This window comes from Asaia krungthepensis NRIC 0535 (assembly GCF_025995175.1).
GTDB lineage: Bacteria > Pseudomonadota > Alphaproteobacteria > Acetobacterales > Acetobacteraceae > Asaia > Asaia krungthepensis.
This window is the reverse complement of record NZ_BAPV01000061.1, coordinates 1-57,671: the sequence shown is the minus strand read 5'-3', so window position 1 is coordinate 57,671 and position 57,671 is coordinate 1. Positions and strand designations below refer to the sequence as shown.

Here is a 57,671-nt window from a genome sequence, read left to right as displayed (position 1 = left end):
TCGAGACGCCGACAGCACTCGTCAGCGTCATGACCGCCAATAATGAGACCGGGGTCATTCAGGATATTCCTGCTCTCTCAGCCATAGCCCGTCAGGCCGGGGCGCTGTTCCACACTGATGCTGCCCAGGCGGCGGGCAAGATGGCGCTGACGTGTGAGGGCGTCGATTTCATGTCGCTCTCGGCGCATAAATTCTATGGCCCGAAGGGAGTTGGTGCGCTCTATGTCAGGCATCGTCCCCGCGCGCGGCTTCTGCCGCTTTTCTCTGGCGGTGGTCAGGAGCGCGGGCTGCGCTCGGGCACATTGCCCACTCCGCTCATCGTGGGTTTCGGACACGCCGCCCAGTTGGCCCGAGCCAGCCTTGAGGAGGAACAGGCGCGGCTGCGATCCCTGCGCAGGATGCTGCTCGAGGGGCTCGAGACGCTGTTTCCCGGGATCAGGGTCAATGCCGAGTCAGCGCCTAGGCTCGCTGGCGCGCTCAATCTGATCTTCCCGCCAGGCTATCAGGCGCGGGGCGTCATGGCAGCCCTGCCGGAGGTCGCGCTTTCAACTGGCTCGGCCTGCACCTCGGCTGAGGTAACCCCTTCCTATGTTCTGACGGCCATGGGGCTTGAAGCAAAAGACGCTGCACGATGCTTGCGTCTGTCTCTCGGACGCTTTACCTCCACGCCCGAGATCGTGCAGGCACTCAGGCATTTCGAGGGCGCCGCGCGCGAGGCCTACAAGGCTGCGTAACGAACAAGCAGGGTAACAAGAACATGCCACATATGATTTTCGTCGAACAGGACGGGTCGCGCAAGGAAGTCGATGCCCCGGTCGGCCTGTCGGTTCTCGAGATTGCCCATAAGCATGACATCGAACTCGAGGGGGCCTGCGAGGGCTCGCTGGCTTGCGCGACCTGCCATGTGGTGGTCGATCCGGAATGGGCGGACAAGCTCTCGGCACCGACGGATGACGAGGAAGACATGCTCGATCTCGCATTTGGTCTCGAGAAGACTTCCCGTCTCGGGTGCCAGATCGTTATGACAGACGCGCTGGATGGTCTGGTTGTCCGTCTGCCCAAGACGTCCTGACTTCCGCCTGACGCTTTTTCCAGAATAAGAGAGATCTCATGCGTATCCTTGTTGCCATGTCGGGAGGCGTGGACAGTTCTGTTGTGGCCGCCCTGCTGAAACAGGAAGGGCATGAGGTCATCGGTGCGACGCTGCAGCTTTATGACCACGGTCAGGCCGTGTCGAAGCCAGGCGCATGCTGTGCCGGGCGCGACATCCTCGATGCGCGTGCTGTCGCGGATCGGCTCGATATCCCGCATTACGTGATCAATGCGGAAGACCGTTTCCGCAGCAGCGTCATGGCGAGCTTTGCCGATAGTTACGCGCGTGGTGAAACGCCTGTGCCCTGCGTCGCCTGTAATCAGGGGGTCAAGTTCACCGACCTGTTGACCATGGCGCGCGATCTGGGCTGCGAGGCGATGGCGACCGGTCATTACGTGCGCCGTCTGGAAAGGGAGGGGCGCGCCGAACTGCATCGACCGTCCGATGTCTCACGTGACCAGTCCTGGTTCCTCTTCGCGACCACCCAGGATCAGCTTGATTATCTGCGCTTCCCTCTGGGGGACATGCCGAACAAGGATGCCGTGCGCCAGAAGGCCGAGGAGTTTGGCCTCGCTATCGCGGCCAAGCCCGACAGCCAGGATATCTGCTTCGTGCCGTCAGGTACGTATGCTTCGGTCGTCGAGAAGCTGCGCCCCGAGATTCATGGATCGGGCGAGATCGTGGATGAAACAGGCCGCGTGCTTGGCCAGCATGAGGGCATTGCCCGTTACACTGTCGGGCAGAGCAAGCGCCTGGGCGACATTCATACCAAGGACGGGCGCCGCCAGATCGTCAAGCGTATCGACGCCACGACGCGTCGTATTATCGTCGGCCCCAAGGACAATGCCGGGAAGCTCGAATTTGCCCTGCGGGACATGAACTGGCTAATCGACCCGTCATCCGAAGGCGTGCGCTGCCACGTCCAGATCAGAGCCCGCGAGATCACCCGGGAGGCCTGGGTCTATCCTCTTGCCGGGGGCGCGCGCGTGGTATTGGATGAGGCAGCCATGCCCGCGCCGGGTCAGGCCTGTGTGCTGTATCAGGGCAGCCGCGTTCTGGGCGGGGGCTTCATCCTTTCCTGAGGGAGCCGGGTCTCATGAACCGTCTTGTCATTGGTACGCGCCGCTATTCTTCCTGGTCCCTACGCGGCTGGCTTGCCGTGCGCGCGGCGGGGCTCGATGTGCCAGATCATGTGATCGCGCTGCGCGGTGGCGGTCAGACCACTGAAATCCACGACGTTTCCCCTAACGGGCTCGTTCCTTTTCTGGAACATGACGGGGCGCAGATTTGGGAAAGCCTCGCGATTTGCGAGTATTGCGCCGAGTTCGCTCCGAGCCTCTGGCCCGAGGAGCGCAAGGCACGCGCCCACGCACGCAGCATTGCCTCAGAGATGCATTCCGGGTTTCGCGCCCTGCGTCAGGCACTGCCCATGAATCTTGGCCGTGAGGGGCGCGCGTTGAACGAGATGAGTGCCGAGGTGCTCAAGGATATCGCGCGCGTCGATACGCTGTGGAGCGAAACCCTTGAGCGTTTTGGTGGGGAAGGCCCCTATCTCTTCGGGCGCGGCCTGGGCAATGCAGATATCATGTTTGCCCCTGTTGTCTCCCGTTTCGCGTCCTATGCCGTCGCACTTTCCCCTGCTGCCGCTGCTTATCGCGATGCTGTGCTCGCCCATCCGCTCATGCAGGAGTGGACAAACCGTGCTGCTGAAGAGCCCGTTTCATGGCATCTCGAGCACTACGAATCAGTCGCATGAATGCGCTGGAACTGGCATCGGGGCATGTAACCGTCCTGGCCAGTTCCATCCACTGATACCGATATCCTCTTGCTGAGACCGAGACCGTTAGAGGATTCGGAGAATAATGTCCGCTTCGGGCAGTAACGCTGATTGTATCTCTACCAGCTGAGCAAGGCTGTGTGGACTGGAGTTCATAAAGCAGCATTATTGATATTGACTGTCTTGATATCAAGACAATCCGTCTATGTCATTTTCATTACAATATGAGGATTTATAGAGTTCCGCAATCTATTCTGTGGTCTGGCTTCGTTTGGCAGCAAATCGGGCTTGGCTTATCAGCTTTGCCCTTGTATAAGCCGCGCCAAACCAGCCATACCGTTTTGCTCAGGATACGGGTTTGGGCCTGTGTCCTCTCAGGGCGTCTTACGGAGCGGCAAGGTTCAAGCGATTTGCGTTAAGGACAGACGTGCATGATCACGCTCCCCCCGGATTATCGGCCCTCTGACGAAGAAGAGTTCATGAATCCGCTCCAGGTGGAGTTCTTCAGACAGAAATTGCTCCGCTGGCGCAATGATCTGCTCAAGGAAGCCAATCTGACGCTCGCCAGCCTGTCGGAAGGGGGCATCCACGAGGCCGATGTGACCGACCGCGCCAGCGTCGAGACGGATCGCGCCCTGGAACTGCGGACCCGCGATCGCGCCCGCAAGCTCATTGGCAAGATCAACCTTGCGCTCCAGCGGGTCGAGAACGGGTCCTATGGCTATTGCGAGGAGACAGGTGAGCCGATCGGGTTGCGTCGCCTTGAGGCGCGTCCGATTGCAACCATGTCGATTGAGGCGCAGGAGCGTCATGAGCGCATGGAAAAAATTCATCGCGACGACTGATTCTTTTACAAAAAAAGCGCTTTCGGGGCTTGCAGCTTTCAGGCTGAGAAGCTACGAAGCGCTCCAGTTGCTGCTGTAGCTCAGTGGTAGAGCACTCCCTTGGTAAGGGAGAGGTCGCGAGTTCAATCCTCGCTAGCAGCACCATGATTTTCCTGATAATTTGTCCTTGGCGGTCAAGCCAATTCTCGTCCATCCGGACGAGGAGTGATGCTGTTGCCTCGCTTGAGCGCGAACCATGGGGAAGTCTTACGCCAGCCTTTATTGCGAGACGTGCAACAACGTGTGTTCAGGCTGCCTGGCTGCCCACGGTAAGACCGTCACTCGCTGGCTCGGGCCTTTCATTCACGCGACCTGTCAGGGCTGATTGTCTGACCTGTGGTGAGAGTGGTGGCCGTATAGCCCCAGAGCCAGTCCGGACCGGTCCATTCGGAGCGCGCCTGCAACTGCTCAAAGGACGAGGGATCAGGCACAGGGCAACCGCGCTTTGTAGCGTCTTCGATCCACAACGTGATCGCCTTAGCCGCGTTACTCAATGCCTCATTGAAGGTATCGCCCGCTGAGAAGCAGCCCGGTAAGTCAGGCACAATCACGCCGTATGCTTCGGTTTCTGAACCGGCTTCGATGATAATGGGATAGATGATTGTGTCGTCCTCCAATATTTGGAGTATTTATGCAAAAGGGCGTCACCTGAGGCAACGCCCGCCCTGCGATACCGATTCTGCAAGGGAGTAGAGAGGCAGGGGCGACAAATAAGTGTCAGACGGGCCAGTCTCCAGCCAACAAGGAGCACATTCTCTCTTGATCGATCTCTCCAAAAAACCAGGGTGATGATATTCTTGTACCCGGTCGTCAGGCTCAGGACCGCCCTGAAGTAACCTCCTCGTCAGAGCCAAAAAACTCGTGATGGATCTGCTCTCGATTGACGCCCTGTTCGACGAGGCCGTGGATCAGATCGCGCTGGAAGCTCCTGGGTCCACAGACATAAACATGCGTCTCGGGGGTGACCCGGGACCTCACCCATGATGCTGAGATGCGCCCCTTGTGAGTTCTCTCCGTTGACGCGGCGCTTTTCGGGAGGCTCTCAAAGAGATCGATAAGCAGGGGAGAGGTCGTGGCTGAGAGATTAACGAGCTCGGACTGAAACGGCATGGAGCCGAGATCGTGGTCGCCATGAACAAGATGCAGGGGATGGGTATTTCCGCTGACCCGGGGAGCCAGCAGCATGCTCATGAATGGCGTGATTCCGATACCCGCGCTGACCAGCAGGACAGGAACTTCTGCCTTTCCCTCAAGAGTGAAATTGCCTGCCGGTGGCGTAACGTCAACTATATCGCCAACCGCTAGCTGGTCGTGAAACCAGCGAGATACCTGTCCATTCGGGTCGCGCTTGACCGAAATACGATAGCCTCGTGCGTCAGGGGCGCTTGAGATGCTGTAGCTGCGTCTCGTGTTCAGGCCGTCACGATCCAGACGGAAGGTAAGGAATTGACCTGGCTTGTGCATCAGAACCGGCTTGTCATCTGCAGGAACAAGCCAGAACGAGGTCACGCTGTCGGTCTCTCTGGTTCGTTTCTCGACGCGCAATGAACGCCAGTCGCGCCAGCCACCCTCAAGCGCTGCACGTTCCGCATAGACATCGGCTTCGCGGGTGATGAGGACTTCGGCGAGGAACCGGTAGGCGTCGCCCCAGGCCTCCATGATCGCCGGTGTTGCGGCGTCTCCCAGAACCGTCCTGATTGCGCCGAGTAGAGCTGCACCGACGACCGGATACTGATCTGCCTCGACCATGACGGCCACATGGCGCTCAACGATGAGATCGAGGGCGGCCTTTAGCTTTTCCGGGTGTTCTATATGGCGCGCATAGGCGAGAACCGCGGCCGCGAGAGCATGTGGCTGGCGCCCATTGGCCTGGTCCGTTTGATTGAACATGGCTGCAATCGCAGGATCCTGCATCAAGGAGGCGTACATGGTCTTCGTTATCGCGAGACCGTGGGCTTCGAGCGCCGGAATGGTGGCTTTGACAATAGCAGCCGTACCGGGGTGAAGGGGCCTGATCATTGGGCGACTCCTATAAGATATAAACAATATGCACCTTATAGTCTTGCGCTCGAAAAGGTGCAAACTAAATACACCTTATATGCAGGCTGCGGGCCAAGCTCTGACAACCCCTTGCAATCATCGCCACTGTGGAAGAAATGCGAGGTGAAGCCATGCGAGGTGATGACGGCTCGCCGCACCGGACGTTGAAACTATGAACCGACAGGGCCATGAGACACCGAGAGGAGCTTTGAGGGTTTGTTCCGACGCATAGTCGTCACGATAAAAACAGGGATTTCCCTATGCTGCTGACACATAGCTGGACAGGTCTCTCAGGAGACAGGCCAGCCGCCTCGCCGGTGTGTCCGCAGGCCGAAAGAGAGTCTGCGCAATAGGGTAAAATGCGTGAAACCCTCCCGGCGACATACCGTTTAACGCCGACGTGATGCCCTCCGGCAGTCACCGGAGATGGAAGTGTGAAGCAACGCGACGATTGGCACCTTACTGATGCGTTGGACTACGAGCATGGGCGCGGTGATCCTTTTGCCGCCGCCGTGCGAGCCACCCGTATGCCGATGGTCATTACCGACCCGCATCAAGATGATAATCCCATCGTATTTTGCAATGTCGCGTTTCAGGAACTGACCGGCTACGACCGTGAAGAAATCATAGGGAAGAATTGCCGTTTCCTGCAGGGGCCAGAAACCGATCCGGCCTCTGTCGCGCTGGTTCGCACGGCCATAGAGCAAGGTCACGATATCGATGTCGACTTGCTGAATTATCGCAAGGACGGATCGATATTCTGGAATGCGCTCTATCTGTCTCCGGTTCGAGACGCCGCGGGTGCAATACGGTTCTTTTTCGCCTCTCAGCTTAATGTGACGGAGCGCGTCGAGGCGCAGCAGATCATCAATCAGCAAAAGGCGCTTGTGGAGCGCGAAGTCGAACGTCGCACGGCCGATTTGCGCGACGCGCTTGAAGCCAAGACGATCTTGCTTCATGAGGTCGATCACCGGGTCAAGAACAACCTGACCATGATCGGCTCCCTCCTGCGCCTGCAGGCACGCAGCATCGATGACCCGGCCATTGTGGCGAAGCTCGACAATATGCTCGAGCGCGTGGATGCCCTGGCAGTCGTTCATCGACAGCTCTATCAATCCGAGGACATTGCGACCTTCGATATTGGACTATTCGCCGAAAGTCTCGCTAGGGACGTTATCGGGTCGAGTGGTCGCGTCGATATCAAGCTGGCGCTTCGAACGCGCTCGCTGATGGTCGATTCGGCCCATGCTTCGGCGCTTGGCTTGATTCTGAACGAGATCCTGACCAACGCGATCAAACACGGTTTCGCCGATGGGAGGTCCGGAACCCTTGCGCTTTTTACTGGGGAAGAAAGAGGGCAAGGGACGATCAGGATTTGCGACGACGGCCCGGGAATGCCCGCTACCAGGCGTACAAAAAGCATTGGTGCGGCACTGATCACGAGGCTCGTTCGTCAGGTTCAGGCTCAGGTGAAGTGGAGCGATAACGCCCCTGGCACCTGCGTCACGATTACCTTTCCTAAGAGCGAGACGCCTTGATGGCCGCGCCGATGGACGTGCTGATCGTCGAGGATGAGATGATCATCGCTATGGATATGGAGGCCCTCATCGTCGATTGCGGCCATGAGGTGGTGGGTGCAGCGGTTTCGCTTCAGGAGGTCGAGGCCCTGCCAGCAGATCTGAATCCGCAACTCGCTTTGGTTGATCTTCATCTGGCGCAGGGATCGAACGGTTTCGAGGTGTGCGAGCACATCAAGGAGCGCTGGCCCGAAGCGCTCATCGTGTTCATGACCGCCAATGTCTCAAAGATACCGAAAGATTACTCCGGGGCACATGGCGTGATCGCGAAACCCTTCTCTCATGCCGGCGTCGTCAGCGCGCTGCGTTACCTCTCCGAAGGGGTGTTCGATCCTCCGCCCTCCGTCCCCAGGCCTTCGAGCCTTGAAACCTCGGAGCATCTGCGCCAGCGGTGGCGCAAGGACTAGGAACTTGGGATAGACACGGGGCAGAACAGTGTGACACTGTCCTGCCCCGTGTCCCGCGCTCAGAGAATGCCGCCAGAAATGGGCAGGGTGACGCCCGTGATATAGCTGGAATCCTCGCTGAGCAGAAACGCGACTGTACCCGGGATTTCCTCAATATCGCCGAGACGACGCATGGGTACGCCAGCAACCATCTCCTTCTTCACCGTCTCCGGATCGGTGGAGAAATACTGGGTGTTGGTTGCGGCCTGCAGTTCGGTCTGACGATCCCACATGAATCCCGGCCCCATCAGGGCAGGCGCAATACCGTTGACGCGGATATTATGCGGGGCGAGATCCTTGGACGCGACCTGCGTCAAGCCGACCACACCGAATTTCGATGAGCCATAGGCGCCCATATTCGGAGGGCCCTGAAGTCCCGCCATGCTGGCTGTATTAACAATGCTGCCGCTGCGACGGGCTACCATGCGGCGCGAGACGGCACGCAGAACATGGAAGGCGCCCACGAGGTCAATATCCACCACGCGCTGGAAATCTTCCACAGGATATTCGTGAATAGGGGCAAAAGCGCCCTGATACCCCGCATTATTGAAAAGCAGGTCGATGGGGCCGACTGTCTTTTCGGCGTAGTCGATGGCTTCTTCAACACTGGTGTAATTGGTTACGTCGCAGACGACGGTCTTCACCTTGACTCCGTGCTCGGCAAGCGAAGTCGCGGCGGTATCGAGCTTGCCCTGATCGAGATCCAGCAGCACCACATGGCTGCCTTCCTTCGCAAGGCGACGCGCAACCGCGAGGCCGATATTGCCTGCGGCTCCGGTAACGAGCGCCGTCTTCCCGGCAAAGCGTTTCTTTTCACTCATCGGTCTTGTTCCTTGCAGGGACCGGCAGGGAAACCCTGCCTCCCCAAAACGGGTCTTCCTTCTCCATCAGGGGAGGGAGATTCTTTTATCCCGTCAATACCACATTGCGGGTAACGTCGCATTGCTATGCATCAAAGGGTTTTAAGCATACCGCCATCGACGAAATAAGAAGATCCAACGCTGTAGGATGCCTTGTCCGAGCACAGGAATACGAAGAAATGCGCGAGCTCTTCGGGCGTGCCGAAGCGTTTAATCGGGGCATGTTCATCGGCCACGGATTGCAGATAGGCTTCCCAGTCACCGCCGCTTTCGCTGGTAAGCTGCTTGGCCGTCTTGATCCAGTCCGGCGTCAGGATCAGGCCCGGATTGACGCAGTTGACGCGGATATTGTCCTTGATCACCTCGGTCGAGAGGGTCTTGGAGAACATCATCAGGGCGGATTTCGTGACGTTGTAGATCGGTTCATACCACAAGGGCTGTGCAGCACAGATCGACGCATTATGGATGATGGCACCGCCACCGCGTTTCTTCATGCTCGGCACCAGACCGCGGGCAAGACGAATGGCGGCCATGACATGCAGGTCCCAGTAGAACTGCCATTTTTCGTCTGTGGCTTCCATGATGGTCTCGTTGGACCCGGTGCCAGCGTTGTTGATCAGGATGTCGGCCCCGCCGAATTCGGCCTCGGTCCGATCGATGATGGCCTGAACGCCCTCGATCGTCGCGACATCGGCGGCAACAGGCAGGCAGCGCACACCATGCGCCTTCGCAAGATTGGCAGAGGCCTCATCAAGTCTTTCCTTATCCCGCGCGACCATGACGATATGCGCGCCTTCGCGGGCCAGCCCTTCGGCAACGGCCAGGCCGATACCGACACTGCCGCCGGTAATCACCGCAACCTTGTCTCTGAGACCAAGATCCATCGCATTCACTCCTGTCTGCTTTATGCCCCCGTTCGTGGTGAACTGGGGCAGGAAGCCAGACTGAACGAGGGAATGATCCGGGGAGGAAGAGGGAAGAACCCTCAAATTCCAGTGTAGTCGGACACGCTATGGTGAGAGCTGTCTCGCGCGGCTCCGAGGGAGGGGGGGTCACAGAGGCGGCAACCCGCGCCCCACAGTACCCGTTTTGCCATGTCCGATAGGGGGGAAGCACGTCGACAACCCTCGACGCCCCGCTTCTTATGGGTCATCTGTGACATGATTCACCTCACCCTGCAGGAAGGAAATCCCTTGGAGAAATCGCGCTTTACCAACCGGTCACTCATTCTTGGATGTTTTGCAGTTCTGACATTCCCAGGCTGCACAGGCCATTCTGCCTCGAAAATGAAAGTCGCGATGGCCAATCCCGCCTCGGTTTATTGTGAAGAGCAGGGAGGCAAGCTCGAAATCCGTCATGAGAAAGAGGGCGATGTCGGATATTGTCACCTCGCTTATGGACGCGTGGTCGAAGAATGGGTCCTCTATCGCGCGGCACAGAGACACGCCACAACTGCCCCCTCCGAACATTGATCAGGCTTTGCTGACGCTGCGGGACGTTCTCGTGAAGTAGCGGGGATGTGAAGAGAGGGAGTGAACAGCGCTGCTGGCAATCCGTTCTTGCCAAGGCGGGGAGGGTTGCAGGTCGTCACAATATTCCTGCGATCGTTGCGCCTGACCCTGAAATTGCCCATTGGGCCTGTCTCTGCAGCAGAGCGCGTTATCGTTCAGGGAAAGGGGATGTCATGCCCGCCCACGTCTTGCCGGATCACCTTGTCTCCATCCCACCCGCTCCTGTGCGAGGCGTTATTCTGATGCTCGACGGTCTGCTCGGGCAAGGTCCTCGGTATGGGTATGAGGGCGAAGATGACGGGGAGCCTCTGCTCATGCCTGGCGTCTCGTCTCTTCTCGACCTTCTGGACAAGCGTCATATTCCGAGGGCCATACTGGCTTCAGATGCGCAGGGTGCCGCGTTCGACGCGTTATCAGGTTCCGCGCTCGCCGACCGGTTTGATTGCATGAAGTGTTATGATGGTTCAGGGACGTTGGGCGGGTTCGATAAGGCGTTGTGTGACGCCATCACGCGCATCGGCGTTGTTCCCGAACTATGTCTGGTCATTGCTTCAGCAGAAGAAGAGGCCCGTGCAGCCATGTCCGTCGGCCTGCGCGTGATATGGGTCAATAATCACCAGAGCCGCGTCAAGTCGGCAGAACTGTCTATAGCTGATGCATCAGAAAGCGCTCCGACGCGGAGTAATGATGTGCTGGCTGCACTTCCCGATCATGCAAGCGTCCGTGCCTATCTCACGCTCTGCGCCCGGTAAGGGGAATGGATAGTCTGCGGTCTGTCTGTACAGGATCGCTGCCCTCACGCGCTCCGCCGGTATCTGGGGCAAATGCTACCGAAAATTCACCTCTGCGGCCTGAAACTGGACGGTCCCCGGCGCGCTCCCTGTTCAAGTCGAGCAGAATACCAGTTTTACCGGATCGCGCCGAAAGTCTGGCAGACTTGCTGGGTCTCGTGAGTGATGATTGAATCATTACAGTAAAGGGAAGAATGTTCTCCAGCATAGGAGAGATTCTTGCCCGATCAGTCATGTGCTCGTCATATAAGCGGATAATCAATCTGCGAACGCACGGGTAACACATACAGTGTTATCGACGAGGATAGTTATGTGATCTGTGCGTATTAGGGGATCGTCTCTTAGCAATCACCCTGTCGCGATATCATTTGTCATTTTTTCCTTGCAATCAGCGTCAGTATCCCTATCTTAGAGCCATACACACGATTTTGTGATTGCCCAAACCCTGAGTGCAGGACGTGCTGACTGGCGCGCGCACGCAACGAGAGAGGACAATATCATGACCGTAGCACCCGCTCACGCTACCGATATCCCCGCCGCCCTGCGCGAAGATGGCGCGCTCAAACTCGTCATTTTCGACTGTGATGGCGTGCTCGTGGATGGAGAACATCTCTCCACCGCCAAGATGGCGGAAGAGGCACGCAATTATGGGTGGAACCTCTCGAATGAGGAAGCCCACAAGATCTTCACCGGTGGCGAACTGGTCAAGATCGGTGAGCGGATCGGTCGCGAGACAGGCAAGGAAATGCCGGCCAATTGGGATATGATGATGCAGGATCGCATCGTCAAAATGATGGAGACGGAAGCCGAAACGATCGATGGCGCGCATGACATGCTGCAGCGTGTGCATGATCTCGGCTTGCCAATCCGTATCGGGTCCAACTCCTCCGGCGCTGAAATGGAAGCCAAGTTCTCGAGCACTGGCCTGGATGAATTGCTCGAAGAAGAGCGTATCCACTCCGGCCGCGATCTGGATATGCCCAAGCCGCGTCCTGACCTGTATCTGCACGCTGCGGAACTCGAAGGCGTGGGACCTGAGCATTGCATTGTGCTGGAGGATTCTGACACGGGAGCGGAAGCCGCCCGCCGCGCCGGTATGGCTTGCGTCCTTCTGCGCGACCTCAGCCAGCCCGCTCCTTCATGGCCTGGCCTGCTCCGTATCGGGCATCTGTCTGAATTCCCGAGAATTCTCAAGCAGATCCTGGACGTGCAGACGGCTCGTAGCCCTGTCGCGGCATAATCCGTCGCGCATCGGATTGTTGCATTAAACCGCCCGTCACAGGGCGGTTTTTTAACATCTGGATCCTGAAACGCGACGCAACATCGCCCCCCGCTGCCGCGTTCGGCCTGCTCACCCAAAGGCTCTCGCATGGGCGAGGTCCGCTCAAGGCAAGGACAGACATCATGTCGGCAAAGGACTTCAAGAAAGGTGACGATGTCACCTGGAAGACGAGCAATGGCGAGACCGAGGGGCATGTGGTCAAGAAGGTGACCAAGCCGATGAAGATCAAAAGCAATGAGATCAAGGCATCGAAAGACAATCCCAAGATCCTGGTAGAAAGCGACAAGACAGGGGCAAAGGCTGCCCATAAGCCCAACACGTTGCACAAGAAATGAGCGCCGCTCCGAAAGGATTTCCGCTCCACCCGATTGGGACGGACATCCGTCGCCGAACCGGTTCTTGGGTCGGTGCATCGGGCCTGGCTGTGCTGGGCCTGATTATCTTGGCCGGAACCCCTTATGCGCGGGCGCAAACCGCGGGAGGGGCGCCGACCGGGTTAGCCCCGACCCAATGCGACAACCAGAAGTTTCTGTCAGATCAGGCGGGATTCATGCAGACGGGACCCACACGCGTGGATCTGCCCGAGCATATCTGCGGACAGGTCCTGTCCATCACGCCGCGTTCGCGCAGGACACGCAGTGGGGTGCATGGTTACTTCATCCTGCAAACTGCGCCCGGTCATGGCATCCGTATCGTCTCCGACCTGGACAGAATGAATGCACCGAACTGGCCCTGGGTGAGGCCGGGCGATCAGGTCGACGTTGTCGGACGCTATTATTTCGATTCAGCGCGAAGCCAAGGCATAGACTGGACGCACCATGGTACGGGACGTCACTGGGCGATCCCCGGTTTCGTTCAGGTCAACGGCACACGCTACGAATGAGAAAGGGCGGTGGGGTAACCCACCGCCTTTTTCATACCGTACTGACTGAGCGCCTCAATTATCGCTGGTTGCCTCCGATTTCTCATCGGAGTCTTCCTCTCCACTCCTGGGGGCGGAGGGGGTGACTTCGAGGAAATCGAAATGTAGCGCGTTATCCTTGAGACCGATGCGTACCGCTCCGCCATTGGCCAGAGCGCCAAACAGAAGTTCTTCCGCCAGGGGTTTCTTGATGGTGTCCTGAATGACGCGTCCAAGCGGGCGAGCGCCGTAATGGCGGTCATAACCACGCTCTGCCAGCCATTCCTTGGCCGCCGAGGTAATCTCGATGGTCACGTGACGATCTGCGAGCTGCGCCTCAAGCTGGAGCACGAACTTTTCGACGACGCGGCCAACCGTCTCTGGCGTCAGATTAGCGAACGGAATGATCGCGTCCAGACGGTTGCGGAACTCGGGGGTGAATAGACGCTTGATCGCATCCTCATCCTCGCCCACGCGGTCCGTCCGCCCAAAGCCCACTGCCTCCTTGCTCAGATCGGCGGCGCCTGCATTGGTCGTCATGATCAGGATCACATTGCGGAAGTCGATCGTCTTGCCGTTGTGATCCGTCAGACGGCCATGGTCCATGACCTGGAGCAGGATGTTGTAGAGTTCCGGATGCGCCTTCTCGATTTCATCGAGCAGCAGCACCGCGTGAGGGTGCTGGTCGATGGCATCGGTGAGTAAGCCGCCCTGATCGAACCCCACATAACCAGGCGGGGCACCGATCAGGCGTGAAATGGAGTGACGCTCCATATATTCGGACATATCGAAGCGGATCAGTTCGACGCCGAGAGAGGCAGCAAGCTGCTTGGCCACCTCGGTCTTGCCCACGCCCGTCGGGCCGGAGAACAGGTAATTGCCGATCGGCTTTTCCGGATCGCGCAGACCGGCGCGGGCCAGCTTGATGGCCGAGCTGAGGGCCTCGATGGCCCGATCCTGACCGAACACCATGTTCTTGAGGTCGCGCGACAGCAGGCGCAGGGTCTCGCGGTCATCGGTTGAAACCGATTTGGGCGGAATGCGCGCGATCTTCGCGACGATTTCCTCGATATCCTTGAGCGTGACCGTCTTGCGACGCTTGCTTTCAGGCAGGAGCATGCGGGATGCCCCGGCCTCATCGATGATATCGATCGCCTTGTCCGGCAGCTTGCGGTCATGCATGTATTTTGCCGAAAGCTCGACAGCCGCCTTTAAGGCGTCATCGGTGTAACGCACCTTGTGATGACGCTCGTAATTGCCTTTCAATCCGCGCAGGATCTTGATCGTGTCGCTGATCGAGGGCTCAGGCACATCGATCTTCTGGAAGCGCCGCACCAGAGCGCGATCCTTTTCGAAGTGCTGGCGGTATTCCTTGTAGGTGGTCGAGCCGATGCAACGCAGCGTGCCCGCAGCCAGAGCTGGCTTGAGCAGGTTCGATGCATCCATCGCGCCGCCGGAGGTTGCGCCTGCGCCGATCACGGTATGGATTTCGTCGATGAACAGAATGGCGCCCGGTGTCTGGTCGAGTTCCGTCACGACGGCCTTGAGACGTTCCTCGAAGTCACCGCGATAGCGGGTGCCCGCAAGAAGTGCGCCCATATCGAGAGAGAAGATCGTCGCATCGAGCAACACTTCCGGCACGTCGCCTTCGACGATGCGCTTGGCGAGACCTTCGGCGATGGCGGTCTTGCCCACGCCCGGATCACCGACATAAAGCGGGTTATTCTTGGTACGGCGGCACAGAATCTGGATCGTACGCTCGACTTCACCGTCACGGCCGATCAGCGGATCGATCTTGCCTTCTTCAGCGCGCTTGTTCAGATCGACGCAATAAGCGGCGAGGGCTTCCTGCGGTTTGGCTGCCTTGCCCTGCTTTTCCTCGCGCTCGCCCTCTTCCTTGTCGCGCGACCCGGTTGGGGTACGGCGGCTGGAGCGATCCGGTGCCTTGGCAATGCCGTGCGAGATGAAATTGACCGCATCAAGCCGCGTCATGTCCTGCAATTGCAGGAAATAGACGGCATGGCTCTCGCGCTCGGCAAAAAGAGCGACAAGCACATTGGCGCCTGTCACCTCGTCACGCCCGGTCGACTGCACATGGATTGCGGCGCGCTGGATCACGCGCTGGAAGGCGGCCGTGGGCTTTGGCTCGGTGGGGCGGTCGGAGGCCAGCCCGGCCAGATCCTTGTCCAGAAACTCGGTCAGATCGCCGCGCAGTTTTTCAAGATCGATACCGCAGGCCTTGAACACTGTCACCGAGTCGGTGTCTTCGGTCAAAGCGAGCAGCAGATGTTCGAGGGTGGCGTATTCGTGGCGTCGCTCACCCGCGAGGGTAAGGGCGCGATGGAGCGTCTGTTCGAGCATACGAGACAACATGAGGGCGCTCCTTAGGATCAGGCGTGACGGGTCAGCATGACAGGATGTAGGCAAATAATGGGTTTGTAAAAGGGTCTCTCGTGCCGTTTCCCTGCCAGCTACAAACGAAAAAAGTTTCAGGCTTTCTCAATCATGCATTGCAGCGGGTGCTGGTTCTGGCGCGCCAGATCCATCACCTGGGTTACCTTGCTCTCTGCCACCTCAAAGGTGAAGACGCCGCAGACACCAACGCCCTTTTTGTGGACATTGAGCATGATATTCGTCGCTTCTTCCCGCGACTTCGAAAAAAAGCGCTCCAGCACATGAACGACGAATTCCATCGGGGTGTAATCGTCATTCAGCATCAACACCTTGTACATCGCCGGGCGACGTGTCTCGGGCCGCGTCTGCGTCACCACGCTGATGTGCGAGTCGTCTCCACCGCCGTCCTTGCCCGGCGGGTCGTCGGGGCCGGCTTCCTGGGAATCAACGGGATCGAGGGGAAGTATCGAGCCGTGAGGGGGTAGGGCTCCCGACACATAAGCAGGCGCCCCGGGCGCGGAGCCGGACGTCAGCGGAGTTTCTGGGGATGTGGCGCGGGTATCCATGGTCACGACCATATGGGATCGAATTGGGGATCGCAAAGATCTATCACCGCATAAAGCAGGCAAATCGCCGCATAACCCGCTCTTTACCTTATTTTTCCCGCAATTGGATCAGATGGTCGTGGACGACAGGAAATGTGTCTGTCTATGATGGGAAAACCGCCAGAAATCCGGGGGCACGAGTGACCAACTGCACGCAGTCCGAAAAGAAGAAGAACCTGCGCAAGGCGACAGGATCGGGCAAGGCGCGCCGATGGACCGTGCTCACGCGAACGGCTCTTGGCATCGGGTTGAGCGTCGGCATGGTTGCCACCCCGAAATTCGCGCGCGCCCAATATGCCGGTCATGTCAGTTCCTACGTTGTCGATGTGAACAGCGGCGCCGTGCTGTCGCAGGTCGATCCCGATCTCCAGCGCTACCCGGCCTCGCTCACGAAGCTGATGACGCTTTACATGGCGTTCCGCGCTTTGCGTGCCGGGGATATCACCCCAGACACAACGGTACCGGTCTCCATTCACGCTTCCATACAGGCACCGTCTAAGCTGGGGCTGGTTCCTGGCACGCGTTTCACAGTGCAGCAGGCAATTCTTGGTCTGGTCACCAAATCGGCTAACGATGCTGCCTGCGCCCTGGGTGAGCTGATTGGCGGCGGCGATGAAGTGCGCTTCGCCAATATGATGACGCAGCAGGCCCGCGCGCTGGGTATGTCCAACACGACATTCCGTAACGCATCCGGGCTTCCTGACCCCGATCAGGTCACGACGGCACGTGATCTGTCGATGCTGGCGCAGCATCTGGTCCAGGACTTTCCCGAGTATTACCACTATTTCTCGACGCCCATGTTTGCCTTTCACGGGCGGATGATCCCGAATCACAACCCCATGCTCAAGACCTACGCAGGGGCTGACGGCATGAAAACGGGGTATACGGATCTGGCCGGGCATAACCTCATTACCTCAGCCATGCGCAGCAATGTGCGTCTGGTCGGGGTGGTGCTGGGCGCACGATCAAACCCGCAGCGCAACTCCATGATGGCATCCATACTCGACCAGGGTTTTGCCGCGGAAGGCGTGGCTCCAATGGCACCGCTTCATCCGCCCGTGGTTCTGGCAAGGAACACCCGCCGTCACGGACGTGTGGCAGGGGGATCGAGTGCCGTATTCGAGGTGGCCGAGGCGCCTACAGGGCCGCGCCGGTACCAGCCCGTCGGTCATGGCGTGAAGCATCATAGCGTGGCCTCAGCCAAGCTGCGCATGGCGACATCCCGTCACGTCGTATCGACCAAGAAGACATCGCGTCATCAGAAGGGCTGACGGTTTCGAGCTCCGGGCGGTCCTGTCCTGAGGGGAGGCGCTCAAAAACCGCACCGTTGGCCTTGCCCCTTGCGCTGGCAAAGCGCATTTTCACTCATCTCCGATAAGTAGAGACAATGAGTGGAGGCAGGAACAGGGCATGGATAGTATGGCGCATGATCACGGTATCACCATCTACACCGAAGAGGATTTCGTCGGTCTGAGAAAAGCGGGTCAGCTTGCTGCCGCGACCCTCGATATGATCACGCCTCACGTGGTGCCGGGCGCCAAGACGGATGACCTCAATCGCCTTATCCATGAGTTCACCCTCGATCACGGTGCTATTCCTGCGCCCCTGAACTATCGGGGCTTTCCCAAATCCTGCTGCATCTCCATCAATCATGTCGTCTGTCATGGCATTCCAGGTGAACGCTGCCTGAAGGACGGCGATATCGTGAATATCGATGTCACCTCCATTCTCGATGGCTGGTACGGTGACACGTCCCGCATGTATCTGGTGGGCAATGTTTCCAAAAAGGCTGTCAATCTGGTTGAGGCAACCTACAAGGCGCTGATGCTTGGGATTGCCGAAGTCGCGCCGGGCAAGACACTGGGCGATGTGGGTCATGCCATCCAGAGCTTTGCAGAGGGCAAGCGCCTCTCTGTCGTGCGTGACTTCTGTGGCCACGGTATTGGCCGCGAGTTTCATGCCGAGCCGCAGGTGGTGCATTACGGGAAGCCGGGCAAGGGGCTCAAGCTGCGTGAGGGCATGGTTTTCACCATCGAGCCGATGCTGAACCTGGGCAAGGAAGCGACCAAGACGCTTGAAGATGGCTGGACCGCTGTCACGCGCGATCGTTCGCTCTCTGCACAGTTCGAACATATGCTTGCCGTAACGAGCGATGGATGCGAGATTTTCACGCTCTCGCCCGCTGGCTATACGAAGCCGCCTTACGTCTGAAGCTGATTGCTTCTGCCTGATCTGCAAGGAACGATCCCCGTGAAGCATGTCTGCATCCGGACGGCAGCCCTGTCGCTCCTCCTCGCCGGAATTTCCCTGCCGAGTCTCGCCTCGGCAACTCCTGCATCTGCGGCATCCCCCGCTCCCATGCCCTTCGACCCTCTTGCTTTCGGGACGGTCAATCCTGAGCTCAAGCCGGTCAAACCCGTCATGGGCACGCGTGGCATGGTGGTTTCGGCCCAGCATCTTGCCTCCGAGGCAGGCCGCAAGATCATGGCATCAGGCGGTAACGCGGCCGATGCAGCCGTTGCGGTAGGCTACGCGCTTGCCGTGGTCTATCCGGCCGCCGGTAATATCGGCGGCGGCGGGTTCATGACCCTGCGCCTGCCGGATGGCAAGACAACCTTCATCGATTTCCGTGAACGCGCGCCTCAGGCCGCGACACCCACCATGTATCAGGATGCGCAGGGCAAGGTGGATGCGAAAGCCTCCATCGAGGGCTGGCGCGCCATAGGTGTTCCGGGCACGGTCGCGGGCCTGGACGAAATTCATCGTCGCTGGGGCAAGCTGAGCCGCGCCAAGGTGATGGCGCCCGCCATCGAACTGGCGGAAAAAGGGTTCGTGCTCGGTCAGGGCGATGCGGATCTGCTGCACACCAGCACCGACGCGTTCCGCAAGGACCCGCACGCTGCAAAAATCTTCCTGCGCCCTGACGGCACGCCGCTTCAGCCGGGGGACCGACTGGTTCAGACCGAACTGGCCCGCACATTGCGCAGCATCGCGAGCAACGGGCCGGATGTCTTCTATAAGGGGGATATCGCCCAGCGCGTGGTGACGGCCAGCCAGAGTAATGGCGGCATCCTGACCCTTGCGGATTTTGCAGCCTATCATCCGCGTGAATTTGCGCCGATCCATTGCCAGTATCGCGGCTATGATATCGACACGGCCCCTCCGCCGAGTGGGGGAGGCGTCGCGCTGTGTGAAATGCTCGATATCCTTTCGGGCTATGACATGAAGCAGCTCGGACTGAGAAGCGTCGCGGGGGTGCAGCGTCAGGTTGAGGCCATGCGTCACGCCTACTCCGATCGCCGCGATCTGGGCGATCCGGATTTCGTCAAGAATCCCGTGGCCCATCTGATCGACCCGGGTTATGCAGCTGAAATCCGCAAGGGGATTCCCCTGGATCACGCCCTGAATTCCGATGCGCTCGTCGCCGGTGCAGCTTTGCCGGGTGCCGCGCAGGCACAGCCAACCGCGGATCGTGAAAAACACGAGACGACCCAGTTTTCCGTGGCGGATCGTTCGGGCTTTGCTATTTCGGCCACCTACACGCTCAATGGCTGGTTCGGGGCCGGGGTAATTGGCGGCGATACGGGCTTCTTTCTCAATGATGAGATGGATGATTTCGCAGCGAAGCCAGGCAGCGCGAATATGTTCGGCATTGTCGGATCGGAGGCAAACGCCATCGCGCCGGGCAAGACGCCGCTTTCGTCCATGGCACCCACCATCATTTCCCATGAGGGCAAGCCCTTCATGGTAATCGGCAGTCCGGGCGGCTCGCGTATCCCGACCATCGTGCTGTCCGTGGTGCTGGGCGTGATCGATGGCGGGCTCGATATCCAGCAGGCCGTCGATCTGCCGCGACTCCATGAGCAGTGGAAGCCCTCCGCCATCGAACTCGAGCCGCGCGCGCTCAGTACGGATGTCATGCAGCAGCTCCAGCTCGAGGGGTACACACTCTCGCCGCATCGCCCCTGGGGCGTGGCGGAAGGGATCCTCTTCGGGCGGCCTTCTGTGGCGGCCCCCGCAACCGGCAAGCTTTATGGCGGCTGGGATCGTCGTCATGAGGGTGGCGGAGCGAGCGGATTGTAAAAAACCTGATTCTGCCTCTTGCGTAGCAGAGGCAGAATGGTGTTAACCCTGCACCGGGAGGTCGGCCTTGGACGGACGGCTTGCGAACCCGGTCAGGTCCGGAAGGAAGCAGCCGCAGTGAGTTTTGTACGGGTCATGTGTTCGGCCTCCCACCTTCTGAAGCAGCCGGTCGCGCCACGCGCCTCATGACGCCTTCAGACACCCCTCCTCATGACGATGAAATTCCGCTCCCCCCGGCCGAGGCGGGTGGGTTTTTCGATGAGCCCCCTGCAGCCCCGTCGGCGCCGGCACCTGCTGCTCCTGCCAGAGCGACATCCGAGCGAAGCGGGCCGTATCGCGTCCTCGCGCGCAAATACCGTCCCCAGCATTTCGATGACCTGATCGGACAGGATGCGACGGTACGTATCCTGCGCCGCGCTTTTCAGCTGGGGCGTGTGGCGCATGCCTTCATGCTCACCGGCGTCCGCGGCGTGGGAAAGACCACCACGGCTCGTATCATTGCGCGTGCACTGAACTGCATCGGGACAGACGGGCAGGGCGGTCCCACGGCCGATCCATGCGGTGTCTGCGCCAATTGCACGGCGATTCTCGCTGACCGTCATCCTGACGTGCTGGAAATGGACGCCGCCTCGCGTACCGGCGTGGACGACATCCGCGAAATCATCGAGGCGACGCGATTCCGTCCGATGCAGGGGCGTATGAAGGTCTTCATCATCGATGAGGTCCATATGCTCTCGCGCAATGCGTTCAATGCATTGCTCAAGACGCTGGAAGAGCCCCCTGAACAGGTCACGTTCATTTTCGCGACCACCGAATTGCGCAAGGTACCGGTTACCGTGCTGTCGCGCTGCCAGCGTTTCGATCTGCGTCGCGTGCCGCAGGAAATGCTGATGCAGCATTTCGCCGGGATTGCGGAAAAGGAATCGGTCGCGTTTTCTGAAGAAGCACTTTCTCTCATCGCACGGGCTGCGGATGGCTCAGTGCGCGACGGTCTCTCGCTGCTCGATCAGGCGATCGCGCAGGGTGAGGGCGAAGGCGCTGCGCAGATCGAAGCGCCGATGGTCAGTGCCATGCTGGGGCTGGCCGATCGTCAGCTCGTTTTCGACCTGTTCGAAGTGCTCATGCAGGGCAAGGCCGATGAGGCGCTGTCCATCTCAGGGCACGCTTACGCGCAGGGCGCCGATCTCGGTATCCTGCTGGCGGATCTGCTTGACCTGATTCATGTGATTTCGCGCCTCAAGGTGATTCCGGCGTTGCGTCACAGCCGTGAACTCCCGGAGGCCGAGCGCGATCGTGGGGCGTCGCTTGCAGATCGCCTGCCCAATGCCGAGCTCGGTCGTGCCTGGCAGATCCTGCTCAAGGGCATTCAGGAAGTTGAACAGGCCCCGGATCGTCGTGCTGCTGCCGAGATGGTGCTCATTCGCCTCTGCTATGCCAGCACCCTGCCCACGCCCGATCGTGTGGCGCGGATGGTCCTTCAGATGCCCGTCGAGGAGCGCTCATCCGATCCGTCCAGCGTCGGCGGTGACGCTGTGCAGGGCGGTACTTCCTTGGGCACGAACGGCTCGTCTTCAGTCTCTGGCTCTTACGCGCCCTCGGCGCACGGGGGAGATGCCGGGGGGGATGATCGCCCCCGTGCTGCGCTGCGGCTCGTGGCCAATGGCGGCTTTGCTTACGATTCCGTGACCTCCGCACCGGCGCAGGCTCTGGCCCCTACCCCTGTACTGGCCCCTGCACTGGCCCCTGTCCCGCCGGTCCCCGAGGGAGAGACATCGGAAGCTCCGCTCCCCCCTTTGAGGTCATGGCGGGAGATGGTTGCTTTCGTGGCGCGCCAGTCCGAAGCCATGCTGCATGGGACATTGCGTCACTCCGCCCATCTCGTACGCTTCGAGCCGCCTTACGTGGCTTTGCGCATGGCGCGCGGCACGCCGCCCCGTATCGAGACGCGCCTTCAGGCCTTGCTGGAGAAAACCTATCCCGGCCAATGGCATGTTGAAGCCTCGCAGGAAGAAGGCGAACCGACACTCGATGAGCAGGGCGCCGAGATTGTGGCGCTTCGGCGTGAAGAGCTTCACGCCCACCCCCTGCTGCGCGCCATTCTTGATGTGTTTCCCGATGCTCGTGTCGGCGAGCCCAAGGATCTCTCGCTCGATGAGTATGGACTTCCCCCTGAGGAGCTGGAGGAACCGGCGAGCTGGACAGCAGAACCCGCTGCGCCGGATCTGGACTTTGCCCCGCTGGATGCCGATCTGATGGATGACGATGACTGGCACGACTTCGGTGGCGGCTCCTCTTTCTGATTCGAAGGAAATGAACAGATGAAAAATCTTGCCGGTCTCATGAAGCAGGCCTCCCAGATGCAGTCGCGCATGGAAGAGGTACAGAACACGCTCAACGCCCTCACTGTCGAAGGGTCGTCTGGGGCGGGTCTGGTCAGCGTGACGCTGAGTGGCAAGGGCGATATGCGGGCGCTGCGCATCGACCCCAAGCTTGCTGATCCGAATGAGATCGAGATGCTTCAGGATCTGATCGTGGCTGCTTTCGCCGATGCGCGGGGCAAGGTCGAGGCCGCCAATGCCGAGGAAATGCGCAAGGTGACCGGCGGGATCGATCTGCCTGCCGGGCTGAAATTCCCGTTCTGATCACCCCGGACAGGAGGCCGCAGCCATGATGGGTGGTGGGGATGTCGAAAGGCTGATCCAGCTATTGTCCCGCCTGCCCGGGCTGGGGCCGCGCTCTGCGCGTCGCGCGGCACTCACCCTCCTGCGTGCGCCCCAGACACGGCTCATCCCTCTGGCTCAGGCCATGGAGCAGGCGGCCCATTCAGTGCGGACGTGCTCCGTCTGCGGCACGCTCGACAGTAGCGATCCCTGCTCCATCTGCGCCGATCCATCGCGGGATCACAGTCTGATCTGCGTGGTCGAGACCGTGGGGGATCTCTGGGCGCTCGAGCGCTCTCGTTTGCATCCGGGCACCTATCAGGTCCTGGGCGGTGTGCTCTCGGCGCTCTCCGGGATCGGTCCCGAGGACCTTAATACGGCTTCTCTTCTGGCTCGCGTGTCTTCGGGTGAGGTACGCGAGGTCATTCTGGCGCTGGGAGCCACGGTCGAGGGGGCGAGCACCGCGCACTGGCTCCAGGAGAAACTGGCAGCCCACGATGTGGCGATCACGCGTGTGGGTCACGGTGTGCCGATCGGGGGAGCGCTTGACGTGCTCGATGATGGAACATTGGCCGCAGCGCTTTCGGCAAGGCGCCCCGCGCAATGAAACATCAACTGCCTCACGCGCCCGTGCCGCCCGGTATCCCGCGTGCGGCCCTGATCACAGGGGGTGTGCGGCGTATTGGACGGGCCCTCGTTGAAGCGCTCGCCCATGAGGGGTTCGCCATCGCATTGCATTGCCGCAGTCATGCCGATGAGGCGCGTGAATTGCTGGCAACGCTCGATGTGACTGGCTGCGTGCTTGAGGCCGATCTCATGCGTGAGGATGAGACAGTGCGGCTGGTGAGCGATGCCACCAAAGCGCTTGGCCCGATCGGCGTGCTGATCAATAACGCGTCCGTTTTCGAACGCGACGAATGGCAGGACGCTTCGCGCGATTCCTGGGACCGGCATATCGAGACCAATTTGCGCGCGCCTTTCGTCTTGATGCAGGAATTTGCACGCGCCCTGCCGGAAGACGCTCAGGGGATGATCCTGAACCTGCTCGACCAGCGGGTCTGGAACCTGACCCCCCATTTCGTCAGCTACACCCTCTCGAAGGCCGGGCTCTGGACCCTGACCCAGACCATGGCTCTGGCTCTGGCTCCGCGCATCAGGGTCAATGCCATCGGCCCCGGTCCGGTTCTGCCCGCCGTTGGGCAGAGTGAGGAGCATTTCGAGGCCATGTGCCTGCGCGCACCTCTCCAGACCGGCGCTGACCCGCAGGAACTTGTCACAGCCGCGACAGCTTTGTTGCGAATGCCTTCGGTAACGGGCCAGATGATTGCGCTCGACGGCGGCCAGCATTTACAATGGCGGGCATAAAAAACGAACAATAGAGGCGTAATTCTCCCCATGACGATGATCACCCGCCGCCTGGCAGATGGAGAGCGCTTCACTGTTTCATTCTCGAGAATTAGAAGCCACCACGAGAGCTATCTGGATCTCCATCAAAGACAGGGTGGATTATCCCATCGTTTCGCTTCGTCTCTATCCGGCGAGACGCTTTTACTGACATGGTCGTTCCTGCCCGGGTTCGGTCTTCTGGTTGCGAGCGATGGAACCTGGCCCGAGCCGGATCCCGCCGACGCGCATCAATCATGGTGTCCGTCTTTCATGCCGCTTTCGATCATCGACATGCAGGCCGGTCGTCATGCGCTCAAGCCGTTCGGCAAACCGTTTTTCCTCACGGCGGAAATCGATACCGGTCGCATCTTCCAGGATCGGACAACGATCTCTGACTGGGAGCTGTTCGAATTCGAGGCTTCGAGAAAACCCGTGGCGCAGTTACTCGCGGACGTCGCTGATCAGTTCGGTGCAATCCTTCATGCCCGCGACGACGCACGTGGTGTGCTCGCGGCACTGCTTGCCATGCCGGCTCCCTTCCAGCCTGCGCTTCTGTCGGTCATGCTGGATGTTCTGCAGCCCCGCGTTCTGAGCGCGTTCATCGCGCTCTTCGTGACTGATCTGCATGACGGTGCGGACCTCGGCTCACGCGATGCTGCGCGTCTGCTTGCCGCTATCCCCGGTGGGGCGTGGATCATGCAGGGTTTCGAGGATCTGCATGCATGGCGCGCCGGTCGGCGCCGCTCGGTGGCGAAAGCGGATAGCCGGTACGATTTCCTTGGGCTCGTGAATATAAGTGAGGACGACCCGGCATTCAGGCTTGGAACGCGTCTTCTTGAGGAGGCCCGCCGCGGGTTCGAGCCCTGTCATGGCCTTGCCTTGCTTGCGACTGCGCGTGACGAGGGGCTGTATCTTCTTGAGTGGATTGCCCATCACCGCCGCATCGGGGTAGAGCAGTTCTTCATCTATACCAATGACCTCACGGACGGGTCGGACGATCTCCTCCGCTGCCTCGCTGAGGCGGGCGAGATTGTCTGGATCGATAACTCGGGAGCCTCTCCTGCGCGGATCAACATGCAGGACAAGGCGTATTATCATGCTCTGAGCCTGTTGCCTGAGATCCTCGATTATCGCTGGTGCCTCGTAGTGGATCTCGACGAAGTCGTTTTGCCTGCGGCGCATGCGGATTATCGCTTGCCGCCGTTGCTTGCTGCCCGGGAGCAGGAAGGTGCAGTGGCCGTGGCCATGTCATGGCGCGTGTTCAATTCCAATGGCCATCTGACCTGGGCTCCCGGGTTATCGGCAGAGCGTTTCGTCGAGACAGAGCGTCATCCGCTGATCAAGACCGCTTTCCGGACCAACCTGTTCAGCGGGTCGTCGGCCCATCATCCGATGCGCTCGCGCGATCGCAGCATTGCCTATATGACTGTCGATGGAGAGGCCCATAAGAACGGTGACCTGACCGACCACGACATCAATTTCATCGCCCGTCCCACCGTCAATGCGATGATCTGTCATTATCATGTGCGCTCACTCGAGGAATATGTCTGGAAATTCGCGCGCGGCGAGAATGACGGCAATGGCGTGCTGACGACCAAGCATTTCCGTTACAACAATCCCGGAATCTTCGAGCTTTTCACCAGTCGCTTCGAAGCGGGAGGGCCAAAGCCGGTTCTGCCTCTGGCAGAAGATATCAGATGCGGGATCAGGCGCCTTTCCCGTCTGCCGGGCGTCGTGGCCGCACGTGAGGGGATCGAACGCCGTTTCCTGGAGCAGTCGAGGGAATTCGTCGAACAGAGCGCGCGTATCATGAGTGAAGATGACAGGATCGCTCAGGAAACACGCGATGCGTGGTGTGGGCTTGTCGCGCGCTGGCGGGACGTGCGCGACCCCTCCTGAAAAGCTCGTGGCAGGTGCCTCGAGGGATGAGTATCAGAGCGGCGGGAGCGCCTCGAACCCCGCGCTCTGATAGTTCTCCACCACCAGCGAGAAGGGGAGTCCGTCAGCGCTGCGTGTCAGCATTGCCGTATTACGCAGGAAAACCCCGGCGGGCAGAGCTTCGGTCTCGCTGCTGATTGCGTGTCGGGCAAAACCAAGCCCTGATACGACGCGACCGAAAGGCGTATTCGTGGTCTCGAGCTGTCGGTTCATGTCTGCTGTCAGGCGCTGGGGAATATACCAGTTCCAGGCATCCGACAGTACGATTATTCCGCAGCGCAGGCTGACATGACGCACCCGGATGGTCTCATCCTGACGTAAGGCAAAGCGCTCACGCAGAACGGTCGGCGGTGGTCGGTCGTCGCTGGGCAGGGCGATGGCCGTCACGGGCACGCCCGGTGCCAGACGCGCGCAATAGGCCTGCAGCACCTTTGTGGCACTGGGCTCTGCCTGCAGGGCCCGGCCCAGATGAGCGGCGGTTTCCGCAAAGGAGGGGGAAGGGGCCATGCTCAAAAGAAAAAAGCCGGTCAGACCGGCTTTTCTCAGAGACATCAGTTTTCGTTGTCGTCGTTGTCGGTGGTGACTTCGATCTCGGAACCGAGATCGTCATCGTCATCATCGAGGTCTGACGCATCTTCCATCACGTCGTCATCGCCATCATCATCCGCGTCGAGATCGACATCGATATCATCTTCGTCGCTCTTGGGATCATTCTTGGTCTGATCTGCGGGGATCTCGCCACCGCGCTTGGGCAGAGGCAGATCGCTGGGCTGCTCTGCGCCACATTTGGGGCAAATCGCGGGAGCGCGATTCAGGTCGTAGAAACGCGCGCCGCAAGAGACGCAAATGCGCTTCAGACCGAGTTCTGGTTTTGCCATGATGACTACCTGTCGATCCTGAACCGGTTGAAAAGGGAAACGGCTTGCGCCGCGAAGCACGGGGCCATGCCAGCTTGTGCCCGTGATGTCAAATGCAAGCTGGGTTTTTGATGTTAAAACCCGCCGGGAATCAGGTCCCGGCGATTGACAGGGACGGTCGCGCATCGGAATGAACGCTATCATGGAACATCATCCTTCTGCCTCCGTCATTCCTCTTTCCGTTGCGCGCAATCCCGGCCCGCTGCGGGGAACGATTCGTGTGCCCGGTGACAAGTCGATCAGTCATCGCGCGCTGATGCTGGCCTCTCTCGCTGAAGGGCGCACCGTCGTGACGGGTCTGCTCGAAGGCGAGGACGTGCTGCGTACCGCTGATGCGATGCGCGCGCTGGGTGCCACCATCACGCGCGAAACGGATCGCTGGGTGATCGATGGCAAGGGGGTCGGCGCGCTGAACGAGCCCGCCGACGTGCTCGACATGGGGAACTCCGGAACGGCGGCGCGTCTGCTGTCCGGTATTCTGGCCAGCCATCCCATCACGAGCTTCATGACGGGCGATGCCTCGCTGCGCGGACGCCCTATGCGTCGTGTGACCCAGCCTCTCTCGGGCAATGGCGCCTGTTTTGCCACGCGTCATGGCGAAAAGCTGCCTATGGCCATCATCGGAACGGGCGATGCGGCGCCGCTCTCTTATTGTCTGCCTGTCGCTTCGGCTCAGGTGAAATCCGCCATCCTGCTGGCCGGTCTGAACGCGCATGGCAAGACGCGTGTGGAAGAGCCGGTGGCGACGCGCGATCACACGGAAAACATGCTGCGTCATTTCGGTGTCGGCGTGGATGTGGGCCTTACGCCTGCGGGCGGGCGTATCATCACCCTGGAGGGCCCGACCCGACTCGTTGCGCGTGACGTGGTCGTGCCTGCCGATCCCTCTTCGGCATCTTTTCCGATCGTGGCAGCCTCTCTCGTGCCCGGTTCTGAAATCCGTCTGCCGAATGTGGGGCTGAATCCGCTGCGGACAGGTCTGTTCACGACGCTGCGCGAAATGGGCGCGGTTCTCGATATCGAGAATGAGCGTGTCGAGGGGGGCGAACCCGTGGGCGATCTCGTGGTCCGCAGCGCCGCGCTGCGTGGCGTCGATGTGCCCGCCAACAGGGCGCCGTCCATGATTGATGAGTACCCGGTTCTGGCCGTTGCGTGCGCCTTCGCAACCGGAACCTCGCGTCTGCGTGGCCTTGAGGAATTGCGCGTGAAGGAGAGCGACCGTCTTTCTGCCACCGTGGCGCTGCTTAAGGCCAATGGTGCCACGGTGCGTGTCGAGGGAGATGACATGGTCATCGAAGGACGTGGCAGCGCCGAAGGGCTTGGCGGCGGTCTGGTCGAGACGCGCATGGATCATCGTCTGGCCATGAGTGCCATCGTGTTCGGTCTGGCCGCCGAGAAGCCTGTCATGGTGGATGATACGGGCTTCATCAATACGAGCTTTCCGGGCTTTGTATCGCTGATGGCAGCCCTTGGGGCAGCGCTCTGATGCGTCTGATCATAGCAGTCGATGGTCCCGCCGCTGCGGGCAAGGGAACACTGGCGAAGTCCCTGGCCGCATCGCTCCGCCTGCCGCATCTCGATACCGGTCTGCTTTATCGTGCCGTGGCACGCCAGATGATTCTGGCTGGGCTCGATCCCTCGGTCGATGACGGAGAAAGAACCGCGCAGGCGCTTCAGCCAGCCGATCTGCTGCGTGACGATCTTCGTGTGCCCGATATCGATCGCGGCGCGAGTTCGGTTGCAACCCAGCCGCCGGTTCGCGCGGCCCTTCTGAAGCGTCAGCGCGAGTTTGCGACCGAAAGCGGGGCGGTGATCGATGGGCGTGACATCGGGACCGTGGTTTTCCCCGATGCCGATCTGAAGTTCTTCGTCACGGCGAGTGCAGGCGTCCGCGCCCTGCGTCGCTATCAGCAGCTTCATGGGGCCTCGGCCCGTGACGAAGCGGCCCTCTCTGCCCTGACAGCCGAGATCGAGGCGCGTGACCGCAAGGATGCGGAGCGCCCCGTTTCCCCCCTGCGTCAGGCTGACGATGCGGTGCTTGTCGAGACGGACAGCATGGATGCCGGCGCTGTTCTCGCCCATGCCCTGGCCATTGTGAGAGAGCGCTTCCCCCTCTGACGGGGTATCGAAGCGCTTCCTCTGCCCTGCCGGACAGGGCGGAGGAGGCGTGGCTTTGTTTATGAGAGGCGGCTTCGTGCTTCGGCGCGGAAGTGGCTTCAGAGTGCGAACAGATGCGGCTCGATGCGGGTTTTGACCGCATTGCGGCGAAAGGCAGGGCGGACTCGCCGCCGTCGCCCCTAATCTTCCCGGAAAATCAGGTTTTTGTTGACAAGCACCCCGTGGCGGGTGTCTGACCACGGGCAGCGTATTGTCACCTGCGCGCAATGGTCTTCCGCATCCTGCGGGCGATCTTCCAGCGAAGGCTCATGGGTGGCCGCAGATCATGAGCAAGCCGTCCTGCCAGGATGCGGGGCGCAGACATTGGCCCGGTCATCACGACCGGCCCAGGATTACGAAAACACATGGCTTCAGCCACCAACACCGTCGAAGACTTCGCAGCTCTTCTTGACGAGACCCTTGGTCAGGACACGGGCTTTGACGGCTCCGTCGTTACCGGTCGTGTCATCCGTCTGACGGATGAATATGCGATCGTCGATGTCGGCCTCAAGAGCGAAGGCCGCGTTTCGCTCAAGGAATTCGGACCGCCGGGCGTTGCGCCTGACGTGCGTCCGGGCGACGTGATCGAACTCTATGTCGAGCGCTACGAAGACCGTGACGGCTCCATCGTGCTGTCGCGCGAGAAGGCACGTCGTGAAGAGGCCTGGACCTCGCTTGAGCGCGCATTCGCCAACAACCAGCGCGTCAACGGCACGATCTATGGTCGCGTCAAGGGCGGCTTCACGGTTGATCTGGGCGGCGCCATGGCGTTCCTTCCGGGCAGCCAGGTCGATATCCGCCCCGTGCGCGATGTCGCTCCGCTCATGGGCCAGCCCCAGCCTTTCCAGATCCTCAAGATGGATCGCGCCCGTGGCAACATCGTTGTCTCGCGTCGTGCCGTTCTTGAAGAGACCCGTGCAGAGCAGCGCTCCGAGCTGATCCAGGGCCTGAAGGAAGGCATGATCCTCGACGGCGTGGTCAAGAACATCACCGATTACGGTGCGTTCGTCGATCTCGGCGGCGTCGATGGCCTCCTGCATGTCACCGACATCGCCTGGAAGCGTATCAACCACCCGTCCGAAGCGCTGCAGATCGGCATGCCGGTTCGCGTTCAGGTCATCCGCTTCAATTCCGACACGCAGCGCATCTCGCTGGGCATGAAGCAGCTTGAGGCTGATCCGTGGGAGAACGTGGCGATCAAGTATCCGCCGGGTGCCCGCTACTCCGGTCGCGTCACGAACATCACCGATTACGGTGCGTTCGTTGAGCTCGAGCCCGGCGTTGAAGGTCTGGTGCACGTTTCCGAGATGTCCTGGACGAAGAAGAACGTCCATCCGGGCAAGCTTGTCGCGACCTCGCAGGAAGTCGACGTCATGGTTCTCGACGTGGACAGCGCCAAGCGTCGTATCTCGCTCGGCCTGAAGCAGGTTCAGCGCAACCCCTGGGAGCAGTTCGCCGAAGAGCACAAGGTCGGTTCGACCATCGAAGGCGAAATCCGCAACATCACCGAATTCGGTCTGTTCGTGGGTCTCTCTGCCGATATCGACGGCATGGTGCACATGTCCGATCTCTCCTGGGACGAAGCCGGCGAAGCAGCCATGGCGAAGTTCGAGAAGGGTCAGGTCGTTCAGGCCAAGGTGCTCGACGTGGATCCCGAGAAGGAGCGTATCTCGCTCGGTATCAAGCAGCTCCAGGAAGACCCTGCAGCCGACACGCTGTCGCGCGTCCACAAGGGCGATATCGTGACCTGCGTTGTGACCTCGGTTCAGACCAACGGCATCGAAGTGAAGGTGGACGACGTCCTGACCGGCTTCATCCGTCGCGCCGAACTGGCTCGTGACAAGGCCGAGCAGCGCCCCGAGCGCTTCGCGGTTGGTGAGAAGGTCGATGCGAAGGTTGTTTCCGTCGATCGCGCTTCGCGCAAGCTGGCCCTGACCATCCGCGGCCGTGAGGTCGAGGAAGACAAGGCAGCCATCAACGAGTACGGCTCGTCTGATAGCGGCGCATCGCTCGGTGATATCCTCGGTGCGGCGATCCGTCGTCGTAATACCGAAGTGTAATCTGCGGTTAATCTGTAGAAACACTATGAAAGGGCTGCTTCGGCAGCCCTTTTATTTTTTCTTGTTGAACTGACACTCAACATAATCTCAAAAACTGTAGTGAAGACTTTTTCCTGCCCTTCGTTTGGGTTAAATGCAGATCAATGGACAGGCGGGGATTGCCCTGACTGTAGGCAAGATGCGCAGGCGGGGTCTTCATGGCTGTTATTTACAATACAAACTACACCCATAACCCGAATTCGTATCTGACACTGGCGGTCGAACGTGCCGCACGCGCTCTTTTCGGTCACGATCAGGTCCTCCTCGCTGATAATATGACATTGGCGGCCGCTGCAGCTTCTGGCGAGCATGACACGCTCATCTGTATTGATGGCCAGCGTATCAACACCCAGCTGATGCGGCGTATCAGACCTGCATTCAAGACCATGATTCTCTGGACGTTCGAAGATCCGTTCATGCGCGATTTCAACGTCGAGAACTCGAATCTCTTCGACTATGTCTTCACAAACGATCCGTCATGCGCGGAGCACTATCGTGGCAAGGGCTTCTATCTGCCGCTCGGTGCAAGCCGAACCATTCATCAGCGCGATGTGAAAGAGCCGGATGCGCTCGACTACGACATCTTTTTTGCGGGCACCATGTGGCCCAACCGTGTCGAAACCCTGCGCCGTATCATCGCGGCTTTCCCCAAGGCGCGTCTGAAGCTGATCTGCCCCGGGAACGAGTATCTGCCGCCGCTACCGGCCGATCTCGCGGAACTGGCGATTCAGCGCCCTGTGAGCCACGAAGCCTTTATCGATTTTGCGAATGCCAGCGCTGTCACGCTGACCATGTTCCGCGATTATGCGAGCCATGGCGATGTAAGCCAGGCCACTGCCCCGGGGCCGCGCTTCTATGAACTGGCGCTTGCGGGTGCGGCTCAGGTTGTCGAAGCGCCAGAGAGCATGGACACCAAGTATTTCTCGGAAATCGAGGGCACGTTCCTCGCTCGTGACGTTGATGGTGTCGTCAGCGCCGTCGCAGCCCTGCTTGGCGATCATGAGCTGCGCCGCAATGCCGCACTCGCCGGGCAGCGCTCCGTGGTGGACGGGCATCTCTATGAGCACCGTCTCCGCTATATGGCCGATGTTACCGGGGCCAATTTCGGGCGGAGCAAGCCGGGCACGGAACTCGCTCCCCGTCGTCGTCGCCTGCGTGTGCTGATGTGCACCCACTCCACAATCCATGAGGCAGCCTGGGGTGGGGTGGAGGTCTATCAGCAGACCTTGTGTTCGATGCTCGGTCGCGAAATCGAATTTTTCTACTGGCTGCGGCGCGGGACGCATTGCCGCCTGACCACCGCCAATGGTCAGGAAGTCGAGCGATACGACGTCCCCGAAGTGGGCTGGATGGACGCCATGTGCGACGGTCCGGAGGAAATGGCGTTCTCCAATGCCATCAGCCAGTACAATTTCGATATCGTTCATTTCCAGCATCTGGGCCATCACGCCCTGTCGCTGCCCATCATCGCCAAGGCCTGCGGTGCCGGTGTTGTCTTCTCGGCGCATGATTTCTGGCTGATCTCCTCGCGGTACAACCTGCTCAACCAGGATCTGCGCTATATCGAGGACGAGGTGAAGTCGGTCGTGGCGAGCGATATCATCCTCAAGGTCGCGGAAAATATCGAGTATGGTGGAGAGCAGACACGACGCGCCTTCATTGCGAAGATGCTTCACTCGGTGGACCTCATTCTGTTCGGTACCGAGCACTCGCGCAATCTGACCCATGAGATCTATCCGATCCTGGACCAGAAGAGCAGCCTCACCCTCGGCATTCCTTCTCCCGAGAACACGATTCCCATCGTGCCGAAGGCGTATGAGCCGCTCGGCGAGCGTCCGCTCAAGGTAGCGATCGTTGGCAACTTCCTGCGTACCAAGGGAGCTGATACGATCCTGAACCTGATCGAGATCGCTCATCCCGATCATTTCGAATTCCACATCTTCGGCTATATCCACCCGGAATACGATGCCGTCATCAACGGCAAGCCACGTCCGAATGTGAAGCTTTATGGTCGTTACACGGCGGGAGATATCGCGGCGCTTCAGGTGGCCGATGTCGCGCTCAATCTCTCCATCTGGCCCGAAACCTATTGCATTTCGCTTTCCGAGGCTTGGCAGAATGGCCTTATTCCCATCGTGACCGATGTCGGCGCGCTGGGCGACCGCGTGAAGGACGGCGTGAACGGTTTCAAGGTGCCGATCGGTCGGGCCAACATGGTGCTCGAACGCCTTGAACTGCTTCGTTCCTCCGAAAGCACCCGCCGCGAAATCATGGGCAATATCTCGCCCGCGCTCTGGACCCAGGCAGAGGCCTACGCCAACGATATGCGCGACGTTTATCGTGAGGCGGCGCCGGTGCGTGAACTCGGCACGGCAGAGATGCAGATCGATGCCGGGCAGGTCCACCTCCTGCCGCATGCTTCATGGCGTCACCAGGCTCCCCCGCGTCATATCTTCGATCCGCCGACCATTCGCGATCTGTCCGTGGAACTGCCTGAACCGGTCAATGACTGGTATGCGATCCAGGGCGCCGAATACTACATCGATGACGTCTGTCATTTCGTGTTTGCCGAGAACGAGCCGGAAGACTTCGCCGGGTCGCATGAATTCCATATCCGTGGCTGGCACGTTCTGCCCGGTGTGAGCTCTGCCGGATCGATGTACGCGGTGCTCATAGGCGAGGACGACACGCCTATGATCTTCCTGCCCTGTATCCGCGAGGCACGGGGTGATGTCCTGTCCATCCATCCAGGTGCGCCGCGTCGATCGGGCTTTGCCGGGCAGGCAGCGCTTCGCGGCAAATGGTGTGAGGGGCGTTTCCGCGTTGCTCTGGTGAACATCGTGAACGGCTCCGGCGCGTTCATGGTCACGTCGGTGGAGATCAACGTCAAGGATGGCAAGATCGACGAGATCCAGGTCGAGCGTCCTTCAAACGACCAGATCATGCTCGATTTTGCCCGTGTGTCGCATGCTGATGGCCACCTGCGTGGTATCAAGCTCAGTCGTCTTCATCGCGAAGTGGTGCCGCACCGCGCCGAGAATGATTTCCAGCATTACATCGATGCGCTGAGCGGCCTGATTGGTGATCCGGCACCGCTTCTGACCGATGACGGCAACCTGTTCATCCGTGGCTGGGGTTTCCTCCGCCAGATGGAGCGCGCCGGAACCATGTCAGTGGCCCTGGTTGGCGAGGGCAGGGGCGATATCTTCTTCTTCGCGCTAAACCGTTTCCTGCGCCATGACGTGAAGACGATTTTTGATGACGCACCGCTTTGCGTCGGCTTCGAGGGATGGCTGTCGCTCGACTCAGGCTATGCCGTTGCCATGGCCGGGGCATATCGTCTCTGCCTGGTGAACACAGTGGGTGAACAAGTGGGCGTCAAACCGCTTGATGTCGTGGTCACGGTGGAAGACGGGATTATCGTTTCGGTGCGCCATGGCGATGTGACCGGTGAAGTTGTCCAGACCGTCAACAGCGCCATCGAGGCCTGCTACGCGCCTGAAGCAGCGTTCTGACAGGGGCGAGGGGGCTTTCCATGCGGGACGAGCGCAGAGCGAAATGGCGTCAGGTCGACGAGGCCTGGTATCTGGCCACGTACCCGACGGCAGTTGGAGAGATAGAGGCCAACGGTCTGCGCGGTCCCCTCGAGCACTATGAGACGATCGGCAAATCCTTCGGATTTTCGCCAAACCCCTATTTCGACGAGGCCTGGTACCGACAGGCCTATCCGGAGATCTATGCCGGAATCTGCCGGGGCGAACTGGAATCGGGCTTCGATCACTACTGTACCAAAGGTCTGACCACCCATTCCCCGCACTGGCTGTTTTCCGAAGCCTATTACCGCACGCGCCACGGTGCCCAGCTGCTTGAGGCTCTGGATGAGGGAATATTTGAAAACGGCTATGACCATTTTCTCGAAATCGGCGATGGAAGCGGTCTTTCCGGTCACTGGTTCCTGGACCCGGGCGTTGTCGCCCGCCATGTCAATGATTTCCCCGTCGATCTCTCATCCGGTACCGGGCTGTTCAGGCTCATAGCCGTTGAACAGCCGGGACTGGCCGATCACCACCGTGTCTCATGGTATTTCGATCCGCAATGGTATCGCGCACAGTACCCTGAAATCGACCGTGACATCGAAGCTGGCCGCTATCTCTCCTCCCTGCACCATTACCTCGCCAATCAGACCCCGAGGCAGTTCAACCCGCAATCGTCGTTCGACGAAGGGTACTATCTGCGGATCAATGGCGATGTGCTGCCCAGTATCGATAACGGGACGTTTCGTAACGGCTACGAGCACTTCGTCAGGAACGGTGCTTCCGAGGGGCGGGCCCCGGCGGAAGGGATCAACCTGAGCCTGTTTCGGGATCGCCCGCAGGTCAGGGCGATGATGGAGGCAGGCCGTTTCGACAGCCTCTATGCCTGCTGGATGGAACAGCGGGTGCAGTACGGAGAGCACAGCGACCAGCCTCCCCCGGATGAAGATCAGACGCGCCGCCTCTTCGAGGCTGAGGCCGCTCTGCAAAGCCTGATCACACGGCGCCGGGGGCTCGATTTCACCTGCAAAGGCGATCCCGAATTATCCGTGATCATGGTGCTGCATGATAAATATGCCCTGACCATCCAGGCACTGGCCTCGCTGCGCGCCAATTACGCCGGACCCATTCAGCTCATTCTCGTAGATTCTGCCTCCAGCGACGAGACGAAAGACATCGGCAACGTCGTACGCGGGGCCACGATCCTGCGCTATCGCTACAATATCGGCTATCTCGATGGCTGCAATGCAGCGCTGGCCCATGTGAAAGCGGCCGCGCTCCTCTATCTCAATAACGATCTGCGGCTCTATCCGCACGCCACACGCAACGCTCTGGCGCGGCTCCATTCATCGCCCGATATCGGGGCTGTCGGGGCAAAGCTGATTCGCAGCAATATGTGGCTGCAGGAGGCCGGGTCGATCATATGGCGTGACGGCGCAACCTATGGGTATCGCCGTCAGGACAACCCTGCGATTCCTGAAGCCAATTTCGTTCGCGATGTCGATTATTGCTCGGCAGCTTTTCTGATGGTGCGCAGCGATATGGCTCGCGCTCTCGGCGGCTTCGATCCAATCTATCGACCGGCCTATTTCGAGGATACCGATTTCTGCCTGCGTATGGTGCGCGCAGGCAAGCGCATCGTCTACGATCCTGGGATCGTGGTGGAGCATCTGGAATTCGGCAGTTCGGGCACGAGCGGCTCGATGGCCCAGATGAAGATCAATCACCGTATCTTCAGCCGTCAGCATCAGGACTATCTGCGTCAGCAGCTTCCGGCGCATGTCCGCAATGCCGTGCTCGCGCGCTCGCACCGCAGCAGCAAACGCAAGATCCTGTTTATCGAGGATCGCATTCCCCTGCGTTCCCTCGGTTCCGGCTATGTGCGTTCCAACGACCTGGTCTGGGCCATGAGTGCTCTGGGTCTCAACGTGACCGTGTTTCCCGTTCTGCCCCGACCGGCGAGCCAGGTGGAACTGGCCGCAAATTTTCCTGACGATGTCGAACTCATGGCCCAGAGCGATCTGGGGGATCTTGACGCATTCATCGAGGAGCGTGCGGGGAATTACGATGCAATCTGGATCGGTCGTACCCATAACCTCTTACGTCTCCTCCCCGTCCTGACGGAGCAGAGCCGCCACCTGCCAGTCGATAGCGTGATCCTCGACACCGAGGTGATTGCTGCGCCGCGAACGATCGCCAAGGCGCGTTTCCATCCCCCCAAGGAAAAGCTCGGATCGCTGTCCGAGATGGTGTCGCAGGAACTCGAGGCGGCGCAGTACTGCCAGCGTATCGTGGTGGTTTCAGAGCATGATGCAGCTCTGGCCCGTGACGCGGGATATGAAAACGTCTCCGTTCTTGGGCATTCTGTGGCTCTGCGTCCCGATCCCCAGGGTTTCGATGAGCGCCGGGATATCCTGTTTGTGGGCGCGTTGCATGACGTGGATGCGCCGAATTACGACAGCCTGTTCTGGCTGATCAACGATGTACTGCCAGAGATGGAGGAGCATCTGCCGGAGGATGTGCGTATCACCGTCGCCGGTTTCGTTCATCCTTCGGTCAATGTCTCGTCGTTGCGGAATTCGAAGCGCGTCAACTGGATCGGCCCGGTCGATGATCTGACCGCGCTTTATGTCACGCATCGCATATTTGTAGCGCCGACCCGGTATGCGGGGGGGCTTCCCTACAAGGTTCACGAGGCAGCCTCATACGGTCTTCCTGTAGTCGCGACGCGCCTGCTGAGTTCCCAGATGGGATGGGCCGATGGCGTCGAGATTGTCAGCGCCTCGAGCGAGGACCCGATTGCCTTCGCCTTCGCCATGGCGGAACTCTACGAGAACAGGGATAAATGGACCATGATCCGCGCGGGGGCCCTGCGGGCAGTCGAGCGCGATTGCAATCCGGAGCGATTCAGAGCCGCACTGGGTACCATCATAGAAATGAGTGTGGCGCCCTCACGCGCCCATAACTGACAGGGCACAGGCGGGGATGTTGCCCCGCCCGCCGAAACGAGGAGCGGACCGAGAGATCATGTCAGCAGATACAGAGAATGCAGGAACACCGGCTGCTGGCAGAACGCAGCGCGTCCTGGTTTGCAGTGGCGGTCGTTACGAATCCCAGGCCAATGCCCAGATCCGTGAGTCGATCATGGATGGCTGGGCAGAATGCTTTGGCGATGAAAACGTGGTGGCTGTTCATATCAGCGGTGCCGCGGCATCCATTGCACGGCTGCAGCCCACTATCGTCTTCGCTATCGGGTCGTACCTGCCCGAAAGCACCTATTTCGGGGAAGTGTGCCGCGAGGCCAAGAAGATCGGGGCGATCACCGTTTTCTGGGCTACAGAAGATCCCTATGAGCAGGACGCCAATTATCGCGTCACAGATGATTTCGACGTCATCTTCTCCTGCGATCGCTGGGGCCATAATTTCTACCAGCGTGAGCGCGTTTTCCATCTGCCTCTCGCGGCAAGCCGCAAGCTGCACTACGCCCCCATTGAGGAAGAGGTGGAGAAATCCATTGACGTCCTGTTCTGCGGTGTCGCGTTCACCAGCCGCAAGGATATCGTGCGCAACCTGATGCCCACCCTGCGCAATCTGAACGTCAAGATTATCGGTCCGGGCTGGGGTGAATTCGGTATCGGGTTCTCCGATGCGCGTATCGAGAAAGCGCAGCTGATCGAGCTTTATCGCCGCTCGAAGCTGGTGCTCAATCTCGGGCGCTCCCTCCACTTTGAAAACAAGCGTTTCATGATCGCCCCCTCCACACCGGGACCGCGCACGTTCGAGGCCGCGGCTGCAGGAGCCTTCCAGGTGTTTCATGAGGACACTTACGAGCTTCGCCGCTATTTCACGGCAGAGGAAATCCCGACCTTCTCCAACAAGATCGACTTCGATCGACTGGTGACACGCTACATCCACGATACGCCGCTCTGCATCGAGATGGCGCGACGGGCTCAGGCCCGTACGATGGGCGAACACACCTATGGCCACCGTATTCGCGCCGCCATCGACGTGCTGAAACAGGAAGGCTTCCTGCAGGATTGAGAAAGCTTCAGGCTGGCGGCCGGGAGGCTGCCAGCCTCGCCTGCCGGGCATAGGTGAGGTTTGGACCGGGGGAATAATGCCCCGCGTGACTCAAAGGCGCTGCTCATTCTTCAGGGTGACAATCGGCCTGAATATCATGCGATCACAGGCTTTTCTTTTCTCACTGCTTGTGATGATGCAGTCTGCAATCGAACCGAGTGGAGTGTCACGTGCGTCACAGACGTTCCCGTCCTGGCTCCGCCTGCCTCCTGACGGTTTTTACCGTCTGCTTTCTGTTGCACCCTGCGCGGGCGAAAACAGCGCCTCCCGGTCAGGTACCCATCAGCACGTCTGTGGCGGTTCAGGAAAACCTGACGGTTCATGGAATGACACACGATGGGCTTGAGGATCATCTGAGAGCGGAGCTGGCTGATCGTCAGCTCGATACGCTGCCACGCTGGCACGAGAAACTCTGCGTCGACATTCATGGTGTCCAGGACCAGTACAGCACCATGCTCTTCGACCATCTCAAGGCCGTGGGCAGTGTTCTTGGTCTGTCGATCAGGCGTGACTGCGGGGATCCCAGGCTCTTCATCTTTCTGACGGATCAGTCGGATGCGCTCGCGTCGGATATCGTCAGGCGTAATCCGCGTCTTTTCCTGGGCTTTGATGGAAATCCGGAATATCAGGACAACAAGTTCTATGTGACGCCTGAGGAAGTCGCCAATTTCCTGCGGCCACGGGCTGTGCGCTGGCTCTCCTCCTCGGCATCACGCAGTTCGGGCGACATGCCCCCCCTGGTTCTGAGCGGTCGGAACGGGCCTTTCTACGCCTCCCAGAGCTACGAAGCCTCGATGCTGGAGGAGACCTCGCGCCGTGATCTGACAATCATGCTGATCATTGTGGACATCAACCGCGTACATGACGAATCCTGGGGGATGCTTGGGGATCTGCTCTCCGTCATCGGGTTTGCGGCCCCCCATCTGAGCGACAGCTATGACACGTCGAGCATACTGCATGTCACGAAATCCGACCGGCTTGAGGGACCAACAGGCGCGATGACCGCCTATGACCGGGCGCTTCTCTCTTCGCTCTATGCCCTGCCAGAGGGGTACAGCCAGTCGGACGCTATCGACTGGATGTCCGGGCATTTTACGACAGATGCCCGCTCGCACTGAGCGGGCAGCGTTTCAGCCGCGTGTCAGGTGATAATGGCTGCGCAGATCGGCCTCGATTTGATCGGCGTGGGTACCGTCGCGGGCTTCGATCATGATCTCCAGCTCCGCCGTCTGGACCGAAGGCGCAGCGAAGAGACGCTGATGAGATACCTCGATGATGTTACCGCCCGCATTCCCGATGCGGGTCGAGATGTCAGCCAGAACGCCGGGGCGATCGGGTATCTGCAAGGTGAGGGACAGCAGGCGGCCATCGCGACGCAGCGCGCGCAGCAGCGTATTGGCAAAGATGCGCGTACCGATATTCCCGCCTGTGATCGGCAGGGCCACACGCTTGCCCTCGAAGATTTCGGGATAGGCCATGACGGCGGCGAGTGCCGCGGCGCCAGCCCCTTCCGAGACCTGCTTGGCCTGCTCGGCCAGATGGGCAATGGCGGACTCCACCTGCAATTCGGTCACCACCAGCACACGATCGAGAAGCGGGCTGACCGTGTCGAAGCAGGTATTGCCGATCTGCATGACGGCAATACCTTCGGCAATGGTGGAACCACCGCGCGCCTGAACTGCCGCCTCGGGGAAGGCTGAGAGCGAGGCATGGCTCTCTACCTGGACACCGATGATTTTGGTATCGGGGCTGAGAGCCGCTGCCGCGATGGCGGAGCCACTGATCAGCCCGCCGCCGCCAATGGGCAGAACGAGATAATCGAGTGACGGACTATCCTCGATCAGTTCGATGGCGAACGTCCCCTGACCGGCCATGACGGCCACGTCATTGAAAGGATGAACCAGAACGAGGCCGTGCTTCTGGCGAAGTTCTTCGGCGACGAGTGACGCCTCGGCGAAATCCTCGCCCTCGGTCACGACATGCGCGCCCCAGCCGCGTGTGCGTTCCACCTTGGCGGAAGGGGTATGACGGGGCATGACGATAGTGGCGTCGATGCCGAGCAGGCTGGCATGACGCGCCACGCCCTGAGAGTGATTGCCTGCCGAAACGGCAATCACGCCGCGCCTCTTCTCATCCGTGCTCAGCAGCGCCAGCTTGTTGGCCGCACCACGTTCCTTGAACGAGGCCACAGCCTGCAGATTCTCGAGCTTCAGCCAGATATCCGCGCCCGTCATCTTGGAAAGCGCGGCGCAGCGAATGCTGGGCGTGCGTACAATATGCGGGGCGATCCGCTCATGAGCGGCAAGGATATCGGCGAAGGAGAGGGTGAGGCTTTCGGACACGGTCTTCTTTTCTTGCTTTGGGGCTGGCCGTCCGAAACCGCCAGACGCCAGCCCGTGCTGATACTGATCCGTTTATTTGAAAGTGACGGCCAGGATCTCGTAGCTCTTGTCGCCACCTGGGGTCGGTACCGTCACGCTATCACCTACCGACTTGCCGATAAGCGCCTTGGCGAGCGGCGAGGAGACGGAAAGGCGGCCCAGCTTGATATCGGCCTCATGGACCCCCACGATCTGATAGCTGCTTTCCTTGTCGGTTTCCTCATCGACCAGCTCGATATGGGCGCCGAACTTCACGGTGTCACCTGAGAGCTGAGAAGGGTCGATGACCTCGGCGGTCGAGATCAGTTCCTCAAGTTCCAGCACGCGTCCTTCAATGAAGGACTGGCGATCACGCGCCGCGTGGTATTCAGCATTTTCCGACAAATCGCCATGGGCGCGTGCCTCGGCAATGGCGCGGATGACGGCGGGACGGTCTTCGCTTTTCAGCCGACGCAGTTCATCTTCTAGACGGGTCAAACCTTCACCGGTCATCGGAATCTTCTGCACAGCGCATTCCCCAAAACGAGTTCGGCCCTCGCGTAGCGCCCTGGAACAGAATGTCCCGGGGCCCTGCACGGGGCATGGATGGGCATGAGACAATCCCCGCCCGCAATTTGATCAGATAAATTAGGGCTTCCGGGGGGTGAATTCAAGGCAAGCCTCAGAATGAGCGCCTGTTTTGTGCAGAGTTGATCAATGGGGGAAGGGGAAGCAGGGCTCAGCCGTGAGACCCGCGAAAGGGCGGGCGCCCTTTGGAAACCGTCGTCATAGGAATGTCGGAGCGCGCCTTGAAGACGTGAAAGCGGGGATGAAAGGGGCGAGCCCCTTTCCGGAGCGCGAGGCAGCGCCTCGTTATCCCCTGGCTCGGTTGTTCGAGCCAGGCCGGGGAAAAGGGTGCTCCGCCGCTTCAGAAAGCGCGTTTGAAGTAGGATTGAAGCGGGGCCACATCCAGCTCTCCATCCTTGATGGCCGAGATGGCATAGATCGCGGCCCGCGCGCCGGCGAGGGTGGTGAAATGCGGCACACCGCCAAGCAGCGAGGAGCGACGGATGTCGAAACTGTCGCGCACAGCCTGAGCACCCTGAGCCGTGTTGATGACAAGCTGCACGTCACCCGAGCGGATGGCATCCACGCAGTTCGGGCGGCCTTCCAGCACCTTGTTCACGCGCTTGACGGGAATACCGGCCTCTTCAAGGCGGGCTGCCGTGCCGCGTGTGGCGAGAATGCTGAAGCCCATTTCGATCAGCTTGCGGCCAAGCGCCTGAACCTGCGTCTTGTGTCCATCGCGCACCGAGAGCAGCACCGCCCCTGCCTGGGGCAGGACCACACCGGCACCGAGCTGCGACTTGGCAAAGGCACGCTCGAAGCTGCTGTCGAGGCCGATGACTTCACCCGTCGAGCGCATTTCCGGCCCGAGAATGGTGTCGGTATCGGCAAAGCGATGGAACGGGAAGACGGCTTCCTTGACGGCCACATGCGGCGCAATGGCGTCGCCATCAAGCTTGAAGCTCGAGAGCTTGGCCCCTGCCATCACGCGGGCGCCGATCTTGGCCACCGGCACGCCAGTCGCCTTGGCGACGAAGGGTACCGTGCGCGAGGCGCGCGGGTTCACTTCGAGCACAAATACTTCGTGGTCCTTGATGGCGTATTGCACGTTCATCAGGCCGACAATGCCCAGCTCACGCGCCATGGCTTCGGTCTGGGCCTTCAGCTCGGTCACGATGGCGGGGGAGAGAGTGTAGGGCGGCAGGGAGCAGGCGGAGTCGCCGGAATGGATACCGGCTTCCTCGATATGCTCCATGACGCCCGCGACATACACGTCCTGACCGTCGCAGATACAATCCACATCGGCCTCGATGGCATCGTTCAGATAGCGGTCGAGCAGGATCGGGCCGGATGAAACCTCGCTCCCAGCCAGAACAAGCGTATTGCGCAGATAGCGCTGCAGCCCTGCCGGATCATAGACGATCTCCATCGCACGGCCGCCCAGCACATAGGACGGACGGACCACGACCGGATAGCCAACCTTTTCAGCCACGGCTTCGGCCTCACCCGGCGTGCGGGCAATGCCGTTTTCGGGCTGACGCAGGCCGAGCTTGCGCAACAGGGCCTGGAAACGCTCACGGTCTTCGGCTCGGTCGATGGCGTCAGCCGGGGTGCCAAGCAGCGGAATGCCAGCGGCTTCCAGCGCACGGGACAGCTTCAGCGGGGTCTGGCCACCATATTGCACGATGCAGCCCAGAATCTCGCCACCAGCCTGCTCGGTACGGATGAGAGAGATCACATCTTCATCGGTCAGCGGCTCGAAATAGAGACGATCCGAGGTATCGTAATCGGTCGAGACAGTCTCGGGATTGCAGTTGACCATGATGGTCTCGAATCCTGCCTCGCGCAGCGCATAGGCAGCATGCACACAGCAATAATCGAATTCGATACCCTGTCCGATACGGTTGGGGCCACCGCCTAGAATGATGATCTTCTTGCGGTCGGTCGGACGGCTCTCGCATTCCGGCACACCGAACCCGCCCTCATAGGTCGAGTAGAGATAGGGTGTGTCGGAGGCGAACTCGCCTGCGCAGGTATCGATGCGCTTATAGGCCGGGGTCACGGCAAGCTTGAGACGGAATGCAGCGACATCCTCGACACTCTGGCCCGTCAGACGGGCAAGCTGGCGGTCAGAGAAGCCCTGCGCCTTGATGCGGCGCAGATTACGGGCATCTTTGGGCAGGCCGTTCGCGGCGATATCGTTCTCGGTGACGATGATGTCGTGCAGCTGGCGCAGGAACCAGGGCTCGAAGCGGCAGGCGGCGTTGATGTCTTCAAGGGACAGCCCGGCGCGCATGGCCTGTGCCGCCATGAGAATACGCTCGGGGCGCGGCTCGGAGAGCGCGGCGCGATAGGCATCGAGCGAGCCGTCGCCTGGAGCTTCGACGGGGTCGAGGCCTGTCAGCCCCGTTTCCATTGAGCGGAGACCCTTCTGCAGGGCCTCGGCGAAGGAGCGACCAACCGACATGGCTTCACCCACCGACTTCATTGAGGTCGAGAGCAGGGCGGGGGCACCGGGGAATTTCTCGAAGGTGAAGCGCGGGATCTTCACCACGACATAATCGATGGTCGGTTCGAAGCTGGCGGGCGTCGTGCCTGTAATATCGTTGGCGAGCTCGTCCAGCGTGTAACCCACAGCCAGCTTGGCCGCGATCTTGGCGATGGGGAAGCCCGTCGCCTTTGAAGCCAACGCGGAAGAACGCGAGACGCGCGGGTTCATCTCGATGACGACGATACGGCCATCATCGGGGTTGATGCCGAACTGCACGTTCGACCCACCCGTCTCGACACCGATCTTGCGCAGACAGGCAATCGAGATATCGCGGAGCTTCTGATACTCCTTGTCGGTCAGGGTGAGTGCAGGGGCAACGGTAATGGAGTCACCTGTATGCACCCCCATCGGGTCGATATTCTCGATGGAGCAGACGATGATGCAGTTATCCGCCTTGTCGCGGACGACCTCCATCTCGAATTCCTTCCAGCCCAGCACGGATTCCTCGATCAGAACCTCGGTGGTGGGGGAAGCATCGAGACCGCCAGCCACGATCTGGTCGAATTCCTCACGGTTATAGGCAATGCCGCCACCGGCGCCGCCCATGGTGAAGGACGGACGAATAATGGCGGGCAGGCCGACCGAGTCCAGTGCCGCACGGGCTTCTTCCAGCGTGTGGGCGATGGTGCTGCGCGGGGATTCTACGCCAATTTCGTCCATCGCCTCGCGGAATTTCTGACGGTCCTCGGCGCGGTCGATGACTTCGGCATTCGCGCCGATCAGCTCGACATTATGCTTCTTGAGGAAGCCCGACTTGTCGAGCGCCATGGCGGCGTTCAGTGCCGTCTGGCCACCCATGGTGGGCAGAACCGCGTCGGGCTTTTCCTTGAGGATGATTCGCTCGACGAATTCCGGGGTGATCGGCTCGACATAGGTCGCATCGGCCAGACCCGGATCGGTCATGATGGTGGCCGGGTTGGAGTTGATGAGGATGACGCGATAGCCTTCCTCCTTCAGCGCCTTGCAGGCCTGGGTGCCGGAATAGTCGAACTCGCAGGCCTGGCCGATCACGATGGGGCCGGCGCCGATGATGAGGATCGACGAGATATCTGTACGTTTCGGCATGGATCAGGCTGCCTTCTTGTCCATGAGCGCGACGAAACGCTCGAAGAGATAGAATGAATCCGACGGGCCGGGGCTGGCTTCGGGGTGATACTGCACCGAGAAGGCATCCAGCTTCGTGCTGCGAATGCCCTCATTCGAGCCGTCGAACAGGCTGGTATGGGTGATGATTACGTCTTCTGGCAGGGATTTGTCATCCACCGCAAAGCCGTGATTCTGGCTGGTGATTTCCACGCGACCCGAAGCGAGGTCCTTGACTGGCTGATTGGCGCCACGATGGCCACGCTCCAGCTTGTAGGTCTTCGCCCCAAGCGCCTGAGCCAGAAGCTGATGACCGAGGCAGATCCCGAAGACGGGGATATCCGCATCCAGCACGCCCTTAATGGCGGGGACGGCGTAAACGCCGGTCGCGGCTGGGTCACCGGGGCCATTGGAAAGAAACACGCCCTCGGGGTTGTGGCGCAGGATCTCTTCTGTCGTTGCGGTGGCAGGCACCACGGTTACGTCGCAGCCAGCCGTCACGAGACAGCGCAGGATGTTGCGCTTGGCGCCGTAATCGACGGCTACCACGCGGCGACGCGTGCTGCGCTCTGCCGAAGGCTTCTGCCAGACGCCCAGCTCCCAGGAATAGCTCTGGGTGCAGGTGACGTCCTTCGCCAGATCCATGCCTTCCAGCCCCGGCCATGAAACGGCCTGCGTACGCAAGGCGCCAAGGTCGAAATGGCCGTCCTTCGGGAAGGCGAGCACGGCGGTCTGGGGGCCGCCATCACGCAGGCGGCGGGTGATCAGGCGCGTATCGATGCCCGAGATGCCGGGCAGGTTCTGGCCGATCATCCACGTAGCGAGGGTCTGGGTCGAGCGCCAGTTGGCGGGCAGGGTCACGTCTTCCTTGACCACCACGCCGCGTGCGGCCACGCGCTGGGCCTCGTCATCCTCGGCATTCGTGCCGACATTGCCGATATGCGGAAAGGTGAAGGTCACGATCTGCCCGGCGAAGGACGGATCGGTGAGCGTCTCCTGATAGCCGCTCATGCCGGTATTGAAGCAGAGCTCGCCAATGGCGGCGCCATCGGTATGGGCGCCAAAGCCGACGCCCCACAACACGGTGCCATCGGCCAGAACGAGGGCGGCATTCGCGCCTTCAGGGCAGGTATCGGTCACGGTCGGTCTATCCTCCTGAGGCGTCTGCGGATCGAGGTCCGAAAGGGAAATGCCGGGCAGGCGAAGCAGTGCCGCCCAGTGCTTGCCGGGGATGGCACGCGACTGGCGCCATTTGCGTATGGCCTCGGTGCCGACGCCGGTCAGGCCTGCCAGCGCCTCGGCGCCGCCTGCCTTCTCGATGATCTCTTCGATGTCCATGGCTGTCCTCCCGTCCTTTTCTCTCGGACGCTCGTGGTCTTGATGCTAGATAGGCGCTTGAGAGAGGAATGGGAAGTTTTTTCCCACTCCTTCAGGTGGCCCGAAATGTGGGAAAAATATTCCCGCGCGCTGAGGGCGAGAATGCGGACTGGCCGTTGCGCCAGAGCCGGGAAAGGAAAGACAATGTCCCTGAGAGAGACGATCTCGAACGATCTGAAGACCGCCATGAAGGCCAAGGAAATGGACCGCGTGGCCCAGATCCGTGGAATCACTGCGCGCATCAAGGACCTCGATGTTGCAGCGCGCGCCAATGGCAAGGAAGTCGGGGATGAGGACATCCTCCCGATGCTGCGCAGCATGATCAAGTCGCGCACCGAATCGGCCACCATGTATCGCGAGGGCGGTCGCCCCGAGCTGGCCGAGAAGGAAGAGGCAGAGATCGAGACGATCAAGACCTACCTTCCGCCCGAAATGGACGAGGCGACGCTGAATGCCGAAATCGACGCCGCCATCGCCGAGGCCGGTGCCACCAGCATGAAGGAAATGGGCAAGGTCATGGGCGTGCTCAAAGCCAAGTTCGGCAGCGCGCTCGATATGGGCCGCGTGAATCCCGTCGTCAAAGCCCGTCTTTCCTGAGCGCAGGCTGAAGCATGGCGTTCGATCCCGGTTTTCTGGACGAGCTGCGCGCCCGCACCCCCATTGCGGCGGTTATCGGGCGTCGCACCAAGCTCAGCCGTTCGGGCCGTAACTGGAAGGCCTGCTGCCCCTTCCATGGGGAAAAGACGCCTTCCTTCTATGTGTATGACGATCACTTTCACTGTTTCGGCTGTGGGGTGCATGGCGATGTGATCTCCTTCGTCATGCAGAGCGAGGGGCGCAGCTTTCCCGAGGCGGTCGAGCAACTGGCCAATGAGGCCGGGCTCGACATGCCGCGTCAGGACCCGAGGCAGGAAGCCCGCTCCCGTGAGGCCCGCTCTCTGGGGGATGTGCTCGAAGCCGTGCAGAACGTTTATCGTCAGGCGCTTTACGCCCCGGCCGGACGTCAGGCCTTGGCCTATCTGCGTCGTCGTGGCCTGACAGATGCCACCATCGAGCGCTTCGGCCTGGGCTGGGCGGGGGAGGGGCGCGGCGCCCTTCTGGAAGCCCTGCGCGGGCAGGACATCACGGCGGATCAGCTCATGCAGGCCGGGTTGATGCGCGTGGATGAGCATGGCGCACCGAGGGGTGAGCTGTTCTTCTCACGTGTGATGTTCCCCATACGCGACCGCCGCGGCAAGCTGATCTCTTTCGGAGGCCGTACGCTGGGTGATGCCCAGCCCAAATATGTGAACGGCCCCGAGACGGCGCTCTTCTCCAAGCGCCGCGCCCTCTACAATCTGGATCAGGCGCGTAACGCCTTGCGTGATCCCGGCCAGACCCTGATCGTGGCCGAAGGCTATATGGATGTCATCGCCCTTGCTCAGGCGGGGTTCGAGGCCGCTGTGGCGCCACTCGGTACCGCGATGGGGGTGGAGCAGCTCGAATTGCTCTGGCGTGAAGCATCCCATCCCGTTCTTTGTCTCGATGGCGATGCGGCGGGTGCGCGCGCTGCGCTGCGTGTCGCTGAACTGGCATTGCCCCTGCTGTCGCCTGAGCGCAGTCTGAAATTCTGTCGCCTCGACCCCAAGGACGACCCGGATAGTCTGATCCGTCGCGATGGCCCGCCAGCCATGCGTCAGGTGATTGATGGCGCGCGTTCGCTTGCGGATGAGTTGTTCCAGCTCATGCTGTCTGGGGTGCAGCATGACGTGCCCGAACAACGCGCGGCGCTGAAGAAGCGGCTTGAGGCCTCCGCGGCCCTGATTGCAGACAAGGACCTGGCGTCCGAGTATCGACGCGCGCTGATGGATCGCTTTTTTGCCTCCGCCCAACGAAGCGGCGGGAGAGGCGGCCCCGGGCGCGGCATGTCAGGGCGGCGTTCATCGGGGCAGGGTGGGCCGGCCAATAATGCGCGACAGGACAGATCCCGAACGATCGAGGTCGGGAGCGGCGCGCTGGAGCGGCTGCGTCTTCTGTCCACGTTGGTGCTCCGTCATCCCGCCATCCTGCCTCAGATCGAGGACCCGTATGGGCGCCTCGATCTGCCTCATCCGCTCGATGAACTGCGCGATGCTGTTCTGGACTGGTTCGGTGCCCAGGGAGACAGTCACTCCGGAGACAGTCACTCTGGAGACAGTCATCCCGAAGCGCTCACGTCAGAGGCCTGTCTTGCAGCGCTCGACGAGGACGGGCTCGGCGCTGAAGCGCGCGGTCTTCTGGAGCGCGGTGTGGTTCCTCCCGCTCAGGCCGAGAAGAACGGATTGTTCAGTCTCGAGCCCATCCAGCAATGGTGGCATTTTTTCGGGCTGGTCAATTTCCCTGCCTTTGTGCGTGAGGTCGAGCAGGATATGCAGGCCGCCCTCGCCAATCCCGCGCTCGAAGGTCTGCCTGAAACGCTGCTCGTACGATTGCGTACACTGGACCGTTTGCGCCGTGGCGAGGAGGGGGACGAGGAGGAGTGAGATCACGCTTGCCGGGAATGCCCAGGCAGGGGTGAAGGGGTTCCTCCACCGTGAGAACGGGGCATGATAACGCGGAATAACGCCGGTCACGCCTGTCTGTGCGAATCGAAAAGAGCGGCCCCCACCCTTGACTTCGGAGCGCGTATCGCCCACCTGCACGATGCCGAAATTGCTGGCGCTCGCGCTGGTGGATCGCAATTGGAAGAGAGGTCAGCCTCAGGGCTGGCGGGCGGGTCGGCGGTCTGTGCTTGCAGAGCGCTGGCCAAGCGCGTTTCTTTCATGGCTGGTTTTAAGTGCGGCGTTCGATAGGGCGTGCGGGAGCAGGGAGTAGGGTATGGCGACGAAAGCGGCCACGGGAACGGAGCGGAACGCGCAGGACCAGGACGGCGATACCAATGTCCTCGACACGCAATCCGGTGCGGTCAAGCGGCTCATCGCCAAGGGACGTGAGCGCGGCCATATCACGTTCGACGAGCTGAATGCTGTCCTGCCGCAGGACCAGATGTCTTCGGAACAGATCGAAGACATCATGGCGATCTTCTCGGAGATGGGAATCCAGGTCGTCGAGAACGAGGAAAACGAGGATTCCGACGAAGCCGAGGAGAAATCCGAGGAAAAGGAAGAGGCTGAGGAATCCGAAGAATCCCCAACCGGCAATGTGAGCGAGAGTGCAGGCCGCACCGACGACCCGGTGCGCATGTATCTGCGCGAGATGGGTTCCGTCGAGCTGCTGTCGCGTGAGGGCGAAATCGCCATCGCCAAGCGTATCGAGGCCGGTCGCGATGAAATGATCGGTGGGTTGTGCGAGAGCCCGCTCACCTTCCGCGCCATCATCTCCTGGCATGACAAGCTGAAGGAAGGCGAGATGTTGCTGCGCGACATCGTCGATCTTGAAGCCATGCAGGGCGGTCCCTCCGAGGAGGAAGCCGCAGAGAGCGAGAATGGGGAAGAAGGCGAGGATAATCTCGACGAGGAGCCCGCAAACGAAGAAGGCGGCGACCCGGAAAGCTCCGGCCTGTCGCTGTCTGCGCTCGAAGAGAAACTCAAGCCCGAAATTCTCGCCCATTTCGAGGCGATCGAGCCGCTTTACGACACGCTGCGCGCTTTGCAGGTGCGCCGTATCGAGACTCTGACCAGCGGTTCCGAAAGCAGCGGTACCTCCGAGCAGGAATACGAGACGCTTCGTATGGAGCTCGTGAAGATGGTCGAGCAGGTCCATCTCCATAATAACCGCATCGAGGAGCTGGTGACCCAGCTCAAGGTGCAGTTCCAGCGTCTGAACAACCTCGAAGGCCGCATGCTGCGTATGGCAGAAAGCTGCCGCGTGTCGCGTGACGACTTCCTGGAGAAATATCGCGGCTACGAACTCGACCCCAACTGGCTGGCCTCTGTCTCGGCCCTCTCCGGCAAGTCGTGGAAGAATTTCACGACGCGCTATGCTGAACAGATCATCGATCTGCGTAATCAGGTGGCCGATCTGGCGCATAGTACCGGCCTGCCGGTCGGTGAGTTCCGTCGCGTCTATGCCGTGGTGTCGCGTGGCGAGCGTGACACGACCCGTGCCAAGAAGGAAATGATCGAGGCCAATCTTCGCCTCGTGATCTCGATCGCCAAGAAATACACCAACCGCGGTCTGCAATTCCTGGATCTGATTCAGGAAGGCAATATCGGCCTCATGAAGGCGGTGGACAAGTTCGAGTATCGTCGCGGCTACAAGTTCTCGACCTATGCGACATGGTGGATCCGTCAGGCCATCACGCGCTCGATCGCCGATCAGGCGCGCACCATCCGTATCCCGGTGCACATGATCGAGACGATCAACAAGCTCGTGCGCACGTCGCGTCAGATGCTGCATGAAATCGGTCGCGAGCCCGCGCCTGAAGAGTTGGCCGAGAAGCTGGGTATGCCGCTCGAGAAGGTGCGCAAGGTGCTCAAGATCGCCAAGGAGCCGATCTCTCTCGAAACCCCGATCGGTGACGAGGAAGACAGCCATCTGGGTGATTTCATCGAGGACAAGACCGCTGTCATCCCGCTGGATGCCGCGATCCAGACCAATCTGCGCGAGGCAACCACGCGCGTTCTGGCCTCGCTCACCCCGCGTGAAGAACGTGTGCTGCGTATGCGCTTTGGTATTGGCATGAATACCGATCACACGTTGGAAGAAGTCGGGCAGCAGTTCAACGTGACCCGCGAGCGTATCCGCCAGATCGAGGCGAAGGCGCTGCGCAAGCTCAAGCACCCGAGCCGCAGCCGCAAGCTGCGTTCCTTCCTCGACGACAACTGATCGGCGGGAACGGCTCATGGAGCCCTGGCTTGAGACGGTACCTGAGCGTCCCACGACCGAAGTCACGGTCGAGGTGACGTTTCTCGAGCGTCTCAGGCCGCCGCCATCGGCCCATATAGGCTGGCCCGAGAGCTATCGCCTGGAGCGCTGGCATCCGGGTGTTGAGGATTATCTGGCGCTGTATCGTTTGGTCGGCGCACCGCATTGCTGGTGGATGCGGTACATGATGCCTCACGATACCCTGCACCGCATCATTTCCTCCCGGCAAACCGAGATCTGGCGGCTTCTGGGGCCCGAAGGGGTCGCAGGGTTCTTCGAACTCGATCTGCACAAGCCCGAAACGCCTTATCTGTCCTATCTCGGTCTTGTGCCGGGCGCGCAGGGCAAGGGGCTCGGGCGCAAATTACTGACTGCGGCCATCAGCCATGGCTGGCAGAAGCAGACGCGCGTGATGCGGGTCAATACCTGTACCGCCGATCACCCCAATGCGCTGCCAACCTACAAGGCTGCCGGGTTCGTGCCGATCATGGTCGAGGAAGAACATTGGGCTGTGCCTAATGATCTGGGTCTGACGCTGCCGGCGCATCTTCTGGCACCCAGGATCTGAAATCTACCGTCGTCCAGTTGGTCCCTGACCGGAAACACGGCGTCTGACGTCACAGGTAAATGCAGGAAAACCCTTGCCCCTGCACGGGTATCTGTGCTTTATGCCGCCTTTCCCTGCCGGACGAAGGCATCGTCCCGGCTATACCCGAGCCTTGTGGAAGAGGCGCTGATCCGACCGGTCCCGGTCGGATGGTTGGGTTGAAGCAATCCGAAGGGAGCTCATATGCCGTTGTACGAAAGCGTGCTCATTGCACGTAACGATATCTCGCAGGCGCAGGTCGAAACCCTCGTCGAGCAGATCGAAACCCTCCTCACCCAGGATGGCGGTTCCATCGAGAAGCGCGAATTCTGGGGTCTGCGTTCGCTCGCATACCGCATCAAGAAGAACCGCAAGGGCCATTACGTTCTTCTCGGCCTGAATGCCCGTCCGGACCAGATCCGCGAACTGGAGCGTCAGCTGAGCCTGAACGAAGACGTTCTGCGCGTTCTCACGCTGCGCGTTGAGGAGATCACACAGGACCCGTCTCCGATCCTGTCCCGCAAGGGCGATGATCGAGGCGATCGTGGCAATTTCCGTGGTGGCAACTCCAAGCCTGCCGGTCGTTTCGACAGCGGCCGTGGCGGCCGTCGTGGCGACGATCGTGAAGAATACCGCGCCCGTGAGGGTGCCGAGATGGATGCGGAGTAATCGCGATGTCTGACGAGAACACCAACGAAATCAACCCGGCCGCCCGTCGCATTGCCGTCGGCGCCCGTCGTCCGTTCTATCGCCGCCGCAAGTCCTGCCCGTTCTCCGGCCCCAACGCGCCGAAGATCGACTACAAGGACGTGCGTCTGCTGAGCCGCTTCCTCTCCGAGCGCGGCAAGATCGTTCCGAGCCGCATCACGGCGGTTTCGGCCAAGAAGCAGCGTGAGCTGGCGCAGGCGATCAAGCGTGCCCGCTTCCTTGCCCTGCTCCCCTACGTGATGAACTGAGGAGACAGGCATGTCACAGACTGAAGTCATCCTGTTGCAGCGCGTTGAGCATCTGGGCCAGATGGGCGAGATCGTCCGCGTGAAGCCCGGTTATGCGCGCAACTTTCTGCTGCCGCAGGGCAAGGCGCTTCGCGCCAATGCCCAGAACCGCCAGCGTTTCGAAACCGAGCGCGCCCAGCTCGAGGCCCAGAACCTCAAGCGTCGCGAAGAGGCCGAGCGTCTTGCCGAGCGTATGCACGGCCTGAGCGTCGTCATCATCCGCCAGGCTGGTGACAGCGGCAGCCTCTACGGCTCCGTCACGACCCGCGACATCGCGCTTGCCGTAACGGCAGCCGGTCTCACGATCGGTCGTAACCAGGTCGTTCTGGCCGAGCCCATCAAGCTGCTGGGTCTGGTCGAGGCACGTGTCGACCTGCATCCGGAAGTGTCGATTCCGGTGACCGTCAACGTTGCCCGTTCGGAAGAAGAAGCCGAGCGTCAGGCACGTGGCGAAGCCATCGTCGCTGAAGAGGACGAATACGTTCTCGAAACCGAAGTCGAGGGCGAAGACGCCGCGACCGAAGGTGAAGTCGAAGGCGCCGCCGTCTGAAAAGACGCGCATTTCCGCGACTGACTGCAAGACCCGGCTGCCTCTGGTAGCCGGGTTTTGTTTTATTGTGCCCTGTTGACGGTCTGCTGATTTCCTCGTTCAATTACTTGAACTGATGTGGAAAGAGCGGGATCAACCATGATATTTCTGCTGGACCGGGTTCTGAAGCGATTTATCAGTGCCGGCGCACTCGACGTTATCCTGCCCGAAGGCCAGAGGCGTTTCTACAAGGGCACGCGGCCTGGCCCCAGCGCCACCATTCACGTCCGGACCGACAAGGCGCTCAGGGCTCTGCTGCTGAATTCGGGCCTCGCTTTTGGCGAAGGCTGGATGGATGGCACGATCGTCTCGGTCGACTGCACACTCGAGGATGTGTTGAGCGTGCTCATGCTCAATATCCACGACAGTCATCACATGCTCAGCCGCTTCGAGGAAAAGGCCCGTTTCTTCACGCGGTTCCTCAGGCAGTGGAACGGGCAGCGGCGTTCCCGTCGCAATGTCGCGCATCACTACGATCTGAACGGAAAGCTGTACGACCTCTTCCTCGATGAGGACCGTCAGTATTCCTGCGCCTATTTCACCTCCGACGACATGACGCTGGAAGACGCGCAGCTCGCGAAGAAACGCCATATCGCTGCCAAGCTTATGCTCGACCGGCCCGGCCTCGATGTGCTGGATATCGGTTGTGGCTGGGGGGGCATGGCGCTGACTCTTGCGCGCGACTATGGAGCGAAGGTGACAGGCATCACGCTTTCGCAGGAGCAGCTCCAGGTCGCGCGTGAGCGTGCCCGTGCCGCAGGACTGGATGGGCTGGTCTCCTTCAAGCTGATGGATTACCGAAAGCTCGACAGGCGTTATGATCGTATTGTCTCGGTCGGCATGTTCGAACATGTCGGCATCGGCCATTACGACACCTATTTTCGCACCGTGCGCAAAACACTGAAGCCTGATGGCGTGGCCCTGATCCATTCGATAGGGCGTATGGACGAGCCGGGATCGACCAATCCCTGGATCGATAAATATATTTTCCCCGGTGGCTATTCTCCGGCCTTGAGCGAGGTTCTGCCCTCGGTCGAGCGTGCGGGTCTCTGGGTTACGGATTGCGAGATCCTGCGCTTGCATTACGCGAAAACGATCAAGCACTGGCGCACACGGTTCGCGGCCAATCGCGACCAGATCAGGGCGCTGTATGATGAGCGTTTCTGTCGGATGTTCGAGTTCTATCTCGTCGGGGCTGAGCTCTCATTCCGCCTGCAGGGCCATATGAATTTCCAGCTACAGCTTACTCCCGATATCGATGCCGTCCCGTTGACCCGGGATTACCTTTACCGGTCCTGAGAAAGTCCTGGGGACGGGCGCATCCATCCTTTTGCGCTCTGACAGGGAGCGACAGGAACGTTTCCCCCCCATGGCTCCGGTCATGATTTGTTAAGGAAAACACGCTCTCGAAAGCGTGACTCACGGTTTCGTTATGTCACGATCCGTGTCACGAATTAGCGAATGAGAAACATTCGCAACCCGAATCGTGGGACGTATCTTCCGGGTACCGGCATCGTCCTTGTTGCAGCTTTGGGCATCATGATGCCGTCAGAGGCGCTGGCGCGTGACTCACCCATGGAGGGTGGCCGAGGGGTAACGGCGGGAGGCGCGGATGACGCGGTGCCAGAAACGGGGGGCAGGAATAGCGGGATTGTTGCCAGCCGCTCAGAACACATGCGCGCGCAGCGAAAGCTGGATGCGGCGGAACGGCGCCACGAAGTGCTGACCGTTATCGGTGCACGCGGCAGTTATGCAGCATCGGACAGCTCTATGGGCGACAAACGCCCTACACCCTTTCTGCAGCAGACACAGACGACCAATGTCGTGACCCGTCAGACCCTCGCGGATTTCTCCCCCCAGACCATGGAAGACATGGCCAAATATGTACCCGGCATGGCGATCGGCAATAATTTTGGCGGGACGCAGGATGCCCTCATCAAGCGTGGCTTCGGGGCGATCGACGACGGATCGATCCTGCGTGACAGCATACGCATGCCCATAGGGCGGAATTACCAAGGCGATACCTCCGAGAGGGTGGAGATACTCAAGGGGCCGGCGTCGCTTTTCTATGGCATGCAGGAGCCGGGCGGCGTGATCAATGTGGTGACAAAAGCACCTGATTTCAGGCGATGGGGTGCCGGGTTCGGCACGCAGTGGAGTTCGCTTGGTGGCGGGAATGGTCACGTCGACGTCACCGGCCCACTCGGTCAGAGGTTCGCCGTCCGCCTGATCGGGAGTTACCGGAACGAGAATTACTGGCGCAATTTCGGTGCCAACAGGCAGATCCTCTTAGCGCCCACACTGAACTGGCGTCAGGAGCGCTGGGATGGTTCATTGGCCTATGAATATGTCGATTACGACAACGTTCTCGACCGCGGTGCCGTCTTCGCAGGGAGCAACCCGATCTCAGGGCCGCAGAAGCGTCTGGATGAGCCCTGGACCGCGTCCTTCGGGGCGCGTCATCTTATCGCCGGCCATCTCGGATATCGCCTGGATACGCATGACCGCCTGCGTCTCTCTGGGGGCTATAATCGTGATGACTATCACGACAGGCAGGCCGATCCATCGAGCTACTCATCGCGTACGGGTGTCCTGATGCGCCGTTATCGCGCCAATGGGGGAACGATCCGGGCAAATGGCAGTGTGGCGTTCGATTATCTGGGCGATCACACCTTATGGCGTATGCGTCACGAAATCACGGCCGGTATCGACTACGAAAACCGGAACCAGGATCAGGGAAATTTCTACCAGTCGGCCAATCAGGGGGGATTTTTCCCGGCCAATCCGGTCTATGGCGGGCTGGCGCCCATCGGCCGCGTGAACGCGGCGAACAGCAATCTGCAGCAGAATATTAATTCTGCCTCAGGGTATGTGAAGGACAATATCCACCTGACCGGCAGTCTGATTGCCAGTGGCGGTGTGCGCTATCAGTGGTTCGGGCTACGTTATGGCAGTGGTATTCCCTTTGTTCAGACCACCGATGCCTCCTATACGAAACCACTCCCCTTCGCGGCATTGGTGTGGCAGCCGTTCAGGACCATCTCGTTTTACGGCGATTACTCACAATCCTTCGGAGCCAATCAGCTCTCGGCAGGCAGCGTGCTCGAAGGCGGATACAAGCCAACCACAGGGCGTGAGTTCGAGGTCGGCGGACGTTATGAGGATCACGGTCTGACGGCGGATTTTGCGCTGTATCATATCCGCAAGAAAAATGTGCTGCAGGCAGCTGGCCTCGACACCGATGGCAATCTTGTGCAGCGCCTGACCGGACTGGCGGGCTCGAAAGGGTTCGAGGCGAGCCTGAGCGGTGCGCTGACGCGTCACTGGAGCGCCATCCTCGCCTATGCCTGGACAGATGCCCGAACAATACGTGACACCGCCGCCACCGAAGGACATCAGCTGATCGGTGTACCCAGAAACAGCGGAAGCGTGTTCCTGACCTGGGCCGGGAATCTCCCCTGGCGTACCATCACGATGCGCGCTGGCGGGGGTGTTCATCTTGTTGGGACAAGGGCTGCGACCCTGGATAACAGTTTTCAGGTTCCGGGTTACGGAACAGTCGACGCCTTCATTTCCTGGACGGTCCCCAGGATTTTCTCCCGTCAGTTGAGCTTGCAGCTCAATGCGGTCAATCTTCTAAACCAGGGATATATCATTGCCCCGACCGGATCGGCCTATCGCAATAGCTGGGGGCAGGGGCGCAGCTTCGCCGTGGCAACGTCGAT

Annotated in this window: 48 protein-coding genes, 1 tRNA gene and 1 other RNA gene (1 of these 50 running past the window's edge); 38 read left to right on the top strand and 12 right to left on the bottom strand. The window is 60.2% G+C overall.

The genetic code is table 11. From position 1 onward, the window contains the following. The 6 genes from AA0535_RS14580 to AA0535_RS14555 form a co-directional block, all read left to right on the top strand. Positions 1-734: the 3' portion of a cysteine desulfurase family protein gene (locus AA0535_RS14580; RefSeq protein WP_264817380.1), read on the top strand. The gene continues 415 nt to the left of window position 1, outside the view; only the last 734 of its 1,149 coding nucleotides appear in the window; its start codon lies beyond the left edge, outside the window; the stop codon is at positions 732-734. A gap of 23 nt (positions 735-757) precedes the next feature. Continuing rightward, complete coding sequence (locus AA0535_RS14575; RefSeq protein ID WP_127102759.1) at positions 758-1,072, top strand: ferredoxin family 2Fe-2S iron-sulfur cluster binding protein; 315 nt, start codon at positions 758-760, stop codon at positions 1,070-1,072. Positions 1,073-1,110: 38 nt separating this feature from the next. Next, on the top strand, positions 1,111-2,175 hold the full coding sequence (gene mnmA, locus AA0535_RS14570) for a tRNA 2-thiouridine(34) synthase MnmA (protein WP_264817379.1): 1,065 nt from the start codon (positions 1,111-1,113) through the stop codon (positions 2,173-2,175). 14 nt (positions 2,176-2,189) lie between these two features. Beyond that, positions 2,190-2,849: a glutathione S-transferase family protein gene (locus tag AA0535_RS14565; protein ID WP_264817378.1), complete on the top strand. Its 660-nt coding sequence runs from the start codon at positions 2,190-2,192 to the stop codon at positions 2,847-2,849. Between the two features lie 452 nt (positions 2,850-3,301). Continuing rightward, positions 3,302-3,715: an RNA polymerase-binding protein DksA gene (gene dksA / locus AA0535_RS14560; protein WP_127102762.1), complete on the top strand. Its 414-nt coding sequence runs from the start codon at positions 3,302-3,304 to the stop codon at positions 3,713-3,715. A gap of 69 nt (positions 3,716-3,784) precedes the next feature. After that, positions 3,785-3,859: transfer RNA gene (locus AA0535_RS14555), tRNA-Thr, on the top strand. A gap of 194 nt (positions 3,860-4,053) precedes the next feature. On the opposite strand, the gene AA0535_RS14550 is transcribed toward AA0535_RS14555, so the two are convergent. Together AA0535_RS14550 and AA0535_RS14545 are read right to left on the bottom strand one after the other, a co-directional pair. After that, positions 4,054-4,371, bottom strand: a complete 318-nt coding sequence (locus AA0535_RS14550) for a type II toxin-antitoxin system HicB family antitoxin (RefSeq protein ID WP_264817377.1) — start codon at positions 4,369-4,371, stop codon at positions 4,054-4,056. A gap of 199 nt (positions 4,372-4,570) precedes the next feature. Continuing rightward, positions 4,571-5,773: an FAD-binding oxidoreductase gene (locus tag AA0535_RS14545; RefSeq protein WP_264817376.1), complete on the bottom strand. Its 1,203-nt coding sequence runs from the start codon at positions 5,771-5,773 to the stop codon at positions 4,571-4,573. 455 nt (positions 5,774-6,228) lie between these two features. Here AA0535_RS14545 and AA0535_RS14540 point away from each other — a divergent pair, with 455 nt between their 5' ends. Next, positions 6,229-7,332 (top strand): histidine kinase dimerization/phosphoacceptor domain -containing protein, encoded by a 1,104-nt coding sequence (locus AA0535_RS14540; protein WP_264817375.1) that lies wholly within the window; start codon positions 6,229-6,231, stop codon positions 7,330-7,332. Next, on the top strand, positions 7,332-7,778 hold the full coding sequence (locus AA0535_RS14535; RefSeq protein ID WP_264817374.1) for a response regulator: 447 nt from the start codon (positions 7,332-7,334) through the stop codon (positions 7,776-7,778). The genes AA0535_RS14540 and AA0535_RS14535 overlap by 1 nt, the downstream gene beginning before the upstream one ends. A 59-nt stretch (positions 7,779-7,837) precedes the next feature. Here the strand turns inward: AA0535_RS14535 and AA0535_RS14530 are convergent, their stop codons facing one another. Both AA0535_RS14530 and AA0535_RS14525 read right to left on the bottom strand, forming a co-directional pair. After that, a complete protein-coding gene (locus tag AA0535_RS14530) occupies positions 7,838-8,638 on the bottom strand; it encodes an SDR family NAD(P)-dependent oxidoreductase (RefSeq protein WP_264817373.1) in 801 nt (266 codons plus the stop codon). A gap of 131 nt (positions 8,639-8,769) precedes the next feature. After that, entirely contained in the window at positions 8,770-9,561 is a 792-nt protein-coding gene (locus AA0535_RS14525; RefSeq protein ID WP_264817372.1) for an SDR family NAD(P)-dependent oxidoreductase, read from the bottom strand. Between the two features lie 414 nt (positions 9,562-9,975). Here AA0535_RS14525 and AA0535_RS14520 point away from each other — a divergent pair, with 414 nt between their 5' ends. From AA0535_RS14520 to AA0535_RS14500, 5 genes are all read left to right on the top strand, one after another. Continuing rightward, positions 9,976-10,149, top strand: coding sequence for a putative hemolysin (locus AA0535_RS14520; protein WP_264817371.1), 174 nt, complete (start codon positions 9,976-9,978; stop codon positions 10,147-10,149). Between the two features lie 212 nt (positions 10,150-10,361). Continuing rightward, the gene (locus AA0535_RS14515; RefSeq protein WP_264817370.1) at positions 10,362-10,940 is read left to right on the top strand and encodes a hypothetical protein; all 579 of its coding nucleotides are present in this window, start codon (positions 10,362-10,364) and stop codon (positions 10,938-10,940) included. A gap of 538 nt (positions 10,941-11,478) precedes the next feature. Continuing rightward, entirely contained in the window at positions 11,479-12,219 is a 741-nt protein-coding gene (locus tag AA0535_RS14510) for an HAD family hydrolase (RefSeq protein WP_264817369.1), read from the top strand. A 164-nt stretch (positions 12,220-12,383) separates the two neighbouring features. Continuing rightward, the gene (locus tag AA0535_RS14505) at positions 12,384-12,596 is read left to right on the top strand and encodes a hypervirulence associated TUDOR domain-containing protein (RefSeq protein ID WP_264817368.1); all 213 of its coding nucleotides are present in this window, start codon (positions 12,384-12,386) and stop codon (positions 12,594-12,596) included. Then, positions 12,593-13,144, top strand: a complete 552-nt coding sequence (locus AA0535_RS14500) for a hypothetical protein (protein WP_373319355.1) — start codon at positions 12,593-12,595, stop codon at positions 13,142-13,144. Before AA0535_RS14505 ends, AA0535_RS14500 begins: the two co-directional genes overlap by 4 nt. Positions 13,145-13,198: 54 nt before the next feature. Here AA0535_RS14500 and clpA read toward each other — a convergent pair whose 3' ends face one another. Both clpA and clpS read right to left on the bottom strand, forming a co-directional pair. Beyond that, the gene (gene clpA / locus AA0535_RS14495; protein ID WP_264817367.1) at positions 13,199-15,535 is read right to left on the bottom strand and encodes an ATP-dependent Clp protease ATP-binding subunit ClpA; all 2,337 of its coding nucleotides are present in this window, start codon (positions 15,533-15,535) and stop codon (positions 13,199-13,201) included. 116 nt (positions 15,536-15,651) lie between these two features. Further along, on the bottom strand, positions 15,652-16,122 hold the full coding sequence (clpS, locus tag AA0535_RS14490; protein ID WP_264817366.1) for an ATP-dependent Clp protease adapter ClpS: 471 nt from the start codon (positions 16,120-16,122) through the stop codon (positions 15,652-15,654). A 299-nt stretch (positions 16,123-16,421) separates the two neighbouring features. Here clpS and AA0535_RS14485 point away from each other — a divergent pair, with 299 nt between their 5' ends. From AA0535_RS14485 to AA0535_RS14445, 9 genes are all read left to right on the top strand, one after another. Beyond that, complete coding sequence (locus AA0535_RS14485; protein ID WP_264817637.1) at positions 16,422-17,432, top strand: D-alanyl-D-alanine carboxypeptidase family protein; 1,011 nt, start codon at positions 16,422-16,424, stop codon at positions 17,430-17,432. 148 nt (positions 17,433-17,580) lie between these two features. Then, positions 17,581-18,372 (top strand): type I methionyl aminopeptidase, encoded by a 792-nt coding sequence (gene map, locus AA0535_RS14480; protein WP_264817635.1) that lies wholly within the window; start codon positions 17,581-17,583, stop codon positions 18,370-18,372. 147 nt (positions 18,373-18,519) lie between these two features. Then, positions 18,520-20,244, top strand: coding sequence for a gamma-glutamyltransferase (gene ggt, locus AA0535_RS14475; RefSeq protein ID WP_264817634.1), 1,725 nt, complete (start codon positions 18,520-18,522; stop codon positions 20,242-20,244). A 56-nt stretch (positions 20,245-20,300) separates the two neighbouring features. Further along, positions 20,301-20,397, top strand: an RNA gene (gene ffs / locus AA0535_RS14470) — signal recognition particle sRNA small type. A gap of 32 nt (positions 20,398-20,429) precedes the next feature. Next, positions 20,430-22,544 (top strand): DNA polymerase III subunit gamma/tau, encoded by a 2,115-nt coding sequence (locus AA0535_RS14465; protein ID WP_264817365.1) that lies wholly within the window; start codon positions 20,430-20,432, stop codon positions 22,542-22,544. A gap of 18 nt (positions 22,545-22,562) precedes the next feature. After that, positions 22,563-22,886 (top strand): YbaB/EbfC family nucleoid-associated protein, encoded by a 324-nt coding sequence (locus AA0535_RS14460; protein WP_264817364.1) that lies wholly within the window; start codon positions 22,563-22,565, stop codon positions 22,884-22,886. A gap of 25 nt (positions 22,887-22,911) precedes the next feature. After that, a complete protein-coding gene (gene recR / locus AA0535_RS14455) occupies positions 22,912-23,511 on the top strand; it encodes a recombination mediator RecR (RefSeq protein ID WP_264817362.1) in 600 nt (199 codons plus the stop codon). Then, positions 23,508-24,269 (top strand): SDR family oxidoreductase, encoded by a 762-nt coding sequence (locus tag AA0535_RS14450; RefSeq protein WP_264817361.1) that lies wholly within the window; start codon positions 23,508-23,510, stop codon positions 24,267-24,269. Before recR ends, AA0535_RS14450 begins: the two co-directional genes overlap by 4 nt. A 30-nt stretch (positions 24,270-24,299) precedes the next feature. Then, positions 24,300-26,189 carry a glycosyltransferase family 2 protein gene (locus tag AA0535_RS14445; protein ID WP_264817360.1) on the top strand — a complete coding sequence of 630 codons (1,890 nt, stop codon included), beginning with the start codon at positions 24,300-24,302 and terminating at the stop codon, positions 26,187-26,189. 33 nt (positions 26,190-26,222) lie between these two features. Here AA0535_RS14445 and AA0535_RS14440 read toward each other — a convergent pair whose 3' ends face one another. Further along, on the bottom strand, positions 26,223-26,780 hold the full coding sequence (locus AA0535_RS14440) for a hypothetical protein (RefSeq protein WP_264817359.1): 558 nt from the start codon (positions 26,778-26,780) through the stop codon (positions 26,223-26,225). Continuing rightward, positions 26,780-27,106, bottom strand: a complete 327-nt coding sequence (locus tag AA0535_RS14435) for an FYDLN acid domain-containing protein (protein WP_127102907.1) — start codon at positions 27,104-27,106, stop codon at positions 26,780-26,782. The genes AA0535_RS14440 and AA0535_RS14435 overlap by 1 nt, the downstream gene beginning before the upstream one ends. A 181-nt stretch (positions 27,107-27,287) precedes the next feature. Between AA0535_RS14435 and aroA the strand changes: the two genes are divergently transcribed. The 7 genes from aroA to AA0535_RS14400 all read left to right on the top strand — a co-directional run bounded on the left by aroA (position 27,288) and on the right by AA0535_RS14400 (position 40,132). Beyond that, a complete protein-coding gene (gene aroA / locus AA0535_RS14430) occupies positions 27,288-28,631 on the top strand; it encodes a 3-phosphoshikimate 1-carboxyvinyltransferase (protein ID WP_264817356.1) in 1,344 nt (447 codons plus the stop codon). Beyond that, a complete protein-coding gene (gene cmk, locus AA0535_RS14425; RefSeq protein ID WP_264817355.1) occupies positions 28,631-29,263 on the top strand; it encodes a (d)CMP kinase in 633 nt (210 codons plus the stop codon). Before aroA ends, cmk begins: the two co-directional genes overlap by 1 nt. A 404-nt stretch (positions 29,264-29,667) precedes the next feature. Further along, positions 29,668-31,362, top strand: coding sequence for a 30S ribosomal protein S1 (gene rpsA / locus AA0535_RS14420; RefSeq protein ID WP_127102783.1), 1,695 nt, complete (start codon positions 29,668-29,670; stop codon positions 31,360-31,362). Between the two features lie 197 nt (positions 31,363-31,559). Beyond that, the gene (locus tag AA0535_RS14415; protein WP_264817353.1) at positions 31,560-34,916 is read left to right on the top strand and encodes a glycosyltransferase family protein; all 3,357 of its coding nucleotides are present in this window, start codon (positions 31,560-31,562) and stop codon (positions 34,914-34,916) included. A gap of 20 nt (positions 34,917-34,936) precedes the next feature. Then, positions 34,937-37,903 carry a glycosyltransferase gene (locus AA0535_RS14410; protein ID WP_264817352.1) on the top strand — a complete coding sequence of 989 codons (2,967 nt, stop codon included), beginning with the start codon at positions 34,937-34,939 and terminating at the stop codon, positions 37,901-37,903. Positions 37,904-37,961: 58 nt separating this feature from the next. Further along, a complete protein-coding gene (locus AA0535_RS14405) occupies positions 37,962-38,975 on the top strand; it encodes a CgeB family protein (RefSeq protein WP_264817351.1) in 1,014 nt (337 codons plus the stop codon). A gap of 209 nt (positions 38,976-39,184) precedes the next feature. After that, positions 39,185-40,132 carry a hypothetical protein gene (locus AA0535_RS14400; protein ID WP_264817349.1) on the top strand — a complete coding sequence of 316 codons (948 nt, stop codon included), beginning with the start codon at positions 39,185-39,187 and terminating at the stop codon, positions 40,130-40,132. 12 nt (positions 40,133-40,144) lie between these two features. On the opposite strand, the gene AA0535_RS14395 is transcribed toward AA0535_RS14400, so the two are convergent. The 4 genes from AA0535_RS14395 to carA all read right to left on the bottom strand — a co-directional run bounded on the left by AA0535_RS14395 (position 40,145) and on the right by carA (position 46,913). Beyond that, positions 40,145-41,356, bottom strand: coding sequence for a threonine ammonia-lyase (locus AA0535_RS14395; RefSeq protein WP_264817348.1), 1,212 nt, complete (start codon positions 41,354-41,356; stop codon positions 40,145-40,147). A gap of 72 nt (positions 41,357-41,428) precedes the next feature. Further along, entirely contained in the window at positions 41,429-41,902 is a 474-nt protein-coding gene (greA, locus tag AA0535_RS14390) for a transcription elongation factor GreA (RefSeq protein ID WP_031240013.1), read from the bottom strand. 400 nt (positions 41,903-42,302) lie between these two features. Continuing rightward, entirely contained in the window at positions 42,303-45,557 is a 3,255-nt protein-coding gene (carB, locus tag AA0535_RS14385; protein WP_264817346.1) for a carbamoyl-phosphate synthase large subunit, read from the bottom strand. 3 nt (positions 45,558-45,560) lie between these two features. Next, a complete protein-coding gene (gene carA, locus AA0535_RS14380; RefSeq protein ID WP_264817345.1) occupies positions 45,561-46,913 on the bottom strand; it encodes a glutamine-hydrolyzing carbamoyl-phosphate synthase small subunit in 1,353 nt (450 codons plus the stop codon). Positions 46,914-47,096: 183 nt separating this feature from the next. On the opposite strand from carA, the gene AA0535_RS14375 reads away from it, so the two are divergent. The 9 genes from AA0535_RS14375 to AA0535_RS14335 all read left to right on the top strand — a co-directional run. Continuing rightward, positions 47,097-47,549: a GatB/YqeY domain-containing protein gene (locus AA0535_RS14375; RefSeq protein ID WP_127102790.1), complete on the top strand. Its 453-nt coding sequence runs from the start codon at positions 47,097-47,099 to the stop codon at positions 47,547-47,549. Positions 47,550-47,563: 14 nt separating this feature from the next. Beyond that, positions 47,564-49,453 carry a DNA primase gene (gene dnaG / locus AA0535_RS14370; RefSeq protein WP_264817344.1) on the top strand — a complete coding sequence of 630 codons (1,890 nt, stop codon included), beginning with the start codon at positions 47,564-47,566 and terminating at the stop codon, positions 49,451-49,453. 334 nt (positions 49,454-49,787) lie between these two features. Next, complete coding sequence (rpoD, locus tag AA0535_RS14365) at positions 49,788-51,737, top strand: RNA polymerase sigma factor RpoD (RefSeq protein ID WP_264817343.1); 1,950 nt, start codon at positions 49,788-49,790, stop codon at positions 51,735-51,737. Between the two features lie 16 nt (positions 51,738-51,753). Further along, positions 51,754-52,344, top strand: coding sequence for a GNAT family N-acetyltransferase (locus AA0535_RS14360; RefSeq protein ID WP_264817342.1), 591 nt, complete (start codon positions 51,754-51,756; stop codon positions 52,342-52,344). A 222-nt stretch (positions 52,345-52,566) separates the two neighbouring features. Further along, positions 52,567-53,031, top strand: a complete 465-nt coding sequence (gene rpsF / locus AA0535_RS14355; RefSeq protein WP_023977643.1) for a 30S ribosomal protein S6 — start codon at positions 52,567-52,569, stop codon at positions 53,029-53,031. Between the two features lie 5 nt (positions 53,032-53,036). Further along, positions 53,037-53,318, top strand: a complete 282-nt coding sequence (rpsR, locus tag AA0535_RS14350; RefSeq protein ID WP_023977644.1) for a 30S ribosomal protein S18 — start codon at positions 53,037-53,039, stop codon at positions 53,316-53,318. 10 nt (positions 53,319-53,328) lie between these two features. Continuing rightward, entirely contained in the window at positions 53,329-53,907 is a 579-nt protein-coding gene (gene rplI, locus AA0535_RS14345; RefSeq protein ID WP_264817341.1) for a 50S ribosomal protein L9, read from the top strand. Between the two features lie 138 nt (positions 53,908-54,045). Beyond that, complete coding sequence (locus AA0535_RS14340) at positions 54,046-55,245, top strand: SAM-dependent methyltransferase (protein WP_264817340.1); 1,200 nt, start codon at positions 54,046-54,048, stop codon at positions 55,243-55,245. Positions 55,246-55,407: 162 nt separating this feature from the next. After that, positions 55,408-57,671 (top strand): TonB-dependent receptor (locus AA0535_RS14335; protein WP_264817338.1); only part of this gene is annotated, 2,264 nt, incomplete at its 3' end.

Coding starts and splice junctions, on each gene's coding strand:
- recR (WP_264817362.1), top strand. CDS start 22,912: ATGATGGGTGGTGGGGATGTCGAAAGGCTGATCCAGCTATTGTCCCGC.
- AA0535_RS14515 (WP_264817370.1), top strand. CDS start 10,362: ATGCCCGCCCACGTCTTGCCGGATCACCTTGTCTCCATCCCACCCGCT.
- map (WP_264817635.1), top strand. CDS start 17,581: ATGGCGCATGATCACGGTATCACCATCTACACCGAAGAGGATTTCGTC.
- ggt (WP_264817634.1), top strand. CDS start 18,520: ATGCCCTTCGACCCTCTTGCTTTCGGGACGGTCAATCCTGAGCTCAAG.
- clpA (WP_264817367.1), bottom strand. CDS start 15,535: ATGTTGTCTCGTATGCTCGAACAGACGCTCCATCGCGCCCTTACCCTC.
- AA0535_RS14360 (WP_264817342.1), top strand. CDS start 51,754: ATGGAGCCCTGGCTTGAGACGGTACCTGAGCGTCCCACGACCGAAGTC.
- AA0535_RS14340 (WP_264817340.1), top strand. CDS start 54,046: ATGATATTTCTGCTGGACCGGGTTCTGAAGCGATTTATCAGTGCCGGC.
- carA (WP_264817345.1), bottom strand. CDS start 46,913: ATGGACATCGAAGAGATCATCGAGAAGGCAGGCGGCGCCGAGGCGCTG.
- AA0535_RS14535 (WP_264817374.1), top strand. CDS start 7,332: ATGGCCGCGCCGATGGACGTGCTGATCGTCGAGGATGAGATGATCATC.
- AA0535_RS14410 (WP_264817352.1), top strand. CDS start 34,937: ATGCGGGACGAGCGCAGAGCGAAATGGCGTCAGGTCGACGAGGCCTGG.
- dksA (WP_127102762.1), top strand. CDS start 3,302: ATGATCACGCTCCCCCCGGATTATCGGCCCTCTGACGAAGAAGAGTTC.
- rpsF (WP_023977643.1), top strand. CDS start 52,567: ATGCCGTTGTACGAAAGCGTGCTCATTGCACGTAACGATATCTCGCAG.
- AA0535_RS14565 (WP_264817378.1), top strand. CDS start 2,190: ATGAACCGTCTTGTCATTGGTACGCGCCGCTATTCTTCCTGGTCCCTA.
- rpsR (WP_023977644.1), top strand. CDS start 53,037: ATGTCTGACGAGAACACCAACGAAATCAACCCGGCCGCCCGTCGCATT.
- AA0535_RS14450 (WP_264817361.1), top strand. CDS start 23,508: ATGAAACATCAACTGCCTCACGCGCCCGTGCCGCCCGGTATCCCGCGT.
- rplI (WP_264817341.1), top strand. CDS start 53,329: ATGTCACAGACTGAAGTCATCCTGTTGCAGCGCGTTGAGCATCTGGGC.
- AA0535_RS14545 (WP_264817376.1), bottom strand. CDS start 5,773: ATGATCAGGCCCCTTCACCCCGGTACGGCTGCTATTGTCAAAGCCACC.
- AA0535_RS14485 (WP_264817637.1), top strand. CDS start 16,422: ATGGTTGCCACCCCGAAATTCGCGCGCGCCCAATATGCCGGTCATGTC.
- dnaG (WP_264817344.1), top strand. CDS start 47,564: ATGGCGTTCGATCCCGGTTTTCTGGACGAGCTGCGCGCCCGCACCCCC.
- rpoD (WP_264817343.1), top strand. CDS start 49,788: ATGGCGACGAAAGCGGCCACGGGAACGGAGCGGAACGCGCAGGACCAG.
- AA0535_RS14575 (WP_127102759.1), top strand. CDS start 758: ATGCCACATATGATTTTCGTCGAACAGGACGGGTCGCGCAAGGAAGTC.
- AA0535_RS14505 (WP_264817368.1), top strand. CDS start 12,384: ATGTCGGCAAAGGACTTCAAGAAAGGTGACGATGTCACCTGGAAGACG.
- carB (WP_264817346.1), bottom strand. CDS start 45,557: ATGCCGAAACGTACAGATATCTCGTCGATCCTCATCATCGGCGCCGGC.
- AA0535_RS14510 (WP_264817369.1), top strand. CDS start 11,479: ATGACCGTAGCACCCGCTCACGCTACCGATATCCCCGCCGCCCTGCGC.
- AA0535_RS14530 (WP_264817373.1), bottom strand. CDS start 8,638: ATGAGTGAAAAGAAACGCTTTGCCGGGAAGACGGCGCTCGTTACCGGA.
- clpS (WP_264817366.1), bottom strand. CDS start 16,122: ATGGATACCCGCGCCACATCCCCAGAAACTCCGCTGACGTCCGGCTCC.
- AA0535_RS14435 (WP_127102907.1), bottom strand. CDS start 27,106: ATGGCAAAACCAGAACTCGGTCTGAAGCGCATTTGCGTCTCTTGCGGC.
- cmk (WP_264817355.1), top strand. CDS start 28,631: ATGCGTCTGATCATAGCAGTCGATGGTCCCGCCGCTGCGGGCAAGGGA.
- mnmA (WP_264817379.1), top strand. CDS start 1,111: ATGCGTATCCTTGTTGCCATGTCGGGAGGCGTGGACAGTTCTGTTGTG.
- AA0535_RS14375 (WP_127102790.1), top strand. CDS start 47,097: ATGTCCCTGAGAGAGACGATCTCGAACGATCTGAAGACCGCCATGAAG.
- AA0535_RS14445 (WP_264817360.1), top strand. CDS start 24,300: ATGACGATGATCACCCGCCGCCTGGCAGATGGAGAGCGCTTCACTGTT.
- AA0535_RS14500 (WP_373319355.1), top strand. CDS start 12,593: ATGAGCGCCGCTCCGAAAGGATTTCCGCTCCACCCGATTGGGACGGAC.
- AA0535_RS14520 (WP_264817371.1), top strand. CDS start 9,976: ATGGCCAATCCCGCCTCGGTTTATTGTGAAGAGCAGGGAGGCAAGCTC.
- AA0535_RS14460 (WP_264817364.1), top strand. CDS start 22,563: ATGAAAAATCTTGCCGGTCTCATGAAGCAGGCCTCCCAGATGCAGTCG.
- rpsA (WP_127102783.1), top strand. CDS start 29,668: ATGGCTTCAGCCACCAACACCGTCGAAGACTTCGCAGCTCTTCTTGAC.
- aroA (WP_264817356.1), top strand. CDS start 27,288: ATGGAACATCATCCTTCTGCCTCCGTCATTCCTCTTTCCGTTGCGCGC.
- AA0535_RS14415 (WP_264817353.1), top strand. CDS start 31,560: ATGGCTGTTATTTACAATACAAACTACACCCATAACCCGAATTCGTAT.
- AA0535_RS14525 (WP_264817372.1), bottom strand. CDS start 9,561: ATGGATCTTGGTCTCAGAGACAAGGTTGCGGTGATTACCGGCGGCAGT.
- AA0535_RS14465 (WP_264817365.1), top strand. CDS start 20,430: ATGACGCCTTCAGACACCCCTCCTCATGACGATGAAATTCCGCTCCCC.
- AA0535_RS14440 (WP_264817359.1), bottom strand. CDS start 26,780: ATGTCTCTGAGAAAAGCCGGTCTGACCGGCTTTTTTCTTTTGAGCATG.
- AA0535_RS14405 (WP_264817351.1), top strand. CDS start 37,962: ATGTCAGCAGATACAGAGAATGCAGGAACACCGGCTGCTGGCAGAACG.